The following is a 57,671-nucleotide window of genomic DNA, read 5'->3' as shown; positions in this document are numbered from 1 at the left end:
ACTATCACGGCGGTTCCCAGGCATCCGTCATTCTTCCGGGGCCTGCTCCATGCCGTCATCAAGCCGCCGTCCTCCCGGTCCTTCGTGACCGTTTCATAATCATTCCTGCCCTTTCCGGTATCCATTCCCACGCCGGCCTTCACCGTTTCCGCCCCCCGGATGGTCAAGGTGCTGCGGACTTTGGAAAAACGGCTTCCTGCGTCCAGAGCCACCCTCCGCGTCTCCGCCACGCGTACGCCGCCGCCCACGTCCCACGGCGCATAACCCACTTCAAAGGCGGTCTGGACCGGACCGTTGTACAATGTCCGCGCGCTGGCCCAGTTTCCGGATACATGCGGTTTCCCATCCCTGAACACGGCAATGCCGCCGCAGCCCCGTCCCGGCCCTACGTTGTACATGTCCAGTCCCCTGCCATGATCCCGGTGGTAATCCCCCCGCTTGTAGAATTCATTGATGACGGGAGCACCCGCGCGCTTGCTCCATACATCCGTTCCGCTGGAAACCAGGCCCTCCCCCTCAGGGGCCGGCCTGGCAACGGCCGGACCGTAAATCCGGTGCGCCGTAAGATCGTTCTCCCACGCGAAATCATCCAGGCGTTCCGGGACCAGGCGGCTGAAACAGACGTCCGCGGAAGGAGCCGCCTTCAGGGAGGAATCGTTCAGAATCCAGAAATCACGGGCCGTTCCGGGCCGGAAATTGCTCTGGAACAAAAGAGTATCCGTCCTTCCATCTCCATCCGTATCCGCCAGTTGGTGCGGGATGACGCGCCCGTGGCGGACGTCAAACACGCGAAGGGCGGCGGCATTCCCGGAAGTTCCGGACGTCCAGGGCACCGACACGGTTTCAGCAGGACGGAACTTGGCCAGTGGGTTCGTGACGGTTACAGTCTTTCTCTGCGGATGGTCCCGGCCAATGACGTATTTGCGCAGTTCGGTGCCGGCCATCAGGTAGGCGCCCGCGCCGTATGCTTCCGTATCCTCCCCGGAATAATGGCCCGGCTTGTCGGCAATGGGCTGCACCCAGCCCAGCGCGCCTTCCGCGTTGACGGAATCACAGGCGGCCTTCCACGCCCTGCGGATGACGGGAAGATATTCATCCGCATCCAGATACCCCTGGTTCACCCCCCACAGCATCCCGTACATGATAAAGAGGGTGCCGCTCATCTCCTTCAAGGGGGGTTCTTCCGGGTCCAGCAGGCTGGCGTGCCAGGAACCGTCGGGCGACTGGCATTTTTTCAGGGATGCCGCCATACGCTTGAGCAGATCCTCATAAAAGGGGCGGGAAGGCCAGTCCGCGGGCATGTCCTGAAGAATAAGCGGCAGTCCGGCAATCACCCAGCCGTTGCCCCGGCTCCAGAACATCTTTTTCCCATTAGCCGCCGGAATGGTGAAGTAACGGGAATCACGGAAAAACAGCCCTTCCTTCCGGTCAAAAAGATAGCCGTAGGTGAGCTTGTATTCCCTGTCCATGAATTCCAGATACCGGCGGTCTCCGGTATAGGCCGCCAGCTTCACGAACACGGGAGGTGACATGAACAGGGCGTCCGACCAGCTCCAGCGGTCCTGGCAGCCGGGAGTCCCGAACTGGAGGGAAGCGGAGGAGGGCCGGTTCATCACCCCGTCCAGCACGGCGCGTATTTTCTCCGCCGCGGCGGTATTTCCGTCTTCCATCGCCATCTCCATCCAGGCGTGGCCCACGGCGTGATCGTCCGCATGGTAATGCCGTTTCAGGGTTCTCCATTCCTGTTCCCCTCCTGTTTTCCTCAGCAGCGGCAATCCCGGCCCTTCCGGGACGGCCAGGCCATACTGCACCAGGCCGGAATAAAAGGCGCCGTAGGTCCAGTGCAGCGGCGAGCGTTTTCTGGGATGCTCCGCCTGCCATTTCGCCACCAGTCGGAGATTATCCCGGATGGTCTTTTCATTCCAGTCCGCGGGAGCGCCGGAAGCGGGGCTCCCCGCAGAAAGCGCGGGAAGAACCAGCAGAAGGAAGGATTTACGCCATCCGTTTTTTGAAAAGGAAAAGAAATTCATTTGACTGGTACGGAAAAAGCCGCGCTGAAATTTCTCCGTGAGGAATGAATCTTCCCTTTTCGGCCTGTCCCGTTTTCCCCCGGTTCCCGGAAAGGGGAGGCAAGGGCACATATGGTGCCATGACGGAAGGGAATGCCGCGTTATCAACCATTCCCCGCAGCATATATACAACATATTGTATCATTATAAATATTTAATACATTATTTATACATTTTCCTTGCGGGGGTTCTCTTTCTGTGGTTCATTGCGTTTCAGCGCAGGTAACGGAAGACGGTGAAAATCCGTCGCGGACGCGCCGCTGTAACCGGTAGACGATGGACCGGACACTGACTGCCAGCAGTCGGGAAGTCCCCATCACATGTCGCACCGGAAGCCAGAAGACGACCTGATGCCCCCGTATCCCATCCCGCGGACAGGATGAACATACGCACAGGTCCTCATCGTGCCCCTTGTTACAGTAATGCACGCATGCGGCGGCCCCTGCCTATGATTTTTCCAGGCTTTTGCCCAGGCTCGCGGATGAGCGGTCATCATCCCTTCCAAGCGAGACACCCACTATGGCAACAAGCATCATCAAGCGTTCCGGAAAAAAGGAACAATACCAGGGCTACAAAATTGAGGAAGCCGTCAAGAACGCGTTCCACAGCTCCGGCACCGCCTACAACCGCTCCATTTACGAAGAAGTGGAAGCCAAGCTGAGCCATCAGGACTGCGCGCATGTGGAAGAAATCCAGGACATGATAGAACGCGCCCTGTTCCGCTGCGGATACTTTGACACGGCCAAGACCTTCATCACCTACCGCTTCCTGCACAAAATGCAGCGCGAACAGCTCGGGGGCCTCTATTCCGGCAATACGTACGTGGACTGCAAGCAGACGGTGGAGGAATACATCGGCCAGAGCGACTGGCGCATCGCCGCCAACTCCAACACCACGTATTCCAACGCCGGCCTCATCAACAACACGGCAGGCAAGGTGATTGCCAACTACTGGCTGGACCAGGTTTATTCCGCACGGGAGGGGGCCGCCCACCGGGAAGGGGACTACCACATCCATGACCTGGACTGCCTGACCGGGTACTGCGCCGGGTGGAGCCTCCGCAACCTGCTCAACGAAGGATTCAACGGCGTGCGCAGCCGCGTGAACAGCAGGCCGCCGCGCCACTTCCGGGAAGCACTGGGCCAGATGGCCAACTTCCTGGGCATTCTGCAAAGCGAATGGGCCGGAGCCCAGGCCTTCAGCTCCTTTGACACCTTCCTGGCGCCTTACGCCTTTAAGGACCAGGCGGATTTCACGCGCATCAAGAAGGACATCCGCAGCTTCGTCTACAACCTGAACGTGCCCTCCCGCTGGGGGCAGTCCCCCTTCACCAACGTCACGATCGACTGGACCGTGCCGCGGGACCTGCGGGACCAGGCCCCCTTCAGCGGCGGGGAGCACCTCTTTGAAGGGGTGGAGGACCCGGGCCTGCTCTCCCTGGCGCGGGAACGCGGCGTGAACAAGCTGACAGAGCTGACCTACAAGCATTTCCAGAAGGAAATGAACCTGATCAACAAGGCCTTTTACGAGGTGCTCACGGAAGGGGACAGCACCGGGCAGCCCTTCACCTTCCCCATCCCCACCGTCAACATCACGGAAGACTTTGACTGGGAAGGGGAAAACGTGCCGCTCCTGTTTGAAAACGCCGCCAAGATAGGCTCCTCCTACTTCCAGAACTTCATCGGCAGCCAGTACACCGTGAATGAAAACGGGGAACGCGTGCCGGACGAACGGGCCTACAAGCCGGACGCCGTGCGCTCCATGTGCTGCCGCCTCCAGCTGGACCTGCGGGAGCTGCTCAAGCGCGGCGGCGGCCTCTTCGGCTCCGCGGAAATGACCGGCTCCATCGGCGTGGTGACCATCAACCTGGCCCGGCTGGGCTACCTGTTCAAGCAGAACCGGGAAGCCCTGTTCGCCCGGCTGGGGGAACTGCTGGACCTGGCCAAATCCTGCCTGGAAAAGAAAAGGGCCTTCGTCCAGGAAATGTACGACCGCGGCCTGTACCCCTACACCAGGCGCTACCTGCCCACCTTCCGCAACCACTTCTCCACCATCGGGGTCAACGGCATGAACGAACTGCTGCGCAACTTCTCCAACGACTCGATGGACATCACCTCCGAGGAAGGCAGGACCTTTGCTGAAGAAATCCTGGAATTCATCCGCGTGCGCATGCAGGAGTACCAGGAGGAAACCGGCAACCTGTACAACCTGGAAGCCACGCCCGCGGAGGGCACTACGCACCGCTTCGCCCGCGAGGACCAGAAACGCTATCCGGAAATCCTCCAGGCCGGCCCCGTGGGGCAGCGTTACTACACGAACAGCTCCCAGCTCCCCGTGGACCACACGAGCGACCTGTTCCGTGCGCTCCAGCTCCAGGACGAACTCCAGTGCTGCTACACGGGTGGAACCGTCTTCCACATGTACATGAATGAAGCCATCAGCTCCCCGGAAGCCTGCCGGGACATCGTCCGCAAGGTGCTAACCCGTTTCCGCATGCCGTATCTGACGGTCACCCCGCTCTTCTCCGTCTGCGACAAGCACGGCTACCTGCGCGGGGAGCATGAATACTGCCCCTTCTGTGATGAAGAGCTGCTCCACATCCACAGGCACGAATAACCCTCTTCAACCAACCGCCTCGTTTCAAAACCCAACCATCAGCACGACAATGACCAAACAGGAAATATTAAGCAAATACGCACAGGACCGTACCCGCTGCACCGTTTATACGCGCGTCATGGGCTACCACCGCCCTGTGGAAACCTTCAACGCCGGCAAACAGGGCGAATTCCACGACCGCGTCCACTTCGTGGAACCGGGCCGTCCCTGCTCCTGCTCCGCCCAAACGGAACAGCCGCGGTAATTTTCCCAATAACATATGCGAAGTCAATGGGAACGGGCCGGGGCATAGCGGACATCACGCCGCTCACCTTGCTGGATTTTCCAAACAAGGTGGCCTGCATCTTCTGGCTGAGAGGCTGTAACTTGTTTTGTCAGTACTGTTACAACGTCTCCCTGGTCAGAGGAACGGGCTCTCCTGCCGGAGACCGGACGGACTACCTTGATTTCCTCAGAGATCGGGTGGGATTTCTGGACGGGGTAGTCCTGTCCGGCGGCGAGTGCACGCTGTGTCCCGACCTTATCCCCATCTGCCGCGAGATACGGCAGCTAGGCTTCGCGATTAAAATAGACACCAACGGCACGAGGCCCGGCGTGGTGAAAGCGCTGGTGGAAGAGGGGCTTTGCGACTACATCGCCCTGGACTACAAGGCGCCCCCCGAACAATACGGCGCCGTCACCGGCAGGCCCGACCTTTTCCCCTCCTTTTCCGCAACTCTGGACTACCTGATCGCCTCCCAAACCGCCTTTGAAGTCAGAACCACCGTCCATCCCGATTTATTGACGGAAGATCACGTCAACAACATCATACGCGACTTGACAAAGCGCGGGTATGGGGGCAACTACTTCGTGCAAAATTTCTACCTGACCAAACAAACACTCAACTCTCTCCCCGCGCCGAGCCGGTTGTTTGACCGGACCAGGCTGGAGCCGGCCTCCATCCCCGTCCGTTTCCGCAACTTCGAGTTCGCTCCGGGCAAAGACTGACCCAGCCGACCATGTTCGACATCCTGCTCAATCACAACACCCTGGTTCTCTTTGGAATCATCTTCTTCGGCATCGCCCTCGGCAGCATTAAAATATACGGCCTGAACCTCGGCCTCTCCGGCGTTCTCTTCGTAGCGCTGGCCGCCGGCCACTACCGCCTGGCCATCCCCAACGGCGTGGGCCAGCTGGGCCTGGCGCTCTTTGTGTACTGCGTGGGCCTCAGCGCGGGCAACCGCTTCTTCTCCGCCATCGCCAAGCAGGGAAGCAAGCTCGCGGTCATGTCCGCCGTGATTGTAGGCGTTTCAGCCCTCTTCACCTGCCTCTTCGGCATCTGGTTCAATGTCCCCGCAGGAATCTCCTCCGGCATCTTCGCCGGCGCGTGCACCAGCACCCCGGCCCTGGCGGCAGCCACGGAAAGCCTGCCGGGAGCCTCCGGCAGCGGCGTCAGCATCGGCTACGGCATTGCCTACCCGTTCGGCGTGGTGGGCGTGGTCCTCTTCGTCCAGCTTCTGCCGCGCCTGCTGCACTTTGACCTGAACAAGGAGGCCAAAGCCATGCACTCCAGGCAGGAGGCCAGCATCATTTCCCGCCTTGTCCGCGTCACGCAGCCCAACCTGGTCGGCCAGAACATTGCGGACTGCAAGCTGCTGGACGGCCTGCACTGCATGGTCACCCGCGTGGTGCGCAATGACAGGCTCATGCCCCTGACGCCGGAAGACACGTTCCGGGAGGGAACGGAAGTCCTCATCGTGGGCAACAGCGACACGATGCCGCACGACATCGCCTTCCTGGGGGAAATATGCGACAACCCCTACCCCATGGACTCCCAGAAGGAGCGCCGCAAGCTGATCCTGACGAACAAGAGCTACGCCGGGCGTAAGCTCCGCGAACTGAAAACCCTGCGAACGGACGGCGTGATCATCTCCCGCATCTCCCGCCTGGGCTTCACCTTCGTCCCCACGGGGGACACCACGCTGGAACGAAACGACGTGCTGACCGTGGTGGGTTCCCCGGAAAACCTCACCAAATACGGGGACAAAATCGGCCACCGCAGCCAGGACATGAACCAGACGGACCTTCTTTCCCTCGGGTTCGGCCTCTCGCTCGGCATCATTCTGGGGCTGGTCAACTTCAGCCTGGGCAACGGCCTGGGCATCTCCCTGGGGATTGCCGGCGGCCCCCTCATCGTGGCCCTGCTGCTCGGCCACTTCGGCCGCCTGGGCCCCATCGTGGGATACATCCCGCGCCCCACCCGCCTTCTTTTGCAGGACCTGGGCTTGGTCTTCTTCCTGGCTGACGCCGGAATCAAGGGCGGCGCGGACCTGGTCACCACCGTGGCGACGCATGGCGCGGCCGTCTTCATCATGGGCGTCATCGTCACCTGCTCCGGCATGTTCGCCGGGTACTTCGTGGGCATGAAGGTCTTCAAGATGAACATCCTGGAATGCCTGGGCGGCATCTGCGGCGGCATGACCTCCACCCCGGCCCTGGGCGCCATCGCCAGCAAGACGGACTCCCAGGCCCCCGTGGTCAGCTACGCCACCGCCTACCCCGTGGCCCTCATCCTGATGACCATCATTGCGAAGGTCATCATCCAGACCATCGGCGGCGTGGTGGGCGTTTAGCCCAAGGCGCAAACTTCACCACCCGGAAAGACCGCGTCTCCGGCGGTTCTCTCCGGGCGCCATGCTTCACGGAAAAAGGAATATCGATTGCGGATCAGCGCCGTTTACCTCCTTGCCACCAGCCGGAAGTTTAAGACCCCGTTTCCGTCACTTCCATGCAGACGGACTGGAAGGCATTTTTCCAGTTGATGCGGATTCCGAAGTCCATCAGGTAATCACCACCAAGCACCCGTTCATGGACGTTGGCCAGGGGGCCGTTTTCATCCAGGTTGATCTCCCTGACCAGGTATCTGGCGGCAGGATTCAAGCCTTTCAGGCGCAGGGGCGGCGGGGAATCCGCCAGCCATTTGTCCATTAGCCAGGCGAAGACGACGGCCCGTTTCTCATGAACGTACATCAGGGCGGCCACCCGGCTTTCATACGGGGAGGACAGGCGGTACAGGTCCCCGAACTGGACCACGGGGCGGATGCGCTTGTATTCCGCCAGCGCCCGTTTGGAAAATTCTACTTCCTCCTTCGTCATGTCACAGGGCTGAAGCTCGAATCCCAGACGGCCCGACATGGCGACGTCAAAACGGAATTTGAGCGGCGTGACGCGCTTCGTCTGATGGTTGGGGGAGGCCGTCACATGGGCGGCCATGGTGATGGCCGGGAACAAATGGCCTATGCCCCACTGCATGAACACGCGTTCACAGGCGTCCGTATTGTCGGACGTCCAGAATTCATGATGCCTCCGCATGGTCCCGTAGTCGGCGCGGCCTCCGCCGGAGGAGCAGGCTTGGAACGTCACGCCCGGGAATTCAGCCGCCAGCGCATCAAGAATGGCTTCATAGCCGCGCACGTAGTCAATGGACAGGTTCCCCTGATGGCTGGCGTCCAGCCAGGGGGAGCCGGGATCGGAAATCTTGCGGTTGCAGTCCCATTTCACGTAGGAAATGCCCGGATGTTCTCCCAACAGTTTCCGCATGACTTCAAGAATGTATGCGCGCACGTCCGGATTGCTCAAGTCCAGCAGGTACTGGCTGCGTTCCAGCCTGTTTTCCCGGTGCGGGAGGCCGATGACCCATTCCGGATGCTTCTGATAAAGTTCCGAGCAGGGGTTCACCATTTCCGGCTCCACCCAGATGCCGAAGCGTATCCCCAGCTTTTCCGCCTGGCGGATTAGGCCTTCCAGCCCATGGGGCAGTTTAGCACGGTTTACCTGCCAGTCCCCCAGACCGGCCCGGGCGTCATTGCGCGGGAATTGTCCGCCAAACCAGCCGTCATCCAGCACGAAAAGTTCTATTCCCAAGTCCGCCGCACGTTTCATCATGCCGTGCAGCACTTTTTCCGTGAAGGTAAAGTACACTCCCTCCCATGAGTTCAGCAAGGTCAGCCGCTCCGTGCCGCCGCCGCGCAGGCCGTAGCGGCGCGCCCAGCGGTGGATGCGCCGGGAGGCTTCCCCCTTGCCGTTTCCACTGTGCGCCAGAATGAGGGGAGGCGTTTCAAACACTCCGCCGCCGTCCAGCAGATAGGGAGCGGGGGCCACGTCCAGCCCCGCTCCCGCAAAGAGGTAGTGATACGGGCTGTGGCGGAACCATATCCGGTAGTTGCCGGGCCACGCCAGCGCTCCCAGCACCACTTCCCCGGAGTCCTCCCGCGCCGGACCATCCAGGGAGATGACGAAGCCGGGGCTTCCCTCCTGGGCGGCGCGGGTTCCGGTGCCGGAAACCAGGGCAAGTTCATGCCCCCGCGCCACTTCCTCCTCGCTCATCAGGGATTCCCCGCCCCATGTGCCGCGGAAGCTGGTGACAAAGTAACGTTCCGCTCGCAAATTCAGTTGCGCGGACGCCGCGCGGTGCAGGCGGATGCCTTCCCTCCCCTCGTTCCGTATCACCGCCCATTGAAGGAAGGCGTCCGATTCCCGGTGGGAGCGAACATGAATTTCCACCCGCACGGGGTAGGAAGGGTCTTTCCCATAGAAGACGGCTTCTTCCCGGTCGTCATCCAGTTCCAGCACTTCCCATCCCTGGCATTCCAGGCGCAGGGAAAGAGTTCCGTCCGCCTGGGTCGCGCAAATGCAGTATTCATCCGACGCATTGGGAAGCCCCGTCACGGAGTCCGCCAGGGCGGAATACAGAAGAGGCGCATCCGCGGCGCTTTCCAGGGCATCCTCCGGTTCACGCAGCCGCGGTCCGTAATAGGCGCGGCGCACGCGGCCCTGTTCATCCCTGAACAGGGTCATCTGGGAGGAACGGGTCAGCAAATGAACGGAATCCGGAGTCATGGTCGGCAAATGGGGAAAGGGTAGGTCATTTTTTCCGGGCAGGCGCACGGCCGCCCCTGCCTTGTCCATTAATCCCTGCCCCGGACAGGGAAGTCAATGGCAAAATGGCAGGAGAGCCCGGGCGTTTCTCCTACTTTTTCCACAAACGGGAGGAAGGCCGGAATTTCATGGTGCTTGATTCATGCACAAACAGTTTGCTGCCGTTTTCCGGATGGCGTACCACGCGGGCACGCCGCCGCTTGATGCTGAACGAACCAAAGCCGCGGAATTTGACCAGTGAGCGCCTCAGGACCGACCGGGCAATCGTGTCCAGAACCGCGTCCAGCGCACGTTCCGCCTGCCTGGGGGTAACGCCGTCCCCCAGCTCCCGCTGAAGTTCCCTGACGAATTGTGTTTTATTCATAGGCCGCCCAGCATGATATGCCCCGTTCTCCCGGTAAAGCGGAGAAGGGGCGCAGGCATTCCTGCCACCAGCCCCATACGGGGATGCCCTTCCGTTCCGGGCTGCAAGTTTCATCCTTGCCCCCCTCCGGCGGACCCATTAAGGTTCAGGGAAGATGCCTTCCCCCGCCGCCGGTGCTCCATTCCCGGAACAAGCTTTCAACGTGACCGCGTTGAAATGGAATACCTGCGCCTGGCTTCTGCTGCCCGTCCTGGTGTTCATGGCCTGGTGGATGCACTGGTATGTCTCTATCCCCCTCGCGGCCCTGATGGCCGCGGGACTGGCTCCCGGAAGGCGCAAGGAACTACCGGAAAGGGAATCCCTCCCCTCTTTTCCCCTGTTCAACCGGTCCTCGTTTCTTGTCCTGGGCGCATTCATCGCCTTGATGGTCCTGTCCGGATGGGGGGAATGGGTCAATCAGCACCCGGACCACATCGTCAGGAACGCCTGCCTTCGTGAATTGGTCGCCAGCCCGTGGCCCGTCGTTTTTCCGGACGGAGACGTCTTGATCTACAACACAGGGTTCTGGCTGGTTCCGGCCCTGGCAGGCAAAGTGGCTGGGCTGGGAGTTGCCCGGGCATTTGTCGTGCTATGGGGTGCATGGGGCCTGTTTCTTGCCTGGCTGTGGCTCTGCGTTTTCTCCGGCCGCCGTTCCCTGCTGCTCGCCCTGCTGATGGTGATGTTCGGCTCCCTTCTGAATTTCCAATGCTGGCTGGGGCTGGATCTGTTCCGCCTGCATTACTTCGGCACGGCGGAACAGGTCATGTGCAGCGCAAACGCCTCCATCCCTGTCATGCTTTTTTTCATCTTCCTGGCTTCGGGACGCATGCCCCCGCACTGGATGCCCCTTTTATTCGCGGCCACGGCCTTTTATTCTCCCCTCGCGGCCCTGGGGGGGCTGCCCCTGGCGGTCTGCCAGTGGCTCCGGCAATGGAAAGGCAGCCGCTCCCCCCGGCGCAGCCTGCTTCATCCCTCCTTTCCGGCAGCCGTCATGCTGGGGGCGTGCTTCCTTCTTTATTATGCGGCGGTAAACGCGCCGTCCTCCCATATGGGCTGGCGGCCTTTTTATACGCGGCCGGGGGATTTTCTGCTGGCAGGGACCTCCTTCCTGCTGTACGCCCTGTTCTGCTGGCGGGATTTCCGGCGGAATTCCCTCTTTATCTGTACGCTGGCAACCGGACTGCTGCTGCCCTTCTTTTACGTCAACGGAGACGTCAACGACCTGCTCTGCAAGGGGAGCGTTCCGGCGATGGCCTGCCTGCTCGCCTTTCTGGCCTCCACCTGGGCGCGGCATCCCCGTCTCCGGATATGGATATGGCTTCTGCTGGCGCTCGGATTGGCGCCCCGGTTCAATGTTCCCTATTACTGCTGTTCTTCCAGCGCCCTCCAGGCATTTCTGACGCCTTGCGCCTCATGCACGGAGCCTTCCTCCTTTCCCTGCCGGGAATGGCGGCAACTCACCTATGCGCCGCAGGCACGCCACCAGGATGAATGGGGCCGCACCATGCACCATCCCGGACACCGGTGGCATCCCTATTATTCCGGCACGCCGCGCCCATGGCTACGCTTCATTTACCGTTTTTGACGTAAAGAAAACAGTTGCGGGAAAAACGCCCGGGAAATGAACATTCCGGATTCACTCCTTTCTTCATGGGAGGGGTCCGAATGCTCAGGCGGTCTTTTGACCTTCCTTCTGGAAGTTTTTCCAGCATTCCTCGATAACCGCGGGCAGGGACTTGCCTTCCTTGTCCATATCCCCCTGGCTTACCATTTTCTTAATCATTTTTCCGGAAACGGGGTCCAGGATGATGACGGCGGGAGGCCCGAAAACGACATAGGGGGCCTTGGAGCCTATGCATCCTACTACTTTGCCCGCTTCCTCCGGAACGAACTGGAAGGTAAAGGAACCCGGTGTCCTTCCCGGGGCCTGCCTGGTATCCACCATCCAGAAGATGAATTTTTTGCCGGAGGCCCTCTTGAAAGTCCGCTCCTTGATATGCTTGTCCGTAAAAATGTTGCAATACACGCACCAGGAAGACCCCGTCAGGTAGATGACCAGGGGAACCTTCTTGGCGATGGCCTCATTGCGCAGCTTGTCAAAGGCGGGACTGCCCGATTCATTCACGGCTGGAACGGGAGCCTGCTGCGCCAGGGCGGAAGCGGGAGCCAGCATGCCTGCCACGGCGGCGGCGCAAAGCACGGAAACGGCAAACTTGATCATATTACAGTAACCATAAGTCTCCCTGCGCAGAAGTCAAACTTCAAGATTCCGCCATTGCCATCATTTGCCGTTCAAGGTATATACATTCGCCATGCGCCATTCCAACCCCTATAACCGCAGGCACCCCTCACGGAATAAATGGCGCTTTGTTTTCTGGCTGTTCATGGCGTTCCTGCTCCTGGGCGCAGCCCTGGTTTATTTCCACCCCGCGGAAGACTGGAAAACTGCGGACCGCAGCAGCAGCGGCCTGGCCCCTCTACCCGCTGAAGAACCGGAAGCCGTCGTCCAGGTTTATTCGGCACGCGCCTTCGGCTGGCGCAGGTATTTCGCCGTGCACACCTGGATAGCCGTGAAGGAGAAGAATGCCGGCTTTTACACCGTGTACCAGGTCATGGGCTACCAGCTTCCCTCCCGGGGAACCAGCGTTTCCATCACGCGGGACATTCCGGACCGCAAATGGTTCGGCGCGGAACCGGAATTGATTCAGGAATTGCGCGGAGCAGCGGCGGAAAAGGCCATTCCCGTCATCAGCCGCACGGCGCAGGATTACCCCTATGCCGATACCTACTGGATCATTCCCGGCCCCAACAGCAACACGTTCACCGCCGCGCTGATGAGGGAAGTGCCGGATCTGACGGTGGAGCTTCCGCCTCATGCGGTGGGGAAGGATTATCTGCCCGGCGGCATTGCCGGACGGACGGAAAGCGGCACGGGCATCCGCATCAATTTATGGGGTCTCGCCGGGTTCAGCCTGGGGCTGGCGGAAGGGGCGGAAGTCAGCCTGCTGGGCCTGAACGCAGGCTTTGACCTGTTGCGCCCCGCCCTTAAACTTCCGATGATCGGGCGCATAGGGCTGCCGGACGCTCCTGTGGGCTGGGACTGGTGGAGCGTCACGCTGCTTCTTTCCGCCGGAGGGTTCATTTTCTTCCGCATGCTCCGCCACATGCGCAGGAAGCGGAGGCAGGCGCACCGCATCCCCCACTTCCGCCATCCGCGGACAAAAACGAGCGAGCGCATTTGAGCCGCATGGTACGGAAGCCTTTTTCCCTTATTCCGTTCCCCGTACACGGGAAGAAGGGGAATAAAGCGGAAATTCGATTGCCAAGCGCGGATGAAGCTGTAAGAATCCGCGCCATGAAAAAGCTCCTGATCCGCTCCTGTCTGATTGCCGGGCTGGCCTGGACCGCTTCCTGCTCCTCCAACAAGGAAACGGCGCCTCAGGAACCCGCTCCCGCCCCAGCCGTTCAGCCGGAACAAACCACCGCAGCGGACCGCCCCGCCCCCTGGGCCCCGGCCCCGGTGAAACCGGCCATTCTTCCGGAGGATGAGAACGAGGAGTCCGTGCCGGGGCCAGCCGTATTGCCTGGCGACTTCCGCCCCGGGCTGCGCACCCCCCGGCTGCCGGAAACCCTGCTGTATGATCTGGACGGCAAACTGATCACCCCCTCCGCGCCGTAACCCTTTTCTTTTCCTTCACCATGACTGCTACCATTCCCAAGGGCTTCCACCCGGAACCTTTTTCCTACCACCAGGAGCTTGAACTGGACATTGACGCCCTTTCCAATGCGGGCGACGGCATCGGTCGCGTGGACGGCTGGGTGGTTTTCGTCCCCTTCGCCCTGCCGGGAGACCGCGTGAAGGCCCGCGTGTGGCGCAACGACAAGAATTATTCCTCCGCGGACCTGGTGGAAGTGCTTCACCCCAGCCCGGACCGCGTGGAGCCCGGCTGCCGCCTGTTCGGCACCTGCGGCGGCTGCCAGTACCAGCATTTTTCCTACGACCGCCAGCTTCTCTGGAAAACCCGGCAGGTGGCGGACCTGCTCCGCTTGCAGGCAGGGCTGGAACTGCCCGTCAATCCGGCCATTGCCTCCCCCCGCCAATACAACTACCGTTCCAAGATTACGCCCCATTTTGACAAGCCCAGGGAAGGAGGCAAGCCGGCCATCGGCTTCCTGAAGGCAGGCTCCAGAAGGGAAGTGGTGGACGTGCCGCAGTGCCCGATTGCCATGGAGTGCATCAACGAGGCCCTGCCTCTGGCCCGCAAGAGCGTTTACCAGGCAGCGGCCCGTTTCAAGCGGGGCGCCACCATCCTGCTCCGCGCCTCGGAAGGGACCGTCATCACCAATAACAACGCCGTGGCCTGCGAGCGCGTGGGCGGTCTGGAATTCCACTTCCTGGCGGGAGACTTTTTCCAGAACAATCCTTTCATTCTTCCGCTGTTTACGGATTACGTGGCCCAGCAGGCGAGCATGGACGGGGAGGAGTTCCTGGTGGACGCCTATTGCGGTTCCGGCCTGTTTGCCTTGAGCCTGGCGAATAAGTTCAGGAAGGTGCTGGGCGTGGAGGTCAGCGAGACTTCCGCGGACTGGGCGCGCAGCAATGCCCGCAGCAACGGGATTGAACATGCGGAATTCCTAGCGGCGGACGCCGGAGCCATTTTCGCCCAGGTGGATTTCCCCGCGGAAAAAACCGCCGTGGTAATCGACCCGCCCCGCAAGGGATGCAGCATGGAGTTCCTGACCCAGTTGTTCGCCTTCGGCCCCGGAAAAGTGGTGTACGTTTCCTGCAATCCCGCTACGCAGATAAGGGACCTGGCGGAGTTTGACAAGGCCGGGTACGCCGTCACCGCCGTCCAGCCCTTTGACCTGTTTCCCCAGACCAAGCACCTGGAATGTGTCGCAACAATCACTAAAAAATTATAATAAGGATAAATATGAGAACATCTGTTTTCTTAAGTTACCCTCAACCCTATTTAAAAAGGCAAAAAGATTTTGTTTGTTTAATCATTGACTATTTAAGAGACAGAGGTTTTGAACCAAGAACTCTAGGAGTTACAGATTATGATATAAACGAACCTTTGGCGGCTATAAGAAGGCTTATGTTAGAATCTAATGGTTTAATTACTATTGCCTTTCGGAGAAACCTGATAAAGTGTGGAATAAGTAAACCTGATAGTGATATTGGACAGTCTTCTTATGAATTTACAAAGACTTGGTTAACTAGTCCTTATTGCCAGATTGAGCCTGCCATGGCATTTCAACTGGGTTTACCTATTTTGATATTAAGAGAAAAAGGAGTGATTGCAGAAGGTATACTGGAAAAGGGAGTTACAGGAACATATTTGCCGGAATTCAATTTAGAAAATTCTGTACCTGGATATTTAAACAGTGAAGAATGGAGGCAACTTATTGGAAAATGGGAAGGATATGTAAGAAATGTTTCTGAAAATAAGGGAAGACCTCCTAATTTATATTAAAATATATAATTCCGACCAAATACCATATTCGTGCCATTATCTCTGTCCAGACTACCCTTTCTCGAATTATAAATCCATTTTCTGCACATTTGAAATATGGTAACTACCCTGAAAAAGAACATCTGATTTTCCCTATGCCCAAGCTTTACATCAAAACCTACGGGTGCCAGATGAACGAGCGGGACTCCGAGCAGGTGGCCCGCATGTTCGTGCAGAAAGGCTATACCATGACGGACCGCGAGGATGAGGCGGACGTGATCCTGTTCAATTCCTGTTCCATCCGGGAACAGGCGGAACAGAAGGCACTGGGGAAGATGGGCCTTCTGGCCAAGCAGCAGCGGCACCGTCCGCACGTGGTGTACGGCATGATGGGCTGCATGGCCCAGAGCAGGAAGGATGAATTATTCAAGGAACTGCCGCGCCTGGACCTAGTGATAGGCACCCAGAAGTACCACCGCGTGTTTGAGCATGTGGACGGCATTCTGCGCGCGCGCCAGGAACGCCGCATGGATGAATTGCAGACCGTCTTTTCCGGCACTCACGTGTGCGACGTGGCGGAAGAGGAGGATTCCCAGAACCGCATCCGGGACCACCTGAATCCCGGCGCGCGCTCCACGGCGTATGTCTCCATCATGCAGGGGTGTGAAATGAAGTGTGCCTACTGCATCGTCCCCTACACCCGGGGCACGGAACGCAGCCGCCCCATCCGGGACGTGGTGGACGAGGTGAAGATGCTGGTGGACGCCGGCGTGAAGGAAGTCACCCTGCTGGGCCAGATCGTCAACCGGTACGGCAGGCAGATGGAAACGGCGGACGGCAAGGGCGGCTTTGTCCAATTGCTGGAAGCCGTGCATGAGGTGGAAGGCCTCCGGCGCATCCGCTTCGTTTCCCCCCATCCCATCGGCTTCCGGCAGGATCTGGTGCAGGCATTCACCTACCTGCCCAAGCTGTGCAGCCACATCCATTTCCCGATGCAGAGCGGCAGTGACCGCATCCTGAAAATGATGCGCAGGCCGTACAGGAATGAAACCTACCTGGACCTTTGCGCCCGGATGAAGCAGGCGCGCCCGGATTTGTCCATCACCACGGACATCATCGTAGGCTTCCCCGGAGAAACGGAGGAAGACTACCTGCTGACCCGGCAGGCCGTGGAACGGGTCCAGTTTGACAACGCCTTCATTTTCCGCTACTCCCCGCGCCGCGGCACTCCCGCCGCCGCCATGGAGGAACAAATTCCGGAGGAAGTGAAGGAAGCGCGCAACCAGGACCTGCTGGCCGTGGTCAATGAAATAGCCATCCGGAAAAACCGGGAACTGGTCGGCACCGTTCAGGAAGTCCTTCTGGAAGGGCCGTCCAAAACGAATGAAGCGCGCCTCTCCGGACGCACCTCCCAGAACAAGCCCGTGATGGTGGATGCCGCCCCGGACCTGGCGGGAGAGCTTCTGCCCATCCGCATTGAAGAAAGCACGGGGTTTACCCTGTACGGCGTCCCATGCCCTTCCAGGGGATGATTTGCACGCCTTCCTCTTCCACCCGCAAATAGATGGCTCCGGTTTCCGGGAGACGGTACACGGCCGTTCCCTCCGGCACGGGGCATTCATGCTCCGTGGTGAAAATGACCGCGCGGGCGCCCGTGGCCCTGATCCACGCGGCGCTGTCCACCGGATCGCGCGGATGGTGCCCGATGACCAGCACATCAGCCCGCGGCGTCATTGCCGCCCGCGCCAGGGAGGAAAACCCGGCATTCCCTATCATCAGGACGAACCGCCTGCGGCATTTCCACGACAGCACCCGGCTCCGGTCCTGATGGATTCCCGTGGACAACGGCACGGGAAAATCTTCCAGAACAAGTTCATTTCCAGGGCGAACCCGCCATTTCCGAACGGAACATTCCGCATCCGCTGCGCCCCAGTTCCGGATTCCGGGATATTCCTTCGCCAGCGCTTCCACTCCGGCGCGCTCCGCCCTGCCGTTCCCGGAAGCCAGCACGCCGGAAGGCCGGATACCACGCGCCTTCAATACGGGAAGAAGGGTGTACCGGACCGCATTTTCCGTTCCTGCGGCCACGACCAGCGCGGGATTGGAGATGACCGCGGACCAGGCGTCCTTCTGCAACGGAACGATGACCGCTTCATTTTCCCCGGCAGGAGGTGCGGAAGAAAGATAGCTGCACGGCAGGGAAGCCACTCCCCCGGCTACCGCCAGCATGACGGAGGCCATCCAGGAAGCCGCCGTATTGCAGACGCATAAAATCCACGGGCACCACGCGAACACCAGCCCGAACAGGGAGACGCCCATGAGCGGAAAAACGAGCACGCTCAAGCACAAATTGGTCAGGGGAGCGTACAGGTTCCAGGTGCCGAAGTGCCATGCCGTCAGGGGAATGGACATCAGCCACGCCCCCACGGAGATGAGCAGCGCGCCGCGGAACGCTTTTTCCAGACGCACAAGGCCTTTTTCCCGCGCATTGTAAATCCGGGAAGGAATGAACGGGTCCGGAGCCCACAGGGGCCTTTCCCGGATGCTCCATCCTGCCAGGCAGACAATCACGGCGAAGACGCAGAAGGAGAGCTGGAACCCCGGCTGGAAAACCTGGAGCGGGTCCATCAGGCAAAGGAGAATGAAAGCCAGCGCCAGAATATTGGCCGGATGCCCCTTCCGGCGCAGCACGGACGCCAACAGCCAGACCGCCGCCATGATGAAGGCCCGCAGGGCGGAGGCGGACATCCCGGTCACAAACACGTACACCGCCAGCAACGGAATGCAGGCCAGCCGCGCCGCACGGGGGCGCACGTACAACAGCCTCAGCATTCCCAGAACCAGCATGGCCGCCACCCCCACATGCATGCCGCTGACGGCGAACACGTGCATGCAGCCGCTTTCCAGAAACTTCGCCATCGTTTCCGGCTTCGCGTCCGTCTTGTCCCCCAGCACGGCGGAAACCATCACCTGCCGGGCCTCGTCATCCGCCGGCGCGCCTTCCCTCAGCAGGCCTGCGGCCCCCTCCCGGAGCCGCAGGGAAAACGCCCGGAGGCGGCTGCACCAGTCGCCCGGCCCCACCCGGCAGGCGCCATCCAGCCGAATCCCGGCAATAATGCCGTGCAGGTATCCCCACCGCTCCCGATCAAAGATGCCGGGGCCGCACGGGGCCTGGAGCGGATATGTCTCTCCCTCAATCCGGTACCGTTCTCCTACTGCCAGGGGGCATTCCCCGCCACGGGAGGAAACTGCGTACAGCCACCGGGCACCGTCCGGGCGGAACAGCACGGACTTTCCGGAAACGGCGTTAACGGAACCCTCCATGGCGACAGTCCTTCCCGCCTCTACGGGAACATTCCCGTATTCCCGGTCATACGCCAGCAGATGCATGGCCGCCCACACCGCCAGGGCAATGGCCAGCAGGCTCATGGAAGGAGCCCGGAACAGGCAGGGCAATAGCGCCCAGCAGAGGCAGAGGCCCCAGAACCAGGGGGAAACGTCCACCGCCGCGCATGCGCACAGCATGGCGAGAGCGGGAGCCAGCAGGGGAGCCGCGGCCATGGTCCGTTCCGGCCACGGCCGCCGCAGGTGGCGCTCCTGTTCCATCCGGGGAAAAGCTTACTGCATGGCGTCCGCGCCGTCCCGTTCCAGGGGAAGAACGGAAGGCAGCGGAAGAACGACGTTGGCAGGCAGGGGGGCCTTGCGCTGGAGCACCTTGGGAGCCAGCGCCTCGCTCGTCTCATAGGCGCCGCGGAACATCTCCAGCTTGGCGTCCAGATTGTCAATGTAATGCAGGGCCACCGCCTCCGGGGTCTTGGGGAACACGGGGGAGCCGAAGGCCAGTTCCCCGTGGTGGGAGGCGATCAGGTGCAGCAGGTGCATGCGCACGTCCGGGGAGGCGGGATCCAGCGTCTTCCAGGATTCCGCTTCCGGAAGGGCCATGATGCGCTTCCACAGATTGTTGACCAGTTCAATGCCCAGCGGAATGTGGCCCAGCAGTTCCCCGGCTTCCGAATAGGGCATCGTGAAATCCTCCTTCGGGTAGCAGTTTTCCCACAGCTTCCCGCAGTCGTGAAACAGGCATCCGGCCAGCAGGAGGTCGCGGTTCAGCTCCGGATTCGCCTGGCAGACGGCAGAGGCCGTGCGCATCATTCCCGCCACATGCTCCACCAGTCCGCCGCGCCGGGCGTGATGGTAAGTGCGGGCGGCGGCGGCGCGCTGGAGGCGTTCCCCGAACTGTTCGATGAATTCAATGCACAGGGCGCGAATGCGCGGATCATTCATGCCCTTGATGAGCACGCAAATCTCCTTCAGGTCCGCCTCCTGCTTCTTCTTCAAGGTTCCGGACCCGGCCAGGAAGCTTTCCTTCTCCTGTTCGTCCAGGGGGCGCACTTCCAGATCGGCCGCTTCCATGCCGAAGCCCCCCTTCGTCCACTGGCCGCGCAGGCTCACGAAACTGCGGAGAGGCAGGGAGGCCAGCGTGCGGAACCAGGGCTTGTCCTCCCACACCTTCAGTCCCATCGTCCCTTCCGCATCGGCAAAAGACACGTCCAGATACGGCTTGTTGCTCTTGGTCATCTTCTGCGCGCACTGGGCGATCTGGGCAAAAACTTCCGCTTCCACCTGGCCCTCCGCGGCCAGCTTGCCCAACTCCATGAGACTGACTTGTTCCATGCGGGCCATCTTGCCCCGCTTCCCTCCATCCGTCAAGAAAACGCCGGAGGACTACGATGATAAAAAAAGGAAACCGCTTATTTTTCCAATACTCCCAACTCGGCAACGGCAACATGGCTGCCTTCCACTACCCGCTTGCCTACAAAACGCAGGTAACGGGCTTTCACGGGCGTCTCCAGGTCAATCCGCTGCGGAACGGGATTGGCGCGGATATTGGAAAACTCTCCCTCCGCGGCGGGAGCTCCCCAATCGTTTCCGTCCGCACTCAGGTAGATGGCGTAGCGGTCAACCGTCCCCTTTGCGGAATCCTTGCGGGGCGTGTAGATGACGGCGGCAACGTTGACCGGACGCCCCATGTCGATTTCCAGCGCCTGCGGAGGAGCTATTTCCCCCTGGGCGGCATGCGTATGCCAGAGGGTGGAGGGGTTGCCGTCAATGGCCAGCTCCGGAGCGGCGGCGCTTCTTTCCCCGGCCGCCACCTTCCAGTCCCGCGTAGGGACGGGGATGATCTGCGCGGTTACGGAAGACCTTCTGCCGCGGTATTCGCTTACCGCCTTCACCGTCCCCCCGGCAGGGAGAAGGAAAGGCTCCCTGTACACGGCGGACTGCGGGCCGGGGTCCGTTCCGTCCGTGGTGTACCTGGTCACCACGCCCTCCGCGGATGCCAGGGTCACCCGGCCATCGCGGTCGTAATTCACTGCCGGAGCATTCAGGATAACAGGGTACTTCCACAGGGAAACCTCGCATAAGGCCGGAACGGCCCGGGATTCTTCCAGCACCACGCGCACTTCATCCGCCGTCACGGGCCTGCCCTTCAAAAGAACCCTGGCTCCTATGCTGGAACCTTCCGTCCATTTGCTCCAGCGGCCGTTTTCACGCACCTCCACGCGGAACTTGCGCACCCTCTGCCCCAGTTGGACGGGTTCCGCCAGCCGGATGACGTCAAATGCCGCAGGTTCCGGCAATTTCAACGCCAGGCAGGGATTTTTATCTTCCGGAGCGGCCGCCCAGTACGTCGCCCGCTTCCGGTCCAGAACTTGTTCCGGGCCGTGCCCCTTCCATGAGGAGGAGGAATCCGCCCGTGCCCCGGAAGCGAAGTTGCGGGAATACAGTTCATTCAGCAGCGCACGGAACCCCGCCAGGGACTTTTTATCCTCTTCATGAATGCGGCCGCGGCGGTCCGGCGGCACGTTCAGATTCAGGTTGGCCCCTCTGCCCACGCTGTCAAAGTACAGCTTCAGCAGATTCTCCGGCGTCCGGACGCGGGAATTCTCATGCTCATGCCAGAACCAGCCCGGACGGATGGAAACATCCACTTCCGCGGGAATCCAGTACTTGCCGTCCACGGTGCCTTCCGTGCCCAACTGGTAGCGCACGGTGCCGGGCGCGGGTTCCGTCCCGGCTTGCAGCGGAACGGGGGTGTACGTGGCCCAGCAGGGATAGCCCGCATAACCGCTTTCGTTCCCCACCCAGCGGGCGCCCGGCCCCACGTCGGAAAAAATCACCGCTCCGGGCTGCCGTTTCTTCAGTTCCCCCCACGTCGTCTTCCAGTCGTAATACGTGCTCCGGTCAATGGAGCGCTTCTCCCGCGTTCCACCGTAATAGCCGTCCCCTCCGTTCGCTCCGTCAAACCACGCCAGGAAAACTGGGCCGTATCCCGTGGACAATTCCTTCAACTGCTCACGGTACATTTTGATATATTCCGGCGTTCCGTAGGAGGGGGCATTGCGGTCCCACGGAGACAGGTAAATGCCGAACCTGACGCCGTACTTTTTGCACGCGCGGGAAATTTCCTTCACTACATCGCCCTTCCCCTGCTTCCACGGGGAGGCCGCCACGCTGTGCCGGGTGGTCTTCGTGGGCCACAGGCAGAAGCCGTCATGGTGCTTGCAGGTCAGCACCACTCCCTTGAACCCGGCGTCCGCCAGCGTCTTTACAATTTCGTCCGCATTGAAATCGGAAGGATTGAACAGCTCCGGCTTTTCGTCGCCATAACCCCATTCCTTCCCGGTAAAGGTATTGATGGTGAAATGGATGAAGGCATACATCTCCATGTCGTGCCATGCCAGTTGAGCCGGAGAAGGAACAGGCTTCAACGGGGAAACCCCATTCTTCACTCCCGCTTCCGCCAACCCGGCGGCCAGCATGCAGGTTCCCATAAGGACAGGGGCCAACTGATTCAATCTTCTCATCAAATGCATAACTAACGTTCGGAACTATGTACGCTCCGGGCATCCCGTTCTTTCAGACAACTCTACGAGTTAAAGCCGTACCGCCCGCTGAAGATGGCCTGTTTCCCGCAATCGCGGGAGAAACGGGGCGCCTGCGCTTTTTTCCTTTTCCGCCCATCAGGGATTATGGAGCAATCAATATATTGAACACGTATCCGGACAGAATGATAAACGCCGTCACTGTTCCGAAGAAAATCCAGATCAGCTTCCAGGTCATCACCTTCTTCAGAAGGGCCGCCTCCGGCACGGAAAGCCCTACCGTCGCCATCATGAACGCTATCGCCGTGCCGATAGGAACGCCTTTCGCCACAAACACCTGGATCACCGGAACTATCGCCGCCGCATTCGCATACATCGGAACCGCGCAAATTACCGCAACCGGCACCGCCCACCAATGCTCCCGGCTCATGGACGCTTCAAAAAATCCCTCCGGCACATAGCCGTGCACCGCCGCTCCCATGGCGATGCCGATCACCACATACAGCGCCACTCCCTTTACGATTTCCCACGCATCATGCATGATGACGGCCCATCTCTTCCGGAACGGCGTCCCCTTCCGCTCCCACGCGCCGCTTTCCTCCCCGGACTGGACAAGCAGCCCCCGTATCCAGGGGGACAGATAGCGTTCCAGCCTGAACCTCTCCAGCACAGCCCCTCCCATCATCCCCAGCAAAATGCCGGAGACCGCATAAATCACCGTGATCTTGAACCCGAACGCCCCCAGGAACAGGGCGATGGCAACCTCATTCACCAGAGGCGATGTGATCAGGAAGGCAAACGTCACGCCCAGCGGAATCCCTCCTTTCACAAAGCCGATAAACAGGGGAATGGAGGAACATGAACAAAACGGCGTGACCGCCCCGAACAGGGCGGCGAAAAAATACTGAAACCCGTAGAGCTTCTTTGTCGTCAAAAACACGCGGATGCGTTCCACCGGGAAATAGGCGTTCACCACGCCCATGAAAAGACTGATCGCGTACAGCAGGAAGAGGATCTTCACCGTGTCGTACACGAAGAAGTTGACCGCCTCCCCCAGACGGGTATGGGGTGTGAACTCCAACACCCCGTAAACCAGCCAGTCGGCAAAATCCTGAATCATAACCGGGAAGAATTCTCCTACCGCTCTGCGGAAACAGCCGGGCGGGGAGGTTCCCCGCCCCCGGAACGTTCCCGGTGATTCATCATCTTAACCACCGCCAGCAGAATGAGCAGCGCCGCAGCCCAGACGGCAGCCCTTTTCCATCCGCCCTTTCGCCTGGAGGAAGCGCTGCCGCAGCAGCCCCCTCCTCCGCACCCGCAGGAACCTGCCTCCGGATGGGGAACATTCCCCTTTACTGCCCTTGAATCCTCCGGCCTTCCGCTACAGCAACCCTTCTCCGGAGAATCCGCTTGAAGCGCTTTTTGGAGCATCCTCCTGATTTCATCCCGGGAGGGTACCGTGCCGGAAACAAGAATCCTGCCGTCCACCTCAAGAGCCGGGGTTTCCAGCACTCCGGCGGCGGCAAGTTGCGCGGCATCCGTCACCTTTTCCGGAAGCGGTTCCAGGCAGAGTTCCCGCATGACCTGCTCCGTCACCTGCGCCAATGCCGTACATTTGGCGCACCCCGGTCCGTAAATTACTATCCTCTTCATGTAATTATTGATTTATATTTTTAAGAATATCAAAATGTATGAATAAAAAATACTGAACAAACTGAATACCAATACCGTTACCCCTTTAACGCCGGGCTTTCCTGCAAACACGAAAGCACGCTGCTGAGGCAGGGGCAGCACAGGGAATAATACACATTTTTCCCCCGCTGCTCACAGGACACTATCCGGCTGTTCTTCAACACGTTCAAATGGCTGGAAACGGTAGACATGTCACGTCCGGAATCCTTCTGCAGTTCGCAGACGCAGCGTTCTCCATCCAGAAGCATCTCCACAATCATGAGGCGCACGGGATGCCCCAGCGCCTTGAAAACACCGGCAAGAGGTTCCAGCTCCTTGACGGAGTGAACCGGACGGGATGAAGAGGTGCAGGAGCAATCGGACATAAGCAATGGATTTATTATTTTTAAAATCGTAAAAATGTCAATCTGTTTTCCCGCCACGGTCATGGCACACCACACAGGCACGGAGCCATGCGGCAGCCGCTTGAAATCACCCCCCATGCTGGACACGGCAATTCCCTTCCGATATGCTCGTTTACACACCTTTACCGCCATGCTGTACATCGGATGCCACCTCTCCTCCGCAAAAGGTTACGAAGCCATGGGCAGGGTTGCCCTTTCCATCGGAGCCAACACCTTCCAGTTCTTCTCCCGCAATCCGCGCGGAAGCAAGGCCAAGGCCATTGACGAACCGGACATTGCCCGTTTTCTGAAGCTGGCGGAAGACAACGGCTTCGGCACGCTGCTGGCGCACGCCCCTTATACGCTGAACCCCTGCTCCGCTGACCCCAAAGTCACCCGCTTTGCGGCCCAGGTGCTGAGGGAAGACCTGGAGCTCATGGAGTATCTGCCGGGCAACCTTTACAACTTCCATCCCGGCAGCCACGTGGGACAGGGAGTGGAAAAAGGCATTGAACTGGTGGCGGACCAACTGAACGGCGTGCTTGCTCCGGACCAAAAAACCACCGTTCTGCTGGAAACCATGTCCGGCAAGGGAAGCGAGCTCGGCAAGACCTTTGAAGAACTGGCCGCCATCATTGAGCGCGTGGACCTGAAAGAAAAGCTGGGCGTCTGCCTGGACACCTGCCACGTTTATTCCGCCGGGTACGACATCGTCAACAGCCTGGACGCCGTGCTGGAACAGTTCGACTCCGTGCTGGGCCTGGAACGCCTGAACGCCATCCACCTGAACGACAGCATGACGCCTTTCTCCTCCTTCAAGGACCGCCATGAAACCATCGGCAAGGGGAGCCTGGGAGAACAGGCCTTCATCAACATCATCAACCATCCTTCCCTCCGGGAAGTGCCCTTTTTCCTGGAAACGCCCCGGGACGACGCCGGGCACGGCGAGGAAATAGCCTGGCTGAAAGAACATTACCGCGGCTGACCTGCCCCAACGGCAGCCCCGTACCGTCTGGAAGCCGGCCCTTCTTCCGGAGAAAAAGCTTGCACCCGCCCCGGATACGGTATACACAAGGCCTATAAATTAGTTTAAACTAATTCCAATATCTGCTTTTCAAGGCAGAACCCATCCGGCTTTTATGAAAGAAATGCGCATCGCAAAAATAACAGGGCGTGAAATTCTGGATTCACGCGGCAACCCCACCATTGAGGCGGACGTTTATCTGGAAGGCGGAGCCACAGGCACGGCGGGCGTCCCCAGCGGAGCTTCCACCGGGGAACATGAAGCCTGGGAACTCAGGGACGGCGATATGGCCCGGTACCAGGGCAAGAGCGTCACCAAAGCTGTGGACAATATCCGCAACGTCATCGCCCCGGCCCTGATCGGCCTGGAAGCGACGGAACAAACCACGGCGGACGCCCTCATGAGCTCTCTGGACGGCACCTTCAACAAGGCCAAACTGGGAGCCAACGCCATTCTGGGCGTTTCCCTGGCGCTTGCCAAGGCGGCGGCGGCCCAGCTGCAACAGCCCCTGTACCGTTACCTGGGAGGCCCGAACGCCAAGGTTCTGCCCGTCCCCATGATGAACATCATCAACGGCGGCGCCCACTCCGACGCGCCCATCGACTTCCAGGAATTCATGATCGTTCCGTCCGGCGCGCCTACTTTCCGGGAAGCCCTGCGCTATGGCGCGGAAGTCTTTCATGCCCTGAAATCCGTCCTGCACAGCCGCGGCCTTTCCACCGCCGTGGGTGATGAAGGCGGCTTCGCTCCCAGGCTGAACTCCGCGGAAGACGCGCTGGACTGCATCGCCCAGGCCGTGGACAAGGCCGGCTACCGGTTCGGGGAGGACATTTCCATTGCCCTGGACGTGGCTTCCTCCGAATTCTACGATCCGGAATCCGGACTGTACGTTTTCAAGAAGTCCGACGGCAGCCGCAGAACCGCCGCGGAACTGACGGATTACTACGTGGAACTGAAGAAGAAATACCCCATCGTCTCCATTGAGGACGGCTGTGCGGAAAACGACTGGGACGGCTGGAAAATCCTGACGGAAAAACTGGGCAAAAGCACCCAGCTCGTCGGGGACGACCTCTTCGTCACCAACGTTGAATTCCTCAGAAAAGGCATTCATCTGGGCGTGGGCAACTCCATTCTGGTGAAGGTAAACCAGATCGGCTCCCTGACGGAGACGCTGGATGCCGTGGAGTTGGCCATGGGCAACCGCTACACTGCCGTTATTTCCCACCGCTCCGGGGAAACGGAAGACGCCACCATCGCGGACATCGCCGTGGGGACCAACGCCGGCCAGATCAAGACCGGCTCCCTGAGCCGTTCCGACCGCATGGCCAAATACAACCGCCTTCTCCGGATTGAGGAGGAACTGGGGGAATCTGCCCGCTACGGCAACGGATTCGGCCTGTTCTGACCCCTTTTGCCGGAACTGGTATAAAGCAACCCAAATCCCCGGTCGTCGTGAGGCGGCGCGGGGATTTTTCATTCTCCGGGGTAATTGCATCCTTTTCTTTGGGACAAAATATGCAATGCTGGGCTTTCGGATTCCGCATTGCCAAAAAGCCCCATCTCCGTTCCGCGCCATGTCTCCCAGCCTTTCCCTGCCCACACGCCCCCTGCTGTGCGCGGCACTGGCGTACCTGGCGCTTCCTCTGGGCCTCTTCCTGTGGGGATGGCTGCATCCCGCCTTCTCCGTTCCGCTTTGCGCCGCACTGGCGTATGGATTTTACGCCTGCACCCGGAATCTTCCGGAACAGCGGCTTCCTCTGAAAGCCCGCGGACTGGCCGTGCTGGGCTTTCTGTCCGCCTTCTGCCTGCTGCTGGTGCTGCTGTGCGGCTTCACGGGCCACTGCCAGCAGCACGCGGACTTTGCGGTCCGCAACGCCGTTTACGAACAGCTCGCGGCAGGCTCCTGGCCCCTCGTCATGGCAGACGGGCGCCACTTCATCTACTACCTGGGCCATTGGCTGCCTCCCGCGCTGGCCACCTCCTGCTGTCCGGATGCATGGGCTCCCTGGCTGCTGGCCCTGTGGACCTTCCTGGGGCTGGAACTGGCGTTGCTGGCAGCTGCCTCCCGCTGGGGCGTCCGGCAAACGGCCTGGTGGGCGCTGGTTCTCTTCTGCCTGGGATCTCCGGCAGCGGCGCTGGACTGCCTGGGAATGCCCCTCCCCTCCCTGTTCGCGGAATACAATGCCCAGATGGTGCTGTTCATCGGCATGCCCGCCCAACTCTTCAACACGTTCAACCATGCCGTTCCGGCGCTGTTGTGCGCCGTGCTTATTCTGACCCGCTCCCTGCCTGCCGCGGGATATTATTTCATGGGGGCATTGCTGCTGCCGTCCTCCCCGCTGGGCGCTCTTCTGCTCCTTCCGTACATAGTGTATGAAACCCTGTTCTGCCGCCCAACGGAGCAGGCTTCTCCTTCCCGGCTCCGGTCCCTCCTGCTCCAGCCGGCTTTCTGGGTTGCCTTCCTGTGCGCGGCGGTCATGGCCGTCTTTTATGCCCATCTGGACGGTGGGGGGCAGTTTTCCTGCCTTTTTGCCGGGAAGTATGCGGAAATCTACCACTACGGCCAGCAGCGGCTGCTGCTCTATCCCGGCTCCGTCAAATACGCCAGTTTCCTGCTGGCTCTGGCCCTGGGCGTTCTGCTGCCGGGTGCGCTGCTCTTCCAAGCATGCCGGAGGAATCCGCTGTACTACATCACGCTGGGGATGATGGCAGGCAGCCTCTTTTTCCGCACGGGCATCATGAATAATGAACTTCTCTTTAAAGCCCCGGCGGTCCTCTATCCCTTCCTCTCCCTGCTCTTTCTCCATGCCTTCCGCCAGGGGGGCACGAAATACCGGACACTCCTGATTCTTTACCTGGCCTGCACGGCCCTTCCGTCCCTGCAATGCATGATGGAAAAAGCGGGTACGTTCTCCACCCGGGCAAGCACTATGCAGGAGCATCAGCTGACGGCGCACGGCGGCATGCTTGACCGCCGGAAAGACCCCGTCTGCCGCCAATTCGTCAAAAAGGACGGCCATCCCCTCCCCGCCTGGCTGTTCAAGACCGGAACAAGGCCATAACGTCACGGCGGCGGGAATCAATCCAGCCTGATGCCGAACATGTCCGACAGGGACCCGGCATCCTTGTCCAGCGCGTCTTCTCCGCCGGGAACGGCTTCCGGAGCCTTCGGAATCAGGGCGGAGGCGTCCATTCCGCGCAGGGTAAACAGCAGTTCCGGCTGTTCGTCCAGTATCACGCCGAAGGCGTACAGGACCGCGGACGCATGCTTGCACAAATCCGCCCAGTCCGGGCAGGAACAGGAAAAACGCCACTCTTCCGGCGCGGGGAACAGGCCGCCCTCCGGATCGCACAGGATTTCCAGCAGCTCCGGGGAGAGGTTCCCCTTCAGCAAGTCAATCCAGGAACCGATATGCCCGGCGCACCGCGCACGCAGCCGGGCAAGCGCCTCTTCATCCGGAGGGGCGGCATGCACGCGGACCTCATACAAATGCTCCCCCATCACCAGCGCGTCAATGCGGCCGGGAGCCGCTTTCACGTCCAGAACGCAGCCATAGCGCAAATAAGTACGCCCGGGGGCCAGCCGCATGCCGTACACCTCGCACGCGGCCAGGCTCTTCATCCATTCCTTTCCCCAGAACTTTTTCGCCAGATTTCGCCCGGAAGCCGTCACGGGATGCAGCTCTATCCCCTCCGCGGCCAGTTCCGCCGCCTTCTCCTCCGCGCGTTTCCGCAAATCCGCCCGTTTCAGGGGCATGCCATCATTTTCACACATATGATATTTTACCTTTTATTCCATAAAGAACGGCTTATGAATCATTCACTAATGTTCTTTAGGAACTGTTCTCAGCATGAAATCTCCAAATAAAGGTACCGTGAATGCCAATTCTCCATAAGAAGGACTATATATCATTCCCTTTTTCATTAAATGGGCCCGGGTTGGACCTATCTTGTTCACAGTAACTCCCAGAGCATGTGCAATTTCTCCGGCTCGCATCCTTTCAGATCTTAATTCTGCCATGGTTCTCAGGAATCTTTTTTCTCCCGGAGTAAGCCGATCAAATCTTACACGGAAAAAATTTTGATCCAATCTCTCTATAACCTTCTCCGTTGCCCGATTAATTACATCCAATGTAATATTTTCAGTTTGCGCCTGTTTCCAAGCCTGATATCCCCATTCTTGTAAAAAATACGGATATCCATGAGTAAGTTCATATATTTTATCAAGAGCATCATTTGCAAATACAGCTCCCTCCCTTCTGGCCGGTTCCTGCAATGCGCGAGCAACATCTTCCTGGGATAAAGCTCCAACATCAGGAAAACTGAATAAGCGTTCAGCATAGGATTTAGAATCTCCGGCCAAACCCGGCAAAATAGGAAGCCCGGCACCTAATAAGACAATAGGACTCTGTTTCTGTTGAATTCTATGCATTGCCATAATCAATGCACTTAATTCCTTCTCTTTAAAATATTGGATTTCATCAATAAGAATGGCAACAGCGGATTGTTTTTCCATGGCTGCCTCCGACAATGCCTGAAAAAGCTCAGGCAAATCATTTTCAAGGTCTCCGCTGTCCGCTACACCCGGTAACGGATCCAAGTCCAATCCCAAATCTCCATAGTTAATTCTGATAGTTCCAATAAAATTTCTAAGAGCAATCAGCCCCCTTTTAACTTTATCACCTGTTCCGGCCAATCTGTTCAATTCAAAAAACAACCTCCTCAAATATGGAGCAAGACTGGCACCTAAAGATTTATTTTCATGTGCTTCAATCGAGATCGTATGATATCCATGTTGTTGCGCCAATCGTTCCATTTCATTGAGTAGAACCGTTTTCCCTACTCCTCTCAAACCAGTTAGAAGCATGCTTTTTTCTGGTCTCCTATTCAAAGTACGCCCTAATAAAATCTCTGTTTGTCTAAGAATGCTGGACCTCCCTACCAACTCGGGAGGAGGAGAGCCAGCACCTGGTGAAAAGGGATTTTTTATTTCATCCATAATATAGCCCGTTATAGTAAGTATACTTCTAAGGCTTTTCAAGTAGAACTTACTAGACCTTCTTACCTCTTCTTACCTCTTCTTACCTCTTCTTACCTCTTCTTACCTCTTCTTACCTCTTCTTACCTAGTTCTACCTAGTTCTATCTAGAATTTAATAGAACTAGGTAGAATAAAAACTCCATTCCAAATCCGTCCACATTACCTATTTCAAGCTTTCAAAACAACATGGCTTCAGGCACAACATGTGGGTCATGTGGAAAGGCAGATTTTCTAAACCCACCGCTGATCTGGTTCAACGCTACGGCGAATCCGTCTCCTACGACTGGAGGCTCTTCCGCCAGGACATTGCCGGATCCATCGCCCATGCGCGGGCACAGCTCAAGGCAGGCCTGCTTTCGCAGGAGGAATTCAGCGCCATTGAATCCGGCCTGAAGGACATTCTGAAGGACATTGAGGCAGGCAGCTTCACGTGGAGCCGGGAGCTGGAAGACGTGCACATGAACATTGAAAGCGAGCTGACCCGACGCATCGGCGCGCCGGGTGCCAAGCTGCATACCGCACGCTCCCGCAACGACCAGGTGGCTACGGACACACGGCTTTACTGCCGGGCGGAGATTGATGAAATCCTGGAAAAAGTGCGCCATTTGCAGCGTGCGCTGGTCATGAAGGCGAAGGAGTACGCGGACGCCATGATGCCGGGCTATACCCACCTGCAGCGCGCCCAGCCCGTCACGATGGGCCACCATTTGCTGGCTTACGTGGAAATGCTGAACCGGGACGCGGACCGCCTCACGGACTGCCGCAGGCGCCTGAACGTTTCCCCGCTGGGTTCCGGAGCTATTGCCGGTTCCACCATCTGCCTGGACCGCCGCGGGATTGCCGCAGAACTGGGCTTTGACGCCGTGACGGAGAATTCCATGGATGCCATTGCCGACCGGGATTACATCATGGAAACCCTCTTTGACCTGGCCGTGATCGGCGCCCACCTCTCCCGCATGAGCGAGGACGTCATCCTGTGGTGCACGGCGGAATTCGGCTTCGCCACCCTGTCGGACGCCCATACCACGGGCTCCTCCCTGATGCCCCAGAAGAAAAATCCGGACGTCGCCGAACTTACCCGCGGCAAGACGGGACGCCTGTACGGCAACCTTACCGCCGTGATGGTGGCCGTCAAGGGGCTGCCCCTGACCTACAACCGCGATCTCCAGGAAGACAAGGAACCCCTCTTCGATTCCATTGACACGATCAAGCTGGCCCTGGACGTCAATGCGGAGATGATGGCCGCCATGACGGTCAACACGGCCCGGGCTCTGGAAGCGGCTTCCGATCCCATGCTGCTGGCTACGGACCTGGCGGACTACCTGGTTCGCCGCGGCGTTCCCTTCCGGAAGGCTCACGAACTGGTCGGAAAAGCCGTCGCCATGAGCATTTCCACAGGTACGCCCCTCAACCAGTTGAGCGACGAACAGTTCGCCTCCATTTCAGACGCGTACGGAACCGCCGCGCGCGACGTATTTGAATTGACAAAAGCCTTCGCCCAGCGTACCAACCCGGGGGCTCCCAATTCCGAGAATACCCGCCGCCGCATCGCCTACTGGGAAGACATTCTTTCCAAATAACACTGCCTGCGGGGAGCGGACGGAACGGGGAACCTGCCGTCCGTCTCCGCGGCGCGCCTCCGGGTGCAGGAAGGGGACGTTTTACACCCCTCCGGCGGCGGCATTCCACCGCAGCCGGCCAACATCCCGGCAGCCATGTTCAGACCTGCTCTCCTTTCCTCTCTCAAGACCTATACCAAGCAAACTTTTCTGGCGGACCTCTTCGCGGGGCTCACCGTCGGCGTGGTGGCCATCCCGCTGGCGATGGCCTTTGCGATTGCATGCGGGCTCTCCCCCACCCAGGGCCTCGTCACCGCCATCGTAGCCGGCTTCCTCATTTCCCTGTTCAGCGGAAGCAAGTATCAGATAGGCGGTCCCACCGGCGCCTTCGTCATCATCATCATGGGCGTGCTGGAACAGTACCACGCGTCCGGACTGCTGGTCTGCACGCTGATGGCGGGCCTCTTTCTCATTATCCTGGGCTTCTGCCGCATGGGGGCGCTTATCCGCTTCATTCCATTCCCCGTCACCACGGGATTTACCTCCGGCATTGCCGTGGTGATTTTCTCCACGCAGATCAAGGACATCTTCGGCCTCACCATCACGGAAAAAATCCCCGGCGACTTCATTGAAAAATGGGCGTGCTACTTCAACTACTTCCACACCATCAACTGGGCGGCGCTGGCGCTGGCCGTCGGCACCGTCGCCATTACCCTGCTGAGCCGCCGCTTCTGGCCCAGGGTGCCGGCCATGCTGGTGGGCATGCTGGGCATGACCGCCGTTTCCGTAGCCTTCTCCCTGCCCGTAACCACCATCGGGCAGGCCTTCGGCAGCCTTCCGAACACGCTTCCCCTCCCTTCACTGCCCCACATTGAATGGCACAACCTGGGGGCGCTGACGGCTCCGGCCTTCACCATCGCCCTGCTGGCGGCGATTGAATCCCTGCTGAGCGCCTCCGTGGCGGACGGCATGACGGGAGGACGCCACAAACCCAATATGGAACTCATTGCCCAAGGAATCGGCAACATCGGGTCCGCCCTGTTCGGCGGCATTCCGGCCACCGGGGCCATCGCCCGCACCGCTACCAACATCAAGGCGGGGGCCAAAAGCCCGGTTTCCGGCATGATTCACGCGGTGACCCTTCTTGCCATCCTGATGGCCTTTGCCCAGTACGCCCAGCAGATTCCTCTGGCCGTGCTGGCGGGCATCCTGACGGTGGTGTGCTACAACATGAGTGAAATGCACACGTTCAGCCGCCTGCTGAAAGGGCCGCGGCAGGATGCGGCGGTGCTGGTGATCACCTTCCTGCTGACCGTCTTTGTGGACCTGGTCGTGGCCGTGGAGGTGGGTGTGGTGCTCGCCGCCCTGCTCTTCATGGGCCGCATGGCCCAGATCAGCGACGTTTCCGCCATTAAAAACGAGCTGCTGGATAACGACGAGGAAGACGACGAAGACCGTTCTACGGCCAAACTCAGCATTCCGGAAGGCGTGGAAGTTTTTGACGTGAAGGGCCCCTTCTTTTTCGGCGCCGTGGAACAGTTCAAGGACCAGGTGCTGGAAACGCTGGAGCACGATACCAAGGTAGTCATTCTGCGCATGCGCCTGGTTCCCGCGCTGGACGCCACCGGACTGAATGTTCTTTCCGACTTCTGCCATCAGTGCCGGGAGCACGGCTCCACCCTGCTGGTCTGCGGCGTGCAGCCGCAACCTCTGGACGTCATCCGCCACGCGCCCTTTTACCGGGAGCTGAAACGCTACAACATCTGCGAGAATATTGACGCCGCCCTGAACCGCGCCCGCAAGATCATCAACGGTCCCGCGCCAAAACACCTGTAACGGCGGCTACTCCCCCCGTGCGGCCAGGTAGGCCGCGCCCCATTCATTCATGGCTTCCAGTACGGGCAGCACGCTCCTGCCGAAGGCCGTCAGGGAATACTCCACCCTGGGCGGAATGACGGGGTACGCCTTGCGTTCCACTAATCCGTCCGCCTCCAGTTCCCGGAGCTGCTGGGTGAACATCTTGGTGGTGGCCTCCGGGATCAGGCGGTGCAGCTCGTTAAACCTCACGGGAGCCTTCTGGTAAAGATGCCAGAGGATGACAATCTTGTACTTCCCGCCGATCAGGGAAAGCGTGACGCCGCAGGGGCAACGGTAGGAGGATGAAGGCTTTTTCATCGTTACAGTATCTTTTTTGACACTATATTACAAAATAGTGCCTACTTGTCAAAAACTCCCTGTCTCTCTATGCTGGCGGGAATTCCAATCCACACAGCCATGAAACTGACCATCGACCAAGACAAGTGCATCCACTGCCATTTATGTGAAAAAGCCTGCTTCCTGACCCGCTTCTGCGGCTTCGATTCCCTGGAAGGAGCTGCGGAACAATACTGCATCGGCTGCGGCCATTGCGTAGCCGTCTGCCCGCGGCAGGCCATTACCCACTCCGGAGTAAAAAGCACGGAACCCATAGGCCCCGTTCCGGGCGAAGCGGAAGTGCTGAACCTGCTGATGAAAACCAGGAGCGTGCGGCACTTCAAACCGGACCCCGTCAGCCGGGAAACGTGGAACGTCCTGCGCCGCGCGGCGGAATACTCCCAGTCCGGCCTGAACGCCCAGAGCATCCGCCTGACGGCGGTGGAAGACCCGGATACCCTCTCCGGCATCAGAAAGGCCCTGCTCCGCATGTACGACAAGCTGGAAAGGCTGGCCGCCTTCCCCGTCACCCGCCTGGCCGCCCGGCTAGCCCTCTCCCCGCAGGATTACCACGCCGTCATCTCTGAAACCGCTACGCAACCCCTGCGCAGGCAGGCGGAGGAACGGGGGGAAGACCCCGTACTGTACGGCGCCCCGGCCCTGCTCCTGCTGACCGGCCCGGCGTCACAAACCGCGCGGGAAGACGCTACGGTCCTCTCCCATAATATCATGATGGCCCTGACCGCGCTGGGGCTGGGGAGCTGCTACATGGGCGGCCTGGTCCTGGGATGCAGGGTTTTCAAGTACAAGCCGCTTCTCCGCGCCCTGGATTTGCCGAAAGGCCACGCGGTCCATCAGGCCCTTGTGCTGGGGACGCCCACCGTACAGCTCAAACGCATGCCGGAACGGAAGCGCCGTAAAATCAGGTTCCGGTAAGCTTCCCCGTCAACGGTCCGCTTCCTGCTCCTCATAGCGGGAAAGGAGGAAATCCAGGTCTTCCAGCAGGGTCTGGCAGGAACGGTCCCACCGCTTCCTGCCCTGGAGCGCCATCACGCATTCCTTTCTCCCGGTAAAACAGTATTTGGTAATGCCGTGCACCTGCAATTCTTCCACCTGCTTTTTCAGCTCACAGGCAAAAAACAGCCAGAACGGCACGCTGCGGGCAATCTCCGCCACGCTGACCGTCATGGGGGGCGTTTCCTCCTTCAGCTCCCTTGCCAGGTGCGCCAGGCCTACCTCCGTAAGCATGCGGCGCAGGCGTTCATACAGCTCGGACACCTGCATGACGGACAGGTCGCACTCATGCTCCAGATAATAGCGAACGGAGGCCAGCAGGTCATCCTTGAACGGCAGGGTGGTTCCGGCGCGCCGGGCGGCATGTTCCAGGGCATCCGCCAGCCACTGTTCCCCGTACTCGGTGATCAGGCAATCACCAAGCTTGAGCAGCGGTCTGTTGTTTCGGAAGCCGATCATGGAACAGGGAAAAGGGGAAAATTTAAAGGATGGGAAGCTTGCGCTGGAGAGGATCAATCAGCGTCTGGTGGCGCATCTGCGTGATCTCCTGGATGAACTCCTCCACATTGGAAAACTGGCGGTACACGGACACGTAGCGGATGTAGGCGACGGGATCGATGGCGTAAAGTTTTTCAATCACTTTCTTGCCGATCTCGCTGGAGGGAACTTCGCGCAAATGGTCGCGGTGCAATTCGGAAATAATTTCTTCCACGGCGCGGTCCAAGCGGTCCATGCTCACGGGCCTCTTTTCACAGGCCTTCACCAAGCCGCGCAAAATCTTCTCGCGGTTCAGGGCCTCCCGCAGGTTGTCTCTTTTTACAACGCGCAGCTCCGTACGTTCAATCTGCTCATAGGTCGTGTAACGGTAATCGCACCTCAGGCACACGCGGCGGCGGCGGATGGTCGTCCCGTCCTTGGACATACGGGAGTCAATGACCTTATCCTCCAAATGACCGCACTGAACGCATCTCATGGCACGACCATACTACTACATAACGCATCCATAAAGGAAAAAGTACGCCAAATATAGTACAGAGGCCTTAATGGTCAGCATCTCCCAACCAACACTTCCTGTGAATAAGCCGGGGACAAAAACACTCCCGTCCGCGTTTCCGCACGGATTGACGGAGATGCCGGAATTGTGAATAAGAGGCAGGCGAGCTTCCATGTACTCCGGGTGTGAAGACACATTTTTTATGCTCTCCTCCCACCGGAATAAAAACCGGGAGGATTCCGGTCCGCGCCAGGGTCGTTCATGGCCGTCCGTTACGGGTTCACCGTTCCGCCTTGATTGACGATACTGCCCGCAGCCAGCCTGGCGCCATTCAGATTCAATACAGCGCCGTCTTTGACGAGGACTCTGCCCAGATTCAGGGCCTGTCCCTCCATTCCTTCCAGGGACATTTCCACCTTTCCGGACAAGATCCAGGAACATTTCAAGGAAGCGGGCAGCACCCGTTTCAACACGACGCGGGCCATTCCCTCCGCTCCCCCTCCGCCTTCCGCACGAACCACCTGCACTTCCGCCTGTCCGGACAAGCGGACGGGGTGGGCTTTGTCCTGGACCGGCGAGGGCTTGAGTTCCACGGTGGAGCCTCCCGGAATATTCCAGGCCTGACGGCCCGCAAGCTGTACATTTGTCTCCAACTGCAAATTTTTCCCCTCCGCCAGGCGGATGCCTCCCGGCCCAAGCGCCAAACGGTCGCCGGAGCCCCCTCCTTTGCTCTGAATAATCACGGTATTAACGGCGGGGTCCTCCACACGGATGCCGAACAGCTTCACCACGCCCGATACAATGCTGGGTTTTACGGAAGAAGCCAAGTTCCACACGCCCACGTTTTTCCCCGGCATCTTCCGGTTCATCCAGGCATCCGGAGAACCGAGAGGAGCCTCATAGCGGCCGCTGCGGACGGAACCGGTATCCTTCCCGGCCAGACGGGCGGCTTCATAGGCAAAGCGCGCGCCGATGCTGATCTGGGACTGGCCGTTGTAATGCACCCCCATCTGGTCGCCGGCAGTCAGCTTGGGAAGGTCCCTGGTAGGGGCATAGCCCAGGGACGGACGGGAGGCGGCCAGCTCCTTCATCACCTGGTGGGTCGTTTTTCCCTGAACTTCGGTATCATTCCCCTTCAGGCCTCCGGTGACATTGCCCGTCTCCGGATCGCTTTCATTCTTTCCGGCCCAGTTGGCATTCTCGCCAATGACGGCTCTCTGTACGGCCAGGGCGGACGTATCCCCGTACGGTTTCAAGTCCGCCGCCAGATTGCCCAGAAGCTCCAGAAAACGGGAAGCGCTTTCCGGAACGGAAGCGCCGATATTGCTTTCCCCCTGCAAATACAGCAGCCCGGCAAACTCCACTTTGGAGTATTTGGACTTGCCTACCGTGGCACAGGCGTTTTTGACGGCCTGCACCAGCGCCTTGTAAGCCTGGCCGTTCTTTTGCCAGTGGGAATTGCCGCCGCCGTCGCGGGAGGCTTTCACAATGGCCACATCCGCATCCCTGAACCATCCGTTCTTCTCCAGGGTAAAGGCAAACCCGTATTCCGGACCCATGCACAAATTGCCGTTATAGCGCGGCATGGCGGGCCGTACCTGCTCCCAGGACGTGGAGGCCCCGGGAAACACCCCTTCCCTCTGGCCGAAGTTTTCATGCCAGTACAACGTCTTCTTCGGCTCATACTTCTTCAACAACTCCGGAGAAGCGGGACTGCCCTTCACGGCTCCCAGGGAATTGGATTGGCCCGTCAGCAAAAAAATCTTCAATTCTTTTGCGGAGCATACCGAAACAAGGCACAGGAACAGGAAGGACAGCAGATAGGTCATTTGAGTTACAATTGCAGGAACACAACTATAACTGCCGGAATTTTCCTTTTCAATCGTCAACTGCCAGATATGGGAGCCGGAAGGAGGAGGAAAAGGAAAAGACCAGTTCTTCTTCTATGCTCCCGATGGGCAGCATAGCCCCCTTATTGATTTTCTACCGAAGAGCTTGGAGGAGGCAAAGGCGCGACGGCTCGGACAGGCGGCATGTACCAAATGTTCCACTTAGCCGGAGGAAGGAAGATCGCGCCATCAAGAAAACGAACAAGCCCCGCCAGTTGAGGAACTGGCGGGGCCTGATGAAAAAAAATCCCGGCGGCGACCTACTCTTGCGGGACCTATCGTCCGACTACCATTGGCGCGGCAGCGTTTCACTTCCGGGTTCGGAACGGGACCGGGTGGGACCACTGCGCTCTGGCCACCGGGCTTCAGGGGGAAGAGGGCTTTTTTTCTCTTCATCCTGCCTGCCCGGGAGCCCTTGGGGGGCTTTGAGGGGGATTTTTTAAGGGTTGTTGTGTGTGTGGCTAAGAAGATTTCCTCTCGTTACGAGGGGAAGGAATCAGCGTAAACTGACATCTGCGTGGCTGGTGGTGTTACTTTTAAACATACATCCAATGAACAAGACAACAGCAAGTTGTTATTCACGAACGGGAGTGATGTAATATGATGAAGTCTATTGGTGATTAGTATCGCTTGGCTCAATACATTGCTGCACTTACACCTGCGACCTATCAACGTGGTGGTCTTCCACGAACCTATAGGGAAAACTCATCTTGGGATGGGCTTGGCGCTTAGATGCTTTCAGCGCTTATCCCGTCCGCACTTAGCTACTCGGCCATGCACTTGACAGTACAACCGATGCACCAGTGGTGCGTCAGACCCGGTCCTCTCGTACTAAGGTCTGAACCCCTCAATTTTCCAACGCCCACAGAGGATAGAGGACCGAACTGTCTCGCGACGTTCTGAACCCAGCTCGCGTGCCGCTTTAACCGGCGAACAGCCGGACCCTTGGGACCTTCTCCAGCCCCAGGATGCGACGAGCCGACATCGAGGTGCCAAACCACGCCGTCGATATGAACTCTTGGGCGTGATCAGCCTGTTATCCCTAAGGTACCTTTTATCCGTTGAGCGACGGCAATTCCACTTTCTACCGCCGGATCACTTGGGCCTGCTTTCGCATCTGCTCGACTTGTTGGTCTCACAGTTAGGCGGGCTTATGCCCATGCACTCGACACCCGGTTGCCAACCGGGCTGAGCCCACCTTCGCGCTCCTCCGTTACTCTTTGGGAGGATACCGCCCCAGTAAAACTGACCGGCTGACACGGTCCTCTGGCCGGATTCACGGCTCAGGGTTAGATCCTCCAGTTTCAAAGGGTGGTGTCTCATTGATGACTCCGACGCCCCCTAAAGGGCGTCTTCAGCGTCTCCCACTTACTCTGAGCATTAAAACCGAAGAAACAATGACAGCTTACAGTTAAGGTCTATAGGGTCTTTCCGTCCTTCTGCGGGTAGGCGGCATCTTCACCGCCACTACAATTTCACTGAGCGCCTGGTTGAGACAGTGCCCAACTCGTTTCACGATTCGTGCAGGTCGGAACTTACCCGACAAGGAATTTCGCTACCTTAGGACCGTTATAGTTACGGCCGACATTCACCGGGACTTGGGTTCAGAGCTTCGCCTTGCGGCTAACCCCTTGCCTTAATCTTTCGGCATTGGTCACGTGTCACACCCTATACTTCGACTTGCGTCTTTGCAGAGTGCTGTGTTTTTGATAAACAGTCGGTTGGGCCATTTCTCTGCGGCCTGCATCGCTGCAGGCACCCCTTCTTCCGAAGTTACGGGGCTAATTTGCCGAGTTCCTTAACCAGGTTTCACTCTTACGCCTTGGTATATTCTACCCACCCACCTGTGTCGGTTTGCGGTACGGGTCGCTTAGCATACGCTGGGGCTTTTCTTGGCACTCGATCCAATGATGCGCTGAGTCCGTGGACTCAACTCGGAATTCAATAACCTAGTCATCTTTTCTCATGCGTCCCCCCAGTTTAAGGGTCGCGAGCTCAGGATTATTAACCTGATATCCATCGCCTACGCCTCTCGGCCTCGGCTTAGGTCCCGGCTAACCCAGGGACGAAACACGTTGCCCTGGAAACCTCGGGTTTACGGCGGCCGGGGATTTCACCCGGCTTTACGTTACTCATGTCTGCATACTCACTTGCATGTGCTCCAGGGTCAGTCGCCATCACCCTTCAACGCGCATGCAACGCTCTTCTACCACTCTACCGTAAGGTAAAGTCCAGAGCTTCGGTATAACGCTTGATCGCCAATCATTTTCGGCGCAGGATCACTCGATGAGTAAGCTATTACGCATTTTTTAAATGGTGGCTGCTTCTAAGCCAACATCCTCACTGTCTGTGTAATCCCACATCCTTTCCACTGAGCGTTATTTAGGCACCTTAGCTGCTGGTCTGGGTTGTTTCCCTCTCGACAATGAAGCTTATCCCCCACTGTCTCACTGCCACGTTCCATTGCACGGTATTCGGAGTTTGATAAGGTTTGGTAAGCGGGTGTGCCCCCTAGCCTTGTCAGTGCTCTACCCCCGCGCATCAGCACGTGACGCTGCACCTAAATGCATTTCGAAGAGAACCAGCTATCACGGGGTTTGATTAGCCTTTCACTCCTACCCTCAGCTCATCAGAGAACTTTTCAACGTTCACCTGTTCGGTCCTCCACATGGTTTTACCCATGCTTCAACCTGGCCAAGGGTAGGTCACCTCCGCTTCGGGTCCAGTACCTGCGACTTAATTCGCCCTATTCGGACTTGCTTTCGCTGCGACTCCGGGCCGGAAGCCCTTAGTCTTGCCACAAACACTGACTCGCAGACTCATTAAACAAAAGGCACGCCATCGCAGATTGCTCTGCTCTGACACTTTGTAGACATACGGTTTCAGGTTCTATTTCACTCCGCTCACAGCGGTTCTTTTCACCTTTCCCTCGCGGTACTTGTTCACTATCGGTCGCCAACTAGTATTTAGCCTTGCGCGGTGGTCCGCGCTGATTCATACATCGTTCCACGTGTGATGTATTACTCAGGATCCCACTAATTCCCACGCTGGATTTCGTCTACAGGGCTTTCACCTTCTACGGCCAGCCTTTCCAGGCTGTTCTACTATCCAGTATGGTCGAATATCTCGTGGTCCTACAACCCCGAAGGAGTACCTTCGGTTTGGGCTCCATCCGCTTTCGCTCGCCACTACTTACGGAATCGATTTCTCTTTCTTTTCCTCCGCTTACTGAGATGTTTCACTTCAGCGGGTTTCGCGTTTCATACCCTATGTATTCAGGTATGAACGATCGAGTATTGCCTCGATCAGGTTACCCCATTCGGATACCCCCGGATCATCGCTTGCTTGCAGCTTCCCGAGGATTTTCGCAGCTTGCCGCGTCCTTCTTCGCCTGTTGGCACCAAGGCATTCACCGTACGCCCTTACTTACTTCATCATATTGCAAAAGTTTTTTACCACTTCCACAATACCACAAAGCCCTTTCGTGACTTACTGTATTGTCTTATTTCTTGGTATGCATGTTTTAAATTGTGTATTGTAGTTGTTTTTCAACTACCCACTTTGTTGGAAAGCAATTGCTTCTCAGCAATTGTTTTCTTTGCCACGCAGATGTCAATTTTCGCTTTCCCTCAATAATCGATTTTTTTGGTGGGCCTGACAGGACTTGAACCTGTGACCCCGCGCTTATCAAGCGCGTGCTCTAACCAACTGAGCTACAGGCCCGGTTTTGGGTCTCGCAGAGGCAGTTAACAGTGAACAGGCAATAGTTAATAGCCATTTATCGTTCTCCGTTGCCGCCTTCTTACCGAAACTGGTGGAGGCACGGGGACTCGAACCCCGGACATCCAGCTTGCAAAGCTGGCGCTCTACCAACTGAGCTATACCCCCAGTTGCGGTTCTTTTTGAAAAAAGGTCGTCACGCACGTCGTGCCTAGTTTCGCTCCAAGCGAACTGGCTGTTTACACATCTTTGGTTCGTTGCGGGCCCTCGCGGGTTTCGCTCTCTCTTCCCTCGGGAAGAGATCCGACCTGTGCATTTTTCATGCACTTTCTCCATAGAAAGGAGGTGATCCAGCCGCAGGTTCCCCTACGGCTACCTTGTTACGACTTCATCCCAGTTACCAGTCTCACCTTAGGACCCTGCCTCCTTGCGGTTGGCTTCAGATACTTCGGGTGCGACCGGCTTCCATGATGTGACGGGCGGTGTGTACAAGACCCGGGAACGTATTCACGGCGCCGTAGCTGATGCGCCATTACTAGCGATTCCGGCTTCGTGTAGGCGGGTTGCAGCCTACAGTCCGAACTGGGCCCAGTTTTTAGGATTTCCTCCGCCTCGCGGCTTCGGCCCCCTCTGTACTGGGCATTGTAGTACGTGTGCAGCCCTGGGCATAAGGGCCATACTGACCTGACGTCGTCCCCACCTTCCTCCCAGTTGATCTGGGCAGTCTCGCCAGAGTCCCCACCTTTACGTGCTGGTAACTGGCAACAGGGGTTGCGCTCGTTGCTGGACTTAACCAAACATCTCACGACACGAGCTGACGACGGCCATGCAGCACCTGTGTAACGCCTCCGAAGAGTCGCATGCTTTCACATGTTGTTCATTACATGTCAAGCCCAGGTAAGGTTCTTCGCGTTGCATCGAATTAAGCCACATACTCCACCGCTTGTGCGGGTCCCCGTCAATTTCTTTGAGTTTTAATCTTGCGACCGTACTCCCCAGGCGGCACGCTTAACGCGTTAGCTCCGGCACGCAGGGGGTCGATTCCCCGCACACCAAGCGTGCACCGTTTACTGCCAGGACTACAGGGGTATCTAATCCCTTTCGCTCCCCTGGCCTTCGTGCCTCAGCGTCAGTTAATGTCCAGGAACCCGCCTTCGCCACGAGTGTTCCTCTCGATATCTACGCATTTCACTGCTACACCGAGAATTCCGGTTCCCCCTCCATTACTCTAGTCTCGCAGTATCATGTGCAGTCCGGGGGTTGAGCCCCCGCCTTTCACACACGACTTACGAAACCGCCTACGCACGCTTTACGCCCAGTGATTCCGAACAACGCTTGAGACCTCTGTATTACCGCGGCTGCTGGCACAGAGTTAGCCGTCTCTTCCTCTTGTGGTACTATCTTTTTAATTTGCTCCCACATGACAGGGGTTTACAATCCGAAGACCTTCATTCCCCCACGCGGCGTCGCACCATCAGGGTTTCCCCCATTGTGAATGATTCTCGACTGCTGCCACCCGTAGGTGTCTGGACCGTGTCTCAGTTCCAGTGTGGCCGGACATCCTCTCAGACCGGCTACCCGTCATCGCCTTGGTGAGCCGTTACCTCACCAACTAACTAATAGGACGCGAGCCCATCCCCAAGCGCATTGCTGCTTTAATCTTGCGATTTTATGCGGTATTAATCCCAGTTTCCCGGGGCTATCCCACTCTTGGGGGCAGGTTACTCACGTGTTACTCACCCGTGCGCCACTAGAGAATTATTAGCAAGCTAGCAATTCTCTCGTTCGACTTGCATGTCTTATCCACGCCGCCAGCGTTCGTTCTGAGCCAGAATCAAACTCTCCATCAAATATAATTTTTGAAATTGCTGGACCAAATGGAATCTTTCGATTTCATCTGCGCCATGCTTCAGTCAGCTCTTCCCTCAAGTTGTGTCTCTTGAGGTCCTCTTCGCTCTGCCAAGCACGGCGCGCGTCACGACCTTTTTTCTTTCCCCTTGCTTCTACCAATCCGCCCCTCTCGGAGCTAGGTCGCTCCTTCGGGTTTTTTCTCCCTCACACGTCTCTCGACGCATTCAGGAAAACCCTCGGCGGGTTCGGTAGTCATTCCCTTGAAATCTTCTTATCGGCCCCTTTAATGAGGCTCTTCCGGGTGGCCGGCCCCGGCTTCATTCAGGCCCTCTTCCGAGTCCCTCCTGCCGCCGGGCTTTTCATCCCGTCGCCGTGTTGGCGTGCCGAGAAGTCTACCATTTTCACCTCCCTTGTCAATTTTTTTCGAGTCGTTTTTTGTGAGAGTCTTTCACCCATTTTGTCACGTCCATTCATAACTTCCAATTTATAAAATAGTTAGGCTTTTGTCATACTCCCCCTCCCTCGTGCCATTTTTTTGAACATTTTCTCCCGTGATGTTTCCGCAATAACTACAGTTCCTCTTTTTTGCCCCCTGCCAGGACGAAAAAAAGGGCTATTGAACGCAGGTGCTTCCTCCGCCCACCTCCATTGCATTCCTTCCCTTGAAAAGGAGACTGAACCATTTTGTTTTCCCATGGACGGAAAGGATTTTTTCTGCTATCTATAGGAAGTTTTTATTATTTTGCCATCTATGAAAAGATCATTCTGGATTGGAACTATCTGCGCTGCCTGCTGCCTGGGAAACATTCCTTCCTCATCCGCTGTACAAACAGCCAGTATAGGCTCCACTTTTTCCTGCACCTTCCTGGATTCCGGGGACCAGGGATTTTTTGATTCATCAAGCACCCATACATGGGACCAAGGCCAGATAGACGCTGCCATGCGGGCGTTGACCACATGGGATAGCTTGATCAATTCCACCCCGGGCAGAACACTTACTGTTGGCCTCACCTGGTACGACGGAGCCAATTCCTCCACTCTGGCCTCCGCCTATTCCCCTTATTTCTACTACCAGTCAAATGGACCGCAACAGGTTTCCACCCTGGTGGAGTCCGTCTGGCGCGATGGGAGCACGAGGACTGCAACGGGTTACGATATTTACATCCAGTGCAATACCTCTCATTTGAATTCTCTTTATTACGAGGTCGCCTTACCGGCGGAGCATACGGGAAAATATGATTTTCAAAGCATCCTGACCCATGAGATAGGGCATGCCGCAGGGTTTCTTTCCCTGGCGACACAAACCGGTACCTTCCAGGTCCAGTCCGGGAATGCTTCAGCAGCTTACAGCACCATGCTGTACACCAGGTATGATTCCCTGTTAACCAACCAGGAAGGCCAATCCATCGTGAATAAGGCCGGAAACGGGAATACGGCATTTACACTTGGAGAAACCCTGTCCCTGGGCGATACGGGGCTCACCGCCTATAACCCCGCCACCTGGCAGCAAGGGTCCAGCATGGCCCACATCGACAGCGCGAGCGATCCGGACGCCCTCATGCAGTATTCCATTTCGCCGGATACCTACCACCGTACCCTGACGGATGGAGAAATGGAATTGATGCGTTCCATGGGCTGGAAGATGGTTCCGGAGCCCGGCACCTCCACGCTTTCCCTGCTGGGGCTGGCCGTGCTCGCTTTACGAAGACGCCGCTGCTGACGGTTTCCTCTCCCGGATTTTCCTTTCACGTCGGCCAGACGGCAGTTTCCTTTAGCCGCCAGGGAGTGGATTGGTAGCAGAAGGGCGTTCCTGCCAGGGAACGCCCTTCATGGTTTTTCCCGGCGGCACACCGGAAAAGCAGCCTTTTCAGTTATTTCTTTTCCTTGGTAAAGTCCAGCTTGCCGCCCTTTTCCCGCACCACGATTTCCGTCCCTTCCGGGAAGTCGCCCTCCAGGAGCTTGAGGCTGAGGGGGTCCAGCAGGTCATGCTGAATGGCCCGCTTGAGGGGACGCGCTCCATAGACGGGGTCAAAGCCATGGTCCGCCACCAGGGCCGTAGCCTCCGGAGTCATGCGCAGGAACAGGCCCTTGGCTTCCAGGCGCTTGCGGACGCGCTGGAGCTGGATGTCCACAATGCCTTTGAGTTCCTCCGCCGTCAGACGGTCAAAGATGATGATTTCATCAATGCGGTTCAGGAATTCCGGGCGGAAGTGGCCGCGCAGGGCTTCCATCGCCTTGGCTTCCCGCTGTTCCGCGTTGGATTCATTGAGGATGTACTGGCTGCCGATGTTGGAGGTCATGATGATGACAGTATTCCGGAAGTCCACCGTACGCCCCTGGCCGTCCGTGATGCGGCCGTCATCCAATACCTGGAGCAGCACGTTGAAGACGTCTGGATGGGCTTTTTCAATTTCATCAAAGAGGACCACGCAGTACGGACGGCGGCGCACGGCTTCAGAGAGCTGGCCGCCTTCTTCATAACCCACATATCCGGGAGGCGCCCCGATGAGGCGCGCCACGGAGTGCTTTTCCATGTATTCGGACATGTCAATGCGCACGATGGCGTTTTCATTGTCAAAGAGGAATTCCGCCAGCGCCTTGCTGAGCTCCGTCTTGCCCACGCCCGTGGGGCCCAGGAACAGGAAGGAGCCGATGGGTCTGTTTTCATCCTGCAATCCCGCGCGGGCGCGCCGCACGGCGTCGGACACGGCCTTGACGGCCTGCTTCTGCCCGATCACGCGGGCGCCCAGGCGTTCTTCCATGTGCACCAGCTTGGCGCGCTCCCCTTCCTGCAGGCGCGCGGCGGGAATGCCGGTCCAGGTGGCCACCACCTTGGCGATGTCCCCTTCCGTGACTTCCTCCTTGAGCAGGCCTCCGTCCTCCTTCTGCATTTTGTTGAGCTTTTCCTTGCCTTCCATCAGGGCGCGTTCCGCTTCCGGAAGTTCACCGTACGTGATTTCGGAAGCGCGGGTCAGATCCCCCATTCTCTTGGCCCTTTCGCTTTCCAGCTTGAGGGCCTCTATTTTTTCCTGTTCCCTGCGGACGGCGTCCAGAACGTCTTTTTCACTTTTCCACTTGGCAATCATGGAGCCGGATTTTTCCTTCAGGTCCGCCAGATCCTTGGTGATTTTTTCCAGACGCGCCTTGCTGTCGGCATCCTCTTCCTTCACCAGGGCCTGCCGTTCCATTTCAAGCTGCATGGCTTCACGTTCGATCTGGTCGATTTCCGTAGGCATGGAGTCCAGCTCAATCTTGAGCCGGGCCGCTGCTTCGTCCACCAGGTCCACCGCCTTGTCAGGCAGGAAACGGTCAGAGATATAACGGTCGGAAAGAGTGGCGGCAGCCACGATGGCGGCGTCCGTAATGCGCACGCCGTGGTGAACTTCATAACGTTCCTTCAGGCCGCGCAGAATGGCGATGGTGTCCTCCACGCTGGGTTCAGACACCATGACAGGCTGAAACCGTCGTTCCAGGGCCGCATCCTTTTCAATGTATTTGCGGTATTCGTCCAGCGTCGTCGCGCCGATGGTCCGCAGTTCGCCACGGGCCAGAGCGGGCTTAAGCAGGTTGGAGGCGTCCACCGCCCCTTCACTGGCGCCCGCGCCCACGATGGTGTGCAGTTCGTCAATGAACAGGATGATTTCACCGTTGGAGTCCGTCACTTCCTTGAGGAAGGATTTCAAGCGTTCTTCAAATTCGCCGCGGTATTTGGCCCCCGCGAGCATGGACCCGATGTTGAGGGACACAATGCGCTTGTTGCGCATGCTTTCCGGCACGTCACCGTTGACAATGCGCCGCGCCAGGCCTTCTGCAATGGCGGTCTTGCCCACGCCGGGCTCCCCGATGAGCACGGGGTTGTTCTTGGTCCGGCGGGAAAGGATCTGGAGGACGCGGCGGATTTCCGTATCACGGCCGATAACGGGGTCAATCTTGCCGGCGCGGGCGCGGGCCGTCAGGTCCGTGCCGTATTTTTCCAGCGTCTGGTATTTGCCTTCCGGGTTGTCGTCCGTCACGCGCTGGTTGCCGCGCACTTCCTTCATGGCGGCCAGATAGTTGTCCTTGGACAGTCCAAAGGTGTCCGTCAACTGGTGCACCTTGTTCTGCGTGTCCAGAGCCCCCAGCATGAAGTGCTCCACGCTGAGGTAGTCATCCTTGAGCTTTTTGCGTTCATCCTCGGCAGCGTGCATCACCGTAGCCAGGTCACGGCCCATCTGGGGCTGCGTGGTAGCACCGCTCTGGGTGGGTTCATGGGATACTTCCCTCTGGGCGGCCTGCAACAGCAGGCCCGGATCACAAGAGGCCTTCCGGAGAATAGGGGAAAGAATTCCGCCGTCCTGCTCCAGCAACGCCACCAGAACGTCCAGGGAGGAAATTTCCGGCTTTCCGAGCCGCCCTGCCGTCTGCTGCGCCTGCATCAGCGCTTCCTGAAATTTTGTTGTTAGATTGTTAAGCATGGTATGTTGGTAATTTAGACATAAGAATATCTCCAACCGTTGAATGGGAAAGCAGGATTTTTGCCGTTATCCAAATTTTTTTGACCCTCCGAATTCCTTGTAATATTGTAGTGCATCCGGCGTATTTTACAGAACCAGCATTTTACCGGCCTTTTCTTTTTTCCTGTCTCCAGTTTTTTTACCAAAATGATCCGTCTTTCTTTTCTTCCGTTCCTATGCTCCGCCCTGCTCCTGGTTCAAACGGGAGCCTCCGGCAAGGAGATGCCTTCCCCCTATCCCGCTCCGGAACCCGGCGTCCGCCTGACACCGCCGGAATCGCCGGCTCCCGTGCTGAACGAACCGCGGCTTTTCGGCGCACGTCCCGGCTCCCCCATCCAGTTCGCCATCTGCGCCAGCGGAGAACGCCCCATGAGCTTTGCCGCCGCCAAATTGCCCCCCGGCGTGAAGCTGGACAGGGAAACCGGCGTCATCACCGGTAAAATCAGCCGTCCGGGAACTTATGCTTTTCCCGTGCAGATAAGCAACAGCCACGGCAAAGCGAACGGGACCATCACTGTCCGCATCGGGCAGGAGATGTGCCTGACTCCCCCCATGGGCTGGAGCAGCTGGTATTCCTACAGCGGCGGCGTGAGCCAGGAAAATATCCTGAAAACCGCCCGGCTGCTCATCACTTCCGGGCTGGCCCAATACGGCTACCGCTATGTCAACATTGACGATTGCTGGCAAGGCGCCAGAGGCGGCAAGTACCGCGCCATCCAGCCCAACAAGCGTTTTCCGGATATGAAGTCCATGTGCCGTGAAATCCACAGCCTGGGACTGAAAGCGGGGATTTACTCAACCCCGTGGATGGGAACTTACGCCGGCTACATGGGAGGCACTTCCCCCAATCCGCAGGGAGATTATTCCTCCCTGGCCCTTCCTGAAAGCAAACGCCCGCAGCCCGATCAATTGTTCGGGAGCTGTCCGGGTTCCCAGCGGCTGGGAGCCGCCAAAACAGGCCCCGTATGGATGATTACCCAGGATGCCAGGCAGTGGGCGGAATGGGGGTTTGATTACGTCAAGATGGACTGGTACCTGATCGACGTGCCCAGCACGGAAAGAATCGCGGCGGATTTGAAAAAAAGCGGCAGGGACATTGTGCTGAGCGTTTCCAATTCCACCCCGTTCGAGATTGCCGGCCCCATCAGCAAAACGGCCAACGTCTGGCGCACGACGGGAGATATCGAAGACCACTGGGGCAGTTTGAAGAAGATCGCTTCCTCCCAGGAGAAATGGCAGCCCTATGCCGGACCGGGGCACTGGAATGATCCGGACATGCTTCAAATCGGCCGCCTGGGCAAGGTCGGAAAGGCGAATACCACATTCTCCCCCACCCGGCTGACTCCGGACGAGCAGTATTTCCAGATGTCCTTCTGGGCCATAATATCCGCCCCCCTGATTATTTCATGCGATCTGGAGCATCTGGACGATTTCACGCGGGGCATCCTGTGCAACCGGGAAGTGATCGCCGTCAACCAGACGTTTCGCGGCCCTTCGGAAAAAGTCCTGTCCCAAGATGATGGAGAAGTATGGATCAAACCGCTGGGGGAAGGCCGTACCGCCGTCGGCTTTTTCAATAAAAGCAATAAAGGCCAGATCATTCATGTCCCCCTTTCCCGCCTCAAGCTGAAGTCTCCGCAAAACGCGCGCGACCTGTGGAAGCAGGAAAACGCCGGAACGGCAAGCCGGGAAATGAAGGTGCGGCTCAATCCCCACGGAGCGGCCCTGTTTCTTCTGGAAGGCAAAAGATAGCCCCATGGTTCTGGAGGAGAGTTCCTCCCTTTCATTCATAAAATCCGCCCCGGCGACCGGAGAAAGATGCGGAACCAAGGCACCGGACAACTGCCGGACGATTTTTCCGCCAGGGTATTCCCCGGACCGGGACGGTCAACTATATACCACTAACTGGGGGGCAATGTATCCAGGGCGGCGTTCAGCGTCATCACGTTGATTACGTTTTCCCCCAGGATGTCGCCCGGAATGAGGTGTTCCGCCACCAATCGCCTTACTTTTTCCAGTGGCAGCTTGCGGGCCGCCGCCACGCGGGCCGCCTGGAATTCCGCCGCTTCCGGGGAAATGCAGGATTCCAGACCGCTTCCGGAAGCGAACAGGAGATCTGCCGGAACAGGCGTTTCCTGCGGCAGGTTGTGGGCTTTCAGCAGGGCCGCCTTGCGCTCCGCCACCGTCCTGACCAGTTCTCCGGAGGTCCAGGAGAGGTTGCTGGCACCGGAAGGCATGGTGGCGTAGTCCCCGGCGGAGGGCCTGGGCCAGAAGTACCTGGCGGAAGTGAAGGGCTGGGCGATGAGCTCCGAGGCGATGACTTCCCCCCGTTCATTCCGGATCAGGGAGCCGTGCGCCTGATGGGGGAACAGAATCAGGCTGACAAGCGTGACAGCCAGGGGATAAATGCCGCCGGTGACGACGGCCAGCGCCAGAAACAGGCGCAGATTGGGAAATGTCCATTTCATAATGATTCAGCAGGTTGATTTTTAATTGTTCAGACGAGGTGCAGGGCGGTGACGGCCATGTCGATGAGCTTGATGCCGATGAACGGCGCAATCAGGCCGCCTACCCCGTAAATGAGGATGTTGCGCTTCAGCAGGGAGGCTGCTCCCGCCGGTCGGTAGGAAACCCCCTTCAAGGCCAGTGGAATAAGCGCCACGATAATGAGGGCGTTGAAGATCACCGCGCTGAGGATGGCGCTCTGCGGGGAGTGCAGTCCCATCACGTTCAGGGCGGAAAGCGGGCCCCGGGCCATGCCGTCAGCCACAAAGAGGCCCGCAAACATGGCGGGAATGATGGCGAAGTACTTGGCCACGTCATTGGCGAAGGAGAAGGTGGTCAGCGCGCCGCGGGTGATCAGCATTTGCTTGCCGATTTCCACGATTTCAATCAGCTTGGTCGGGTTGCTGTCCAGGTCTACCATGTTGCCCGCCTCCCGGGCGGCCTGCGTGCCGGTGTTCATCGCCACGCCCACATCGGCCTGGGCCAGGGCGGGAGCGTCGTTGGTGCCGTCCCCGGTCATGGCCACCAGATGGCCTTCCGCCTGTTCTTCACGGATGCGCGCCAGCTTCATTTCCGGCGTGGCTTCCGCAATGAAGTCATCCACTCCGGCCTCCGCCGCAATGGATGCGGCAGTCAGGGCATTGTCCCCTGTCACCATGACGGTGCGGATGCCCATGGCCCGGAGCCGGGCGAAGCGTTCCTTAATGCCGCCCTTGACGATGTCTTTCAGGTAAATGACGCCCAGCACGTCCCTTCCCCGGGCCACCACCAGCGGCGTGCCGCCGGCACGCGCGACGTTCTGCACGGTCATTTCCACCTCCTGCGGGAAGGCTCCGCCCTGGTCCTTCACCCACTGCGCCACGCTTTCCGCAGCGCCTTTCCGGATGGAAACGGCCGGCTGGCCGTCGTGCGCCGCAATGTCCACGCCGCTCATGCGGGTGGAAGCGGAGAACGGAACAAAGGTGATGTGGTCCGCGTCCATGTGGCGGCCCCGGATTCCAAATTGCTTTTTGGCCAGTACTACGATGCTGCGCCCTTCCGGCGTTTCATCGGACAGGGAGGCGAGCTGGGCGGCTTCCGCCAGCTGCTGGTCCTCCACGCCGGGCGCAGGCAGGAATTCATTCGCCATGCGGTTGCCGAAGGTGATGGTTCCGGTCTTGTCCAGCATCAGCACATCAATGTCCCCGGCCGCTTCCACGGCACGGCCGGACGTAGCCAGCACGTTCCGGCGCACCAGCCGGTCAATGCCGCTGATGCCGATGGCACTCAGCAGGCCGCCGATCGTCGTCGGAATCAGGCACACCAGCAGGGAGACCAGAACGGGCAGGGAGATATGGCCATCCGCCCTGAAGCCCAACGCCCGGGCGGAATCTTCAATGTATCCGGCCATGGCTGGGAGGGAAAGCACTACGGCAATGAAGACGATGGTCAGCGCCACGAGCAGGATGCCCAGCGCGATTTCATTGGGCGTCTTCTGCCGGCTGGCGCCCTCCACCATGGCGATCATGCGGTCCAGGAAGGTATTGCCCGGTTCCGCCGTGATGCGGATGACGATGCCGTCGCTGATCACGCGGGTGCCCCCCGTTACGGCGCTGCGGTCTCCCCCGCTTTCACGGATGACCGGGGCGGATTCCCCGGTAATGGCGGATTCGTCCACGCTGGCGATGCCTTCAATCACCTCGCCGTCAAGAGGAATGATGTCCCCGGCCTCGCACAGCACTTTTTGCCCCTTGCGCAGCTCGGAAACGGAGACTATTTCCTCCGTCCCCTTGTCCGTCAGCAGACGGGCGTTCACATAGACGCGCATTTTTTTCAGAGCGTCCGCCTGGGCCTTTCCACGGCCTTCCGCCAATGCTTCCGCAAAGTTGGCGAACAGGACGGTGAACCAGAGCCAGAGCGTGACTTGCAGGGTAAAGCCGAAAGGCTGCCCGGCGGCGGCATCCCGGATAAGGACGACCGTGGCAACCAGGGCACCGATGGCCGTGACGAATATCACGAAGTTTTTGGATAAAGCACGCGGGTCAAATTTGCGCAGCGCGTCCCGGAAGGCCGTTTTCAGCATGGCCCCGTTGCACCAGGATTGATTCTTTTTTTCTTCTTTCATCATCGTAAAATCTGGATTGTTGGTGAATGCTACTTACAGCATGGTTCCCGAATACAGGAGCAGATGCTCCAGAATGGGCCCCAGGGCCAGGGCCGGGAAGAAGGTGAGGGCGCCTACAATCAGCACCACGGCCACCAGCAGAACCATGAACATCAGGTTGTCCGTCGCCATGGTGCCCTGGGCCGGAGGCGCGGTTTTCTTGGATACCATGCTGCCCGCAATGATCATCACCGGAATGATGGCTCCGAAGCGGGCCAGCAGCATCGCCAGGCCGCCCAGCACGGAATAGAAAGGCGTATCCCCCACAGCCAGGCCGGCAAAGGCGCTGCCGTTGTTCCCGGCCTGGGAACCGAAGCAGTACAGGATTTCCGTCAGCCCGTGGGGTCCGGCATTGCAGATGGATTCACGCCCCACTTCCGTAGCGGCGGCCAGTCCGCTCATAAGCAGGACGGTTATGCCGGGCAGCAGAACGCCCACCATGGACCAGCGCACTTCCCGCGCTTCAATTTTTTTGCCCAGGAATTCGGGAGTACGCCCCACCATCAGCCCGCACAGGAAGACGGTGATCATGGCGAACATCAGCATGCCGTACAGGCCGCAGCCCAGACCGCCGAAGATCACTTCACCCAGCAGCATGTTGAACAGGGCAATGCCGCCGCCCAGCGGGGACATGCTGCAGTGCATGCAGTTCACGGAGCCGTTGGAGGAGGCCGTCGTAGCCACGGACCAGAGGGAGCTGTTCGTCACGCCCAGGCGCACTTCCTTGCCTTCCAGCATTTCCATGCCGGGGAACAGCGGGTTCCCCGTGTGTTCCGCCCACTGGGAAAGCCCGATGGTCGTCACAAGCAGAAGCATCATGGCGCCGAAGATGATCCAGCCCTGCCTTTTTTTCCCGATCATCACGCCGTAGGCATACGGGCAGGCGCAGCCGATCAGGAGCAGGGAGAGCATTTCAACCATGTTGCTGAACGGCGTGGGGTTTTCAAAGGGGTGCGTGCTGTTGTTCCCGAAGAAGCCGCCGCCGTTCGTCCCAAGCTGCTTGATGGCCACCTGGGAGGCCGCCGGACCGTTGGGAATCACCTGCTCCACGCCGTCCATGCCCGGTACGGTGGCGGGTCCGTCAAAGGACTGCACCACCCCCTGGGAGACCAGCAGAAGCGCGACGACCACGGAAATCGGAATCAGAAAGTACAAGGTACTGCGCGTCAGGTCCGCCCAGAAGTTGCCCAGAGTGGAGGCGCATTTCCTTTTCAGACCGCGGATCAGGGCGGCCATGACGGCAATCCCCGTGGCGGCGCTGACGAAGTTCTGCACGCCCAGCCCGGTCATCTGGACAAAGTAGCTGATGCCTTCCGGCCCTTCGCCGGAGTAGAACTGCCAGTTCGTGTTGGTCATGAAGCTGATGGCCGTATTCAGGGCAATGTCCCACCGCATGTTTTCCGTGCCGGCGGGATTCAGCGGCAGCCATTTCTGGCACAGCAGGGAAAGGAACAGGATGAGGAATCCGGCGGCGTTGAACAGAAGAACGGCCGTCAGATACTTTTTCCAGTCCATTTCGCGGGAGGGGTCCACGCCGGCCACACGGTAGGTGCAGCGCTCCACGGGACCAAGAACCGGGGAAAGCCAGCTCCGCTTTCCCTGTAAAACATTCGCCAGCCACTTCCCGAGCAACGGAGTGAAGGCGACCAGTATGCCTATGAATAGGACAATGATTAACAAGTCGTGTGAGGACATAACGCAACTTTATACATGTTCCGGAAATTCCGGGTAGTTAACAAGGGGCTGCCGGACATTAAGAAATTGTTAATTTCCCTTTGGAAGCCCGTTTTTCATGACGCCAGTACGCCGTTAGAATTCCACGCCCAGGCGGAAGCCCACCCAGAACTCGTCCCCGGCGTCCCTGCGGCGCAGCACCGTAGCCGCCTGGGAATAATTGACGGAGCCGGAAAGGGAATAATGTTCCGCAAACCGCCACGTCACGCCCAGGCTCCAGTCAATGCAGTTGGAGCCGTCGTCATAGTCCACGTTATAACCGCCGTTGTATCCGTACCTGGCCATGGGCGTTACCGTCACGTTCTCCACGGGGGACCATTCCAGTTGCACAAAGGCGCTGTAATAGGCTTCAAAATCCTGGTGTTCCACCTTCACCTGGGTTTCCGCCCCCACGGTCAGCCAGTCCGTCACGGCATAGGAGACGGTCAGGGCCGGATTGGCTACGTTGTAGTCCTGCGTGAAATAGAACTGGTGCTCATACCAGGGATTGACGGTCCACTTCCCCAGCTTCCAGGCGTAACCCAGAACCAGGTCCAGCTCGTCATAATTGGAGGAATCCCCCCCGGCGTACCAGGCGCTGAGCGTAAGGTCTTTCCAGGAGATGCTCGGAGCCACTTCCCAGATGCCGCTGCCCGGCAGGCAGTCCAGCCCTTCCGTCACGTATTTGCTGGACCAGCCCGCGGAAAGGGAGAAAGCCCAGTCCGTGTCCGTAGAAGGGATGGCGGCCTCCTGCGCGTTGGCCAGGGAGGGAGAGGAGGGAGAGGCCGTTTCCCCGCCCATGCAGACGGTTCCTGCCATCATGGCGCAGCCCAGAACTGCGGCCCCTATGTTTCTTGCGGTGTATGTAATCTTCATAAAGACGTATCGAATACGTCCTAAATCCTACACAGCATATTGACCTTCGTGAAGTTAAGCCATGCCCTGCAACCGTTATGAAAAAATATATTTCCCGGCTTCCACGGGTGGAAGGCCACAGCCTTTCCCGGCCCGCGGAAATGGGAAAAAGATTTATTCAGCTCCGTCCGCCACAATTCTGTATCCCAGGCCGGATTCCGCGCGGATGATGCGGTTTTCCGGATCGGAATCCCCCAGCTTCTGGCGCAGGTGGGCGATGTGCACCCGCAGGTAGTGCGTATCTTCCTCATGCTGGGGGCCCCAGATTTCACGGAGAAGCTGGCGGTGGGTCATCACCTTGCCCTGATGGAGCAGCAGAAGGCGCAGAATGCCGTATTCCTTGGAGGTCAGATGGATTTCCTCCTTCCCCTTCTCCACGCGCCGGGAGCTCAGGTCCACAATGATGGATCCCAGCCGGAATACGGAGGGCTCCCTGTCCGGCCGGTTGCGCCGCAGCATCACGCGCAGGCGCGCCAGCAGTTCCCGGCCGCTGAACGGCTTGGTCAGGTAATCGTCCGCCCCGGCGTCCAGGGCGTCCACCTTCTCATCCTCCCTGTCCCAGGCCGTCAGGATCAGAATGGGAACCTGCGTCCATTCCCGGAGCTGTTTGAGCACTTCCAGTCCGTTGATGTCCGGAAGGCCCAGGTCCAGAATAATGGCGTCCGGCCGTTTCAGAGCGGTCTCGCTCAGGCCGAGCTGCCCGTTTTCACACTCGCGGACATGGTAGCCTGCGCCGGTCAGCGTCAGGTTCAGGAGACGGCGTATCTGCCGTTCGTCATCAATAACCAGGATATCTGCGGGAAGGTCGCTCATAACACGGGGAAGGAAGGTTTATTCTTCAGGAACATGATCATGCTCCACCAGGGGAAGGACAAGACGGAAACAGGTTCCGGCGGGAACGGCAACCAGGGTAACGGCTCCCCGCTGCGCCTCCATGAAACCGCGCACGATGGAAAGCCCCAGGCCCAGGCCGCCGGGCCGCGTCGTCCGGAAACGCTCAAAAATGGTTTCCGCCCGTTCGGGGGGAATGCCCGGCCCCAGGTCATGGACATCCAGCCAGACCTGGCCGCGCACGGGATCGGCGCCGCCCTTCAGCGTCATGGGGGTTCCCGCAGGAGTATGCACGCAGGCATTCAGCAGCAGATTGACCAGCACCTGCTCCATCAGGGAGAAATCCGCCTTCACCAGCGGATAATCCGGCGGCAGGGCGACAGACACGGGATGGTCCCGGCGCGCCTCCCTGGTGGCGGCCAGAGCCCCTTCAATCACATCCCCCAGGTCGCACCAGTCCAGTTTGGGCTTCAGGGCGCCGGATTCCAGGCGGCTCACGTCCAGCAAATTTTTCACCAGGCGGCGCAGGCGGCGTGCGGCCAGCAGGATTTCCCCATACTCCTCCCGTTCCTCCGGCGCGGACGCGGCGCGCCCGGCCAGCTTCTCACAGCCGCCCTCAATCACGGCCAGAGGCGTCTTGAACTCATGGGAAACGCTGTCCAGCAGGGAGCGGTGCAGTTTTTCGGATTCCTCCATGAGCCGCGTACGCGCCCGTTCCGCCCGCAGCTCTTCACGTTCCAGCGCCATGGCCAGCTGCGCGCCCATGCTTTCCAGCAAATCCTTCTGCCCTGCCGTAAGGCGCTCCCCTTCCTCCGGCCTCACGCCCAGCACGCCCATGCAGCGTTCCCCGGACATCATGGGGAGGTAAAACCCTTCCGCCACCGGGAGCGTATCCGTAAACCTGCCTGCGGGCCGGCGGTGCTCCAGGCACCAGGCAGCCACGCTCCATTCCTTGTCATCCATGGAAAAAGCCCCCCCGGATTCCCAAAGCTTCAGCCTGCGGCCGCTGCCTTCCGGCGTCATGACCGCCAGGCGCACCCCCATAATCTGGCTGATCTGCCCTGCGGCGACGGAAATCAGGGAAGGCACGTCCGAGGCGGACCCAATGGCCCGCGAATACAGGAACAGGGCATTCGTCTTTTTTTCCCGTTCCCGCTCCTCCTGCTCGCGGACCCTCAGGCGGGAAGTGAGCCGCCCCGTGGAGAGAGCCACCAGAAAGAAGAAAAGGCACATCAGGGCATCCTCCAGCCGTTCTATCTTGAATGTCATCACCGGGGGAATGAACAGCAGGTTCCACAGCAGGGCGCTCAGCGCAGCGGCCATCAGCATGGCCCAGCGGGAACGGATGAAAAAGCCCAGGCCCACTA

The 57,671-nt window shown here is 58.8% G+C and carries 42 protein-coding genes, 2 tRNA genes, 3 rRNA genes and 1 riboswitch (2 of these 48 cut by a window edge); of the genes, 18 read left to right on the top strand and 29 right to left on the bottom strand.

All coding sequences use genetic code 11. From position 1 onward, the window contains the following. On the bottom strand, positions 1 to 2,030 hold the 5' portion of the coding sequence (locus J5W70_RS05020; protein WP_215832959.1) for a glycoside hydrolase family 88 protein. The gene continues 205 nt to the left of window position 1, outside the view; only the first 2,030 of its 2,235 coding nucleotides appear in the window; it begins with the start codon at positions 2,028 to 2,030; the stop codon falls past the left edge of the window. Between the two features lie 230 nt (positions 2,031 to 2,260). Continuing rightward, positions 2,261 to 2,434, top strand: a riboswitch (cobalamin riboswitch). Positions 2,435 to 2,588: 154 nt separating this feature from the next. On the opposite strand from J5W70_RS05020, the gene J5W70_RS05015 reads away from it, so the two are divergent. From J5W70_RS05015 to J5W70_RS05000, 4 genes are read left to right on the top strand one after another with little or no spacing between them, the layout of a single operon-like run. Further along, a complete protein-coding gene (locus J5W70_RS05015) occupies positions 2,589 to 4,685 on the top strand; it encodes a ribonucleoside triphosphate reductase (protein ID WP_022396845.1) in 2,097 nt (698 codons plus the stop codon). A gap of 49 nt (positions 4,686 to 4,734) precedes the next feature. Next, positions 4,735 to 4,929: an anaerobic ribonucleoside-triphosphate reductase gene (nrdD, locus tag J5W70_RS05010; protein ID WP_012419909.1), complete on the top strand. Its 195-nt coding sequence runs from the start codon at positions 4,735 to 4,737 to the stop codon at positions 4,927 to 4,929. A 26-nt stretch (positions 4,930 to 4,955) separates the two neighbouring features. After that, positions 4,956 to 5,672, top strand: a complete 717-nt coding sequence (locus J5W70_RS05005; protein ID WP_022396846.1) for an anaerobic ribonucleoside-triphosphate reductase activating protein — start codon at positions 4,956 to 4,958, stop codon at positions 5,670 to 5,672. Between the two features lie 11 nt (positions 5,673 to 5,683). Further along, positions 5,684 to 7,297, top strand: a complete 1,614-nt coding sequence (locus tag J5W70_RS05000; protein ID WP_022396847.1) for an aspartate:alanine exchanger family transporter — start codon at positions 5,684 to 5,686, stop codon at positions 7,295 to 7,297. 130 nt (positions 7,298 to 7,427) lie between these two features. Here the strand turns inward: J5W70_RS05000 and J5W70_RS04995 are convergent, their stop codons facing one another. Further along, positions 7,428 to 9,563, bottom strand: coding sequence for an alpha-galactosidase (locus J5W70_RS04995; RefSeq protein WP_180973660.1), 2,136 nt, complete (start codon positions 9,561 to 9,563; stop codon positions 7,428 to 7,430). 130 nt (positions 9,564 to 9,693) lie between these two features. Continuing rightward, entirely contained in the window at positions 9,694 to 9,966 is a 273-nt protein-coding gene (locus tag J5W70_RS04990) for an HU family DNA-binding protein (RefSeq protein ID WP_022396849.1), read from the bottom strand. Positions 9,967 to 10,168: 202 nt separating this feature from the next. Between J5W70_RS04990 and J5W70_RS04985 the strand changes: the two genes are divergently transcribed. Next, positions 10,169 to 11,590: a hypothetical protein gene (locus J5W70_RS04985; protein WP_146021357.1), complete on the top strand. Its 1,422-nt coding sequence runs from the start codon at positions 10,169 to 10,171 to the stop codon at positions 11,588 to 11,590. An 84-nt stretch (positions 11,591 to 11,674) separates the two neighbouring features. On the opposite strand, the gene J5W70_RS04980 is transcribed toward J5W70_RS04985, so the two are convergent. Continuing rightward, positions 11,675 to 12,226 (bottom strand): thioredoxin family protein, encoded by a 552-nt coding sequence (locus J5W70_RS04980; RefSeq protein WP_022396851.1) that lies wholly within the window; start codon positions 12,224 to 12,226, stop codon positions 11,675 to 11,677. A gap of 91 nt (positions 12,227 to 12,317) precedes the next feature. Here J5W70_RS04980 and J5W70_RS04975 point away from each other — a divergent pair, with 91 nt between their 5' ends. The 5 genes from J5W70_RS04975 (at position 12,318) to miaB (ending at position 16,993) form a co-directional block, all read left to right on the top strand. Beyond that, complete coding sequence (locus J5W70_RS04975; RefSeq protein WP_022396852.1) at positions 12,318 to 13,247, top strand: DUF3750 domain-containing protein; 930 nt, start codon at positions 12,318 to 12,320, stop codon at positions 13,245 to 13,247. Between the two features lie 113 nt (positions 13,248 to 13,360). Beyond that, positions 13,361 to 13,684, top strand: coding sequence for a hypothetical protein (locus J5W70_RS04970; protein ID WP_022396853.1), 324 nt, complete (start codon positions 13,361 to 13,363; stop codon positions 13,682 to 13,684). 20 nt (positions 13,685 to 13,704) lie between these two features. Then, positions 13,705 to 14,928 carry a class I SAM-dependent RNA methyltransferase gene (locus tag J5W70_RS04965; protein WP_102730878.1) on the top strand — a complete coding sequence of 408 codons (1,224 nt, stop codon included), beginning with the start codon at positions 13,705 to 13,707 and terminating at the stop codon, positions 14,926 to 14,928. Positions 14,929 to 14,939: 11 nt separating this feature from the next. Beyond that, on the top strand, positions 14,940 to 15,482 hold the full coding sequence (locus J5W70_RS04960; protein ID WP_102730879.1) for a hypothetical protein: 543 nt from the start codon (positions 14,940 to 14,942) through the stop codon (positions 15,480 to 15,482). Between the two features lie 134 nt (positions 15,483 to 15,616). Then, positions 15,617 to 16,993 carry a tRNA (N6-isopentenyl adenosine(37)-C2)-methylthiotransferase MiaB gene (gene miaB / locus J5W70_RS04955; protein ID WP_022395978.1) on the top strand — a complete coding sequence of 459 codons (1,377 nt, stop codon included), beginning with the start codon at positions 15,617 to 15,619 and terminating at the stop codon, positions 16,991 to 16,993. On the opposite strand, the gene J5W70_RS04950 is transcribed toward miaB, so the two are convergent. From J5W70_RS04950 to J5W70_RS04925, 6 genes are all read right to left on the bottom strand, one after another. Continuing rightward, positions 16,956 to 19,067 (bottom strand): ComEC/Rec2 family competence protein, encoded by a 2,112-nt coding sequence (locus J5W70_RS04950; protein WP_102730880.1) that lies wholly within the window; start codon positions 19,065 to 19,067, stop codon positions 16,956 to 16,958. The genes miaB and J5W70_RS04950 overlap by 38 nt on opposite strands. A gap of 12 nt (positions 19,068 to 19,079) precedes the next feature. Continuing rightward, complete coding sequence (locus tag J5W70_RS04945) at positions 19,080 to 20,135, bottom strand: 3'-5' exoribonuclease YhaM family protein (protein ID WP_180971001.1); 1,056 nt, start codon at positions 20,133 to 20,135, stop codon at positions 19,080 to 19,082. A 77-nt stretch (positions 20,136 to 20,212) separates the two neighbouring features. After that, positions 20,213 to 22,294 (bottom strand): alpha-L-fucosidase, encoded by a 2,082-nt coding sequence (locus tag J5W70_RS04940; protein WP_022395981.1) that lies wholly within the window; start codon positions 22,292 to 22,294, stop codon positions 20,213 to 20,215. A gap of 196 nt (positions 22,295 to 22,490) precedes the next feature. Further along, complete coding sequence (locus J5W70_RS04935) at positions 22,491 to 23,465, bottom strand: permease (protein ID WP_022395982.1); 975 nt, start codon at positions 23,463 to 23,465, stop codon at positions 22,491 to 22,493. Positions 23,466 to 23,482: 17 nt separating this feature from the next. Next, positions 23,483 to 23,998: an MTH895/ArsE family thioredoxin-like protein gene (locus J5W70_RS04930; protein ID WP_022395983.1), complete on the bottom strand. Its 516-nt coding sequence runs from the start codon at positions 23,996 to 23,998 to the stop codon at positions 23,483 to 23,485. 77 nt (positions 23,999 to 24,075) lie between these two features. After that, positions 24,076 to 24,402 (bottom strand): ArsR/SmtB family transcription factor, encoded by a 327-nt coding sequence (locus tag J5W70_RS04925; protein WP_022395984.1) that lies wholly within the window; start codon positions 24,400 to 24,402, stop codon positions 24,076 to 24,078. A gap of 169 nt (positions 24,403 to 24,571) precedes the next feature. On the opposite strand from J5W70_RS04925, the gene J5W70_RS04920 reads away from it, so the two are divergent. From J5W70_RS04920 to J5W70_RS04910, 3 genes are all read left to right on the top strand, one after another. Continuing rightward, a complete protein-coding gene (locus J5W70_RS04920) occupies positions 24,572 to 25,405 on the top strand; it encodes a deoxyribonuclease IV (RefSeq protein WP_022395985.1) in 834 nt (277 codons plus the stop codon). 154 nt (positions 25,406 to 25,559) lie between these two features. Continuing rightward, positions 25,560 to 26,849: a phosphopyruvate hydratase gene (eno, locus tag J5W70_RS04915; protein WP_022395986.1), complete on the top strand. Its 1,290-nt coding sequence runs from the start codon at positions 25,560 to 25,562 to the stop codon at positions 26,847 to 26,849. A gap of 169 nt (positions 26,850 to 27,018) precedes the next feature. Next, the gene (locus tag J5W70_RS04910) at positions 27,019 to 28,506 is read left to right on the top strand and encodes a hypothetical protein (RefSeq protein WP_022395987.1); all 1,488 of its coding nucleotides are present in this window, start codon (positions 27,019 to 27,021) and stop codon (positions 28,504 to 28,506) included. Positions 28,507 to 28,523: 17 nt separating this feature from the next. On the opposite strand, the gene J5W70_RS04905 is transcribed toward J5W70_RS04910, so the two are convergent. Together J5W70_RS04905 and J5W70_RS04900 are read right to left on the bottom strand one after the other, a co-directional pair. Continuing rightward, positions 28,524 to 29,201, bottom strand: a complete 678-nt coding sequence (locus J5W70_RS04905) for an SWIM zinc finger family protein (protein ID WP_215841941.1) — start codon at positions 29,199 to 29,201, stop codon at positions 28,524 to 28,526. 66 nt (positions 29,202 to 29,267) lie between these two features. Then, positions 29,268 to 30,443, bottom strand: a complete 1,176-nt coding sequence (locus J5W70_RS04900; protein ID WP_022395989.1) for an ATP-binding protein — start codon at positions 30,441 to 30,443, stop codon at positions 29,268 to 29,270. A 253-nt stretch (positions 30,444 to 30,696) separates the two neighbouring features. On the opposite strand from J5W70_RS04900, the gene argH reads away from it, so the two are divergent. Together argH and J5W70_RS04890 are read left to right on the top strand one after the other, a co-directional pair. Beyond that, a complete protein-coding gene (gene argH, locus J5W70_RS04895) occupies positions 30,697 to 32,064 on the top strand; it encodes an argininosuccinate lyase (RefSeq protein ID WP_180973662.1) in 1,368 nt (455 codons plus the stop codon). A 135-nt stretch (positions 32,065 to 32,199) separates the two neighbouring features. Next, a complete protein-coding gene (locus tag J5W70_RS04890) occupies positions 32,200 to 33,879 on the top strand; it encodes a SulP family inorganic anion transporter (RefSeq protein WP_022395916.1) in 1,680 nt (559 codons plus the stop codon). 6 nt (positions 33,880 to 33,885) lie between these two features. Here the strand turns inward: J5W70_RS04890 and J5W70_RS04885 are convergent, their stop codons facing one another. Then, positions 33,886 to 34,218, bottom strand: a complete 333-nt coding sequence (locus J5W70_RS04885) for a winged helix-turn-helix transcriptional regulator (RefSeq protein WP_022395915.1) — start codon at positions 34,216 to 34,218, stop codon at positions 33,886 to 33,888. A gap of 99 nt (positions 34,219 to 34,317) precedes the next feature. Between J5W70_RS04885 and J5W70_RS04880 the strand changes: the two genes are divergently transcribed. Continuing rightward, positions 34,318 to 35,172 carry a nitroreductase family protein gene (locus J5W70_RS04880; RefSeq protein ID WP_180973663.1) on the top strand — a complete coding sequence of 285 codons (855 nt, stop codon included), beginning with the start codon at positions 34,318 to 34,320 and terminating at the stop codon, positions 35,170 to 35,172. A 9-nt stretch (positions 35,173 to 35,181) separates the two neighbouring features. On the opposite strand, the gene J5W70_RS04875 is transcribed toward J5W70_RS04880, so the two are convergent. The 9 genes from J5W70_RS04875 to J5W70_RS04835 all read right to left on the bottom strand — a co-directional run bounded on the left by J5W70_RS04875 (position 35,182) and on the right by J5W70_RS04835 (position 44,646). Then, entirely contained in the window at positions 35,182 to 35,709 is a 528-nt protein-coding gene (locus J5W70_RS04875) for a hypothetical protein (RefSeq protein WP_022395913.1), read from the bottom strand. A 22-nt stretch (positions 35,710 to 35,731) separates the two neighbouring features. Next, positions 35,732 to 36,223: a transcriptional regulator NrdR gene (gene nrdR, locus J5W70_RS04870; RefSeq protein ID WP_012419886.1), complete on the bottom strand. Its 492-nt coding sequence runs from the start codon at positions 36,221 to 36,223 to the stop codon at positions 35,732 to 35,734. A 293-nt stretch (positions 36,224 to 36,516) separates the two neighbouring features. Further along, positions 36,517 to 38,073, bottom strand: a complete 1,557-nt coding sequence (locus J5W70_RS04865) for a sialate O-acetylesterase (RefSeq protein WP_022395912.1) — start codon at positions 38,071 to 38,073, stop codon at positions 36,517 to 36,519. A 307-nt stretch (positions 38,074 to 38,380) separates the two neighbouring features. Next, positions 38,381 to 38,496 (bottom strand): 5S ribosomal RNA (gene rrf, locus J5W70_RS04860). Between the two features lie 237 nt (positions 38,497 to 38,733). Further along, a 23S ribosomal RNA gene (locus J5W70_RS04855) occupies positions 38,734 to 41,569 on the bottom strand. 210 nt (positions 41,570 to 41,779) lie between these two features. After that, positions 41,780 to 41,856: transfer RNA gene (locus J5W70_RS04850), tRNA-Ile, on the bottom strand. Between the two features lie 89 nt (positions 41,857 to 41,945). Then, positions 41,946 to 42,021 (bottom strand) — tRNA-Ala (locus tag J5W70_RS04845). Between the two features lie 170 nt (positions 42,022 to 42,191). Then, a 16S ribosomal RNA gene (locus J5W70_RS04840) occupies positions 42,192 to 43,703 on the bottom strand. Together the 16S, 23S and 5S rRNA genes with 2 tRNA genes alongside form the textbook arrangement of a ribosomal RNA operon. A 718-nt stretch (positions 43,704 to 44,421) precedes the next feature. Further along, entirely contained in the window at positions 44,422 to 44,646 is a 225-nt protein-coding gene (locus J5W70_RS04835) for a hypothetical protein (protein WP_180973631.1), read from the bottom strand. 25 nt (positions 44,647 to 44,671) lie between these two features. Here J5W70_RS04835 and J5W70_RS04830 point away from each other — a divergent pair, with 25 nt between their 5' ends. Beyond that, entirely contained in the window at positions 44,672 to 45,424 is a 753-nt protein-coding gene (locus J5W70_RS04830; protein WP_180973630.1) for a PEP-CTERM sorting domain-containing protein, read from the top strand. 151 nt (positions 45,425 to 45,575) lie between these two features. Here J5W70_RS04830 and clpB read toward each other — a convergent pair whose 3' ends face one another. After that, positions 45,576 to 48,158, bottom strand: coding sequence for an ATP-dependent chaperone ClpB (clpB, locus tag J5W70_RS04825; protein WP_022397910.1), 2,583 nt, complete (start codon positions 48,156 to 48,158; stop codon positions 45,576 to 45,578). Between the two features lie 186 nt (positions 48,159 to 48,344). On the opposite strand from clpB, the gene J5W70_RS04820 reads away from it, so the two are divergent. Next, positions 48,345 to 49,949, top strand: coding sequence for a putative Ig domain-containing protein (locus J5W70_RS04820; RefSeq protein ID WP_022397911.1), 1,605 nt, complete (start codon positions 48,345 to 48,347; stop codon positions 49,947 to 49,949). A 149-nt stretch (positions 49,950 to 50,098) separates the two neighbouring features. Here the strand turns inward: J5W70_RS04820 and kdpC are convergent, their stop codons facing one another. The 6 genes from kdpC to J5W70_RS04790 form a co-directional block, all read right to left on the bottom strand. Then, positions 50,099 to 50,665: a potassium-transporting ATPase subunit KdpC gene (gene kdpC / locus J5W70_RS04815; protein ID WP_022397912.1), complete on the bottom strand. Its 567-nt coding sequence runs from the start codon at positions 50,663 to 50,665 to the stop codon at positions 50,099 to 50,101. Positions 50,666 to 50,694: 29 nt separating this feature from the next. Beyond that, complete coding sequence (kdpB, locus tag J5W70_RS04810; protein WP_102721335.1) at positions 50,695 to 52,806, bottom strand: potassium-transporting ATPase subunit KdpB; 2,112 nt, start codon at positions 52,804 to 52,806, stop codon at positions 50,695 to 50,697. A 33-nt stretch (positions 52,807 to 52,839) separates the two neighbouring features. Continuing rightward, positions 52,840 to 54,540 (bottom strand): potassium-transporting ATPase subunit KdpA, encoded by a 1,701-nt coding sequence (kdpA, locus tag J5W70_RS04805; RefSeq protein WP_022397914.1) that lies wholly within the window; start codon positions 54,538 to 54,540, stop codon positions 52,840 to 52,842. A 114-nt stretch (positions 54,541 to 54,654) separates the two neighbouring features. Further along, positions 54,655 to 55,434, bottom strand: a complete 780-nt coding sequence (locus tag J5W70_RS04800; RefSeq protein WP_022397915.1) for a TonB-dependent receptor — start codon at positions 55,432 to 55,434, stop codon at positions 54,655 to 54,657. A 153-nt stretch (positions 55,435 to 55,587) separates the two neighbouring features. Then, positions 55,588 to 56,286: a response regulator gene (locus J5W70_RS04795; protein WP_022397916.1), complete on the bottom strand. Its 699-nt coding sequence runs from the start codon at positions 56,284 to 56,286 to the stop codon at positions 55,588 to 55,590. Between the two features lie 18 nt (positions 56,287 to 56,304). Then, positions 56,305 to 57,671 carry the 3' portion of a sensor histidine kinase gene (locus J5W70_RS04790; RefSeq protein WP_022397917.1) on the bottom strand. 1,312 nt of this gene lie beyond the right edge of the window, so only the last 1,367 of its 2,679 coding nucleotides appear in the window; its start codon lies off the right edge, out of view; it ends in the stop codon at positions 56,305 to 56,307.

This window comes from Akkermansia massiliensis (assembly GCF_018847375.1).
Lineage (GTDB): Bacteria > Verrucomicrobiota > Verrucomicrobiia > Verrucomicrobiales > Akkermansiaceae > Akkermansia > Akkermansia massiliensis.
This window is presented reverse-complemented; position numbering and strand designations above follow the sequence as displayed.

Excerpts from the sequence above, each read along its gene's own strand:
- J5W70_RS05015 (WP_022396845.1), top strand. The coding sequence starts at position 2,589 with ATGGCAACAAGCATCATCAAGCGTTCCGGAAAAAAGGAACAATACCAG.
- nrdD (WP_012419909.1), top strand. The coding sequence starts at position 4,735 with ATGACCAAACAGGAAATATTAAGCAAATACGCACAGGACCGTACCCGC.
- J5W70_RS05005 (WP_022396846.1), top strand. The coding sequence starts at position 4,956 with ATGGGAACGGGCCGGGGCATAGCGGACATCACGCCGCTCACCTTGCTG.
- J5W70_RS05000 (WP_022396847.1), top strand. The coding sequence starts at position 5,684 with ATGTTCGACATCCTGCTCAATCACAACACCCTGGTTCTCTTTGGAATC.
- J5W70_RS04995 (WP_180973660.1), bottom strand. The coding sequence starts at position 9,563 with ATGACTCCGGATTCCGTTCATTTGCTGACCCGTTCCTCCCAGATGACC.
- J5W70_RS04990 (WP_022396849.1), bottom strand. The coding sequence starts at position 9,966 with ATGAATAAAACACAATTCGTCAGGGAACTTCAGCGGGAGCTGGGGGAC.
- J5W70_RS04980 (WP_022396851.1), bottom strand. The coding sequence starts at position 12,226 with ATGATCAAGTTTGCCGTTTCCGTGCTTTGCGCCGCCGCCGTGGCAGGC.
- J5W70_RS04975 (WP_022396852.1), top strand. The coding sequence starts at position 12,318 with ATGCGCCATTCCAACCCCTATAACCGCAGGCACCCCTCACGGAATAAA.
- J5W70_RS04970 (WP_022396853.1), top strand. The coding sequence starts at position 13,361 with ATGAAAAAGCTCCTGATCCGCTCCTGTCTGATTGCCGGGCTGGCCTGG.
- J5W70_RS04965 (WP_102730878.1), top strand. The coding sequence starts at position 13,705 with ATGACTGCTACCATTCCCAAGGGCTTCCACCCGGAACCTTTTTCCTAC.
- J5W70_RS04960 (WP_102730879.1), top strand. The coding sequence starts at position 14,940 with ATGAGAACATCTGTTTTCTTAAGTTACCCTCAACCCTATTTAAAAAGG.
- miaB (WP_022395978.1), top strand. The coding sequence starts at position 15,617 with ATGCCCAAGCTTTACATCAAAACCTACGGGTGCCAGATGAACGAGCGG.
- J5W70_RS04950 (WP_102730880.1), bottom strand. The coding sequence starts at position 19,067 with ATGGAACAGGAGCGCCACCTGCGGCGGCCGTGGCCGGAACGGACCATG.
- J5W70_RS04945 (WP_180971001.1), bottom strand. The coding sequence starts at position 20,135 with ATGGAACAAGTCAGTCTCATGGAGTTGGGCAAGCTGGCCGCGGAGGGC.
- J5W70_RS04940 (WP_022395981.1), bottom strand. The coding sequence starts at position 22,294 with ATGGGAACCTGCATGCTGGCCGCCGGGTTGGCGGAAGCGGGAGTGAAG.
- J5W70_RS04935 (WP_022395982.1), bottom strand. The coding sequence starts at position 23,465 with ATGATTCAGGATTTTGCCGACTGGCTGGTTTACGGGGTGTTGGAGTTC.
- J5W70_RS04930 (WP_022395983.1), bottom strand. The coding sequence starts at position 23,998 with ATGAAGAGGATAGTAATTTACGGACCGGGGTGCGCCAAATGTACGGCA.
- J5W70_RS04925 (WP_022395984.1), bottom strand. The coding sequence starts at position 24,402 with ATGTCCGATTGCTCCTGCACCTCTTCATCCCGTCCGGTTCACTCCGTC.
- J5W70_RS04920 (WP_022395985.1), top strand. The coding sequence starts at position 24,572 with ATGCTGTACATCGGATGCCACCTCTCCTCCGCAAAAGGTTACGAAGCC.
- eno (WP_022395986.1), top strand. The coding sequence starts at position 25,560 with ATGAAAGAAATGCGCATCGCAAAAATAACAGGGCGTGAAATTCTGGAT.
- J5W70_RS04910 (WP_022395987.1), top strand. The coding sequence starts at position 27,019 with ATGTCTCCCAGCCTTTCCCTGCCCACACGCCCCCTGCTGTGCGCGGCA.
- J5W70_RS04905 (WP_215841941.1), bottom strand. The coding sequence starts at position 29,201 with ATGCCCCTGAAACGGGCGGATTTGCGGAAACGCGCGGAGGAGAAGGCG.
- J5W70_RS04900 (WP_022395989.1), bottom strand. The coding sequence starts at position 30,443 with ATGGATGAAATAAAAAATCCCTTTTCACCAGGTGCTGGCTCTCCTCCT.
- argH (WP_180973662.1), top strand. The coding sequence starts at position 30,697 with ATGTGGAAAGGCAGATTTTCTAAACCCACCGCTGATCTGGTTCAACGC.
- J5W70_RS04890 (WP_022395916.1), top strand. The coding sequence starts at position 32,200 with ATGTTCAGACCTGCTCTCCTTTCCTCTCTCAAGACCTATACCAAGCAA.
- J5W70_RS04885 (WP_022395915.1), bottom strand. The coding sequence starts at position 34,218 with ATGAAAAAGCCTTCATCCTCCTACCGTTGCCCCTGCGGCGTCACGCTT.
- J5W70_RS04880 (WP_180973663.1), top strand. The coding sequence starts at position 34,318 with ATGAAACTGACCATCGACCAAGACAAGTGCATCCACTGCCATTTATGT.
- J5W70_RS04875 (WP_022395913.1), bottom strand. The coding sequence starts at position 35,709 with ATGATCGGCTTCCGAAACAACAGACCGCTGCTCAAGCTTGGTGATTGC.
- nrdR (WP_012419886.1), bottom strand. The coding sequence starts at position 36,223 with ATGAGATGCGTTCAGTGCGGTCATTTGGAGGATAAGGTCATTGACTCC.
- J5W70_RS04865 (WP_022395912.1), bottom strand. The coding sequence starts at position 38,073 with ATGACCTATCTGCTGTCCTTCCTGTTCCTGTGCCTTGTTTCGGTATGC.
- J5W70_RS04835 (WP_180973631.1), bottom strand. The coding sequence starts at position 44,646 with ATGGCAGCGTCTATCTGGCCTTGGTCCCATGTATGGGTGCTTGATGAA.
- clpB (WP_022397910.1), bottom strand. The coding sequence starts at position 48,158 with ATGCTTAACAATCTAACAACAAAATTTCAGGAAGCGCTGATGCAGGCG.
- J5W70_RS04820 (WP_022397911.1), top strand. The coding sequence starts at position 48,345 with ATGATCCGTCTTTCTTTTCTTCCGTTCCTATGCTCCGCCCTGCTCCTG.
- kdpC (WP_022397912.1), bottom strand. The coding sequence starts at position 50,665 with ATGAAATGGACATTTCCCAATCTGCGCCTGTTTCTGGCGCTGGCCGTC.
- kdpB (WP_102721335.1), bottom strand. The coding sequence starts at position 52,806 with ATGAAAGAAGAAAAAAAGAATCAATCCTGGTGCAACGGGGCCATGCTG.
- kdpA (WP_022397914.1), bottom strand. The coding sequence starts at position 54,540 with ATGTCCTCACACGACTTGTTAATCATTGTCCTATTCATAGGCATACTG.
- J5W70_RS04800 (WP_022397915.1), bottom strand. The coding sequence starts at position 55,434 with ATGAAGATTACATACACCGCAAGAAACATAGGGGCCGCAGTTCTGGGC.
- J5W70_RS04795 (WP_022397916.1), bottom strand. The coding sequence starts at position 56,286 with ATGAGCGACCTTCCCGCAGATATCCTGGTTATTGATGACGAACGGCAG.